45 protein-coding genes are annotated in these 57671 nt (G+C 44.7%); 28 read left to right on the forward strand and 17 right to left on the reverse strand.

What is annotated here, in order from left to right:
- Positions 1–1040 precede the first annotated feature (1040 nt).
- On the forward strand, positions 1041–2012 hold the full coding sequence (gene sds, locus QUA45_RS10200; RefSeq protein WP_333056988.1) for a solanesyl diphosphate synthase: 972 nt from the start codon (positions 1041–1043) through the stop codon (positions 2010–2012).
- 97 nt (positions 2013–2109) lie between these two features.
- On the opposite strand, the gene QUA45_RS10205 is transcribed toward sds, so the two are convergent.
- Positions 2110–2574, reverse strand: a complete 465-nt coding sequence (locus QUA45_RS10205; RefSeq protein ID WP_006635784.1) for a hypothetical protein — start codon at positions 2572–2574, stop codon at positions 2110–2112.
- Between the two features lie 674 nt (positions 2575–3248).
- On the opposite strand from QUA45_RS10205, the gene QUA45_RS10210 reads away from it, so the two are divergent.
- The 3 genes from QUA45_RS10210 (at position 3249) to QUA45_RS10220 (ending at position 5711) form a co-directional block, all read left to right on the forward strand.
- Positions 3249–3599 (forward strand): hypothetical protein, encoded by a 351-nt coding sequence (locus QUA45_RS10210; protein WP_006635783.1) that lies wholly within the window; start codon positions 3249–3251, stop codon positions 3597–3599.
- A gap of 107 nt (positions 3600–3706) precedes the next feature.
- A complete protein-coding gene (gene ycf46, locus QUA45_RS10215) occupies positions 3707–5227 on the forward strand; it encodes a stress-responsive protein Ycf46 (protein WP_006635782.1) in 1521 nt (506 codons plus the stop codon).
- Between the two features lie 130 nt (positions 5228–5357).
- On the forward strand, positions 5358–5711 hold the full coding sequence (locus QUA45_RS10220; RefSeq protein ID WP_006635781.1) for a DUF1257 domain-containing protein: 354 nt from the start codon (positions 5358–5360) through the stop codon (positions 5709–5711).
- Positions 5712–5999: 288 nt separating this feature from the next.
- Here QUA45_RS10220 and QUA45_RS10225 read toward each other — a convergent pair whose 3' ends face one another.
- Positions 6000–6533, reverse strand: a complete 534-nt coding sequence (locus tag QUA45_RS10225) for a glycosyltransferase family 4 protein (protein ID WP_333220583.1) — start codon at positions 6531–6533, stop codon at positions 6000–6002.
- A 127-nt stretch (positions 6534–6660) separates the two neighbouring features.
- On the opposite strand from QUA45_RS10225, the gene QUA45_RS10230 reads away from it, so the two are divergent.
- Complete coding sequence (locus QUA45_RS10230; protein ID WP_333098345.1) at positions 6661–6789, forward strand: hypothetical protein; 129 nt, start codon at positions 6661–6663, stop codon at positions 6787–6789.
- Here the strand turns inward: QUA45_RS10230 and QUA45_RS10235 are convergent.
- From QUA45_RS10235 to QUA45_RS10250, 4 genes are all read right to left on the reverse strand, one after another.
- Positions 6786–7133, reverse strand: a complete 348-nt coding sequence (locus QUA45_RS10235; RefSeq protein WP_333098347.1) for a hypothetical protein — start codon at positions 7131–7133, stop codon at positions 6786–6788. The two genes, QUA45_RS10230 and QUA45_RS10235, sit on opposite strands and share 4 nt — an antisense overlap.
- 61 nt (positions 7134–7194) lie before the next feature.
- Complete coding sequence (gene epsE / locus QUA45_RS10240) at positions 7195–8439, reverse strand: exopolysaccharide biosynthesis GT4 family glycosyltransferase EpsE (protein WP_333220585.1); 1245 nt, start codon at positions 8437–8439, stop codon at positions 7195–7197.
- Positions 8440–8488: 49 nt separating this feature from the next.
- A complete protein-coding gene (locus tag QUA45_RS10245; RefSeq protein ID WP_333220586.1) occupies positions 8489–9778 on the reverse strand; it encodes a glycosyltransferase family 4 protein in 1290 nt (429 codons plus the stop codon).
- A 46-nt stretch (positions 9779–9824) separates the two neighbouring features.
- Positions 9825–10838: a glycosyltransferase gene (locus QUA45_RS10250; protein ID WP_333220588.1), complete on the reverse strand. Its 1014-nt coding sequence runs from the start codon at positions 10836–10838 to the stop codon at positions 9825–9827.
- A 182-nt stretch (positions 10839–11020) separates the two neighbouring features.
- Between QUA45_RS10250 and QUA45_RS10255 the strand changes: the two genes are divergently transcribed.
- On the forward strand, positions 11021–12148 hold the full coding sequence (locus tag QUA45_RS10255; RefSeq protein ID WP_333098353.1) for a glycosyltransferase family 4 protein: 1128 nt from the start codon (positions 11021–11023) through the stop codon (positions 12146–12148).
- Between the two features lie 215 nt (positions 12149–12363).
- On the opposite strand, the gene QUA45_RS10260 is transcribed toward QUA45_RS10255, so the two are convergent.
- From QUA45_RS10260 to QUA45_RS10275, 4 genes are all read right to left on the reverse strand, one after another.
- Positions 12364–12879 (reverse strand): serine acetyltransferase, encoded by a 516-nt coding sequence (locus QUA45_RS10260; protein WP_333098355.1) that lies wholly within the window; start codon positions 12877–12879, stop codon positions 12364–12366.
- Between the two features lie 137 nt (positions 12880–13016).
- Positions 13017–13598 (reverse strand): serine acetyltransferase, encoded by a 582-nt coding sequence (locus QUA45_RS10265; RefSeq protein ID WP_333098357.1) that lies wholly within the window; start codon positions 13596–13598, stop codon positions 13017–13019.
- A gap of 195 nt (positions 13599–13793) precedes the next feature.
- Positions 13794–14804 (reverse strand): glycosyltransferase family 2 protein, encoded by a 1011-nt coding sequence (locus QUA45_RS10270; RefSeq protein WP_333098358.1) that lies wholly within the window; start codon positions 14802–14804, stop codon positions 13794–13796.
- 142 nt (positions 14805–14946) lie between these two features.
- The gene (locus QUA45_RS10275) at positions 14947–15864 is read right to left on the reverse strand and encodes a histone deacetylase (RefSeq protein ID WP_333098360.1); all 918 of its coding nucleotides are present in this window, start codon (positions 15862–15864) and stop codon (positions 14947–14949) included.
- A 77-nt stretch (positions 15865–15941) separates the two neighbouring features.
- On the opposite strand from QUA45_RS10275, the gene QUA45_RS10280 reads away from it, so the two are divergent.
- The 4 genes from QUA45_RS10280 to QUA45_RS10295 all read left to right on the forward strand — a co-directional run bounded on the left by QUA45_RS10280 (position 15942) and on the right by QUA45_RS10295 (position 25064).
- A complete protein-coding gene (locus QUA45_RS10280; protein ID WP_333098361.1) occupies positions 15942–16451 on the forward strand; it encodes a hypothetical protein in 510 nt (169 codons plus the stop codon).
- A 774-nt stretch (positions 16452–17225) separates the two neighbouring features.
- Complete coding sequence (locus tag QUA45_RS10285; RefSeq protein WP_333220590.1) at positions 17226–21926, forward strand: PAS domain S-box protein; 4701 nt, start codon at positions 17226–17228, stop codon at positions 21924–21926.
- Positions 21892–23919: an adenylate/guanylate cyclase domain-containing protein gene (locus tag QUA45_RS10290; protein WP_333098446.1), complete on the forward strand. Its 2028-nt coding sequence runs from the start codon at positions 21892–21894 to the stop codon at positions 23917–23919. Before QUA45_RS10285 ends, QUA45_RS10290 begins: the two co-directional genes overlap by 35 nt.
- A gap of 254 nt (positions 23920–24173) precedes the next feature.
- Entirely contained in the window at positions 24174–25064 is an 891-nt protein-coding gene (locus QUA45_RS10295; protein WP_333220592.1) for an alpha/beta fold hydrolase, read from the forward strand.
- Between the two features lie 560 nt (positions 25065–25624).
- Here QUA45_RS10295 and QUA45_RS10300 read toward each other — a convergent pair.
- Positions 25625–26506 carry a Cof-type HAD-IIB family hydrolase gene (locus QUA45_RS10300; protein WP_333098367.1) on the reverse strand — a complete coding sequence of 294 codons (882 nt, stop codon included), beginning with the start codon at positions 26504–26506 and terminating at the stop codon, positions 25625–25627.
- Positions 26507–26862: 356 nt separating this feature from the next.
- Here QUA45_RS10300 and QUA45_RS10305 point away from each other — a divergent pair, with 356 nt between their 5' ends.
- The 4 genes from QUA45_RS10305 (at position 26863) to QUA45_RS10320 (ending at position 37000) form a co-directional block, all read left to right on the forward strand.
- Positions 26863–32391: an ATP-binding sensor histidine kinase gene (locus QUA45_RS10305; protein ID WP_333220594.1), complete on the forward strand. Its 5529-nt coding sequence runs from the start codon at positions 26863–26865 to the stop codon at positions 32389–32391.
- 48 nt (positions 32392–32439) lie between these two features.
- Positions 32440–33852 carry an adenylate/guanylate cyclase domain-containing protein gene (locus QUA45_RS10310; protein WP_333098372.1) on the forward strand — a complete coding sequence of 471 codons (1413 nt, stop codon included), beginning with the start codon at positions 32440–32442 and terminating at the stop codon, positions 33850–33852.
- 121 nt (positions 33853–33973) lie between these two features.
- Positions 33974–35194 (forward strand): heparan-alpha-glucosaminide N-acetyltransferase domain-containing protein, encoded by a 1221-nt coding sequence (locus tag QUA45_RS10315; RefSeq protein WP_333220596.1) that lies wholly within the window; start codon positions 33974–33976, stop codon positions 35192–35194.
- Between the two features lie 243 nt (positions 35195–35437).
- Positions 35438–37000 (forward strand): nuclease-related domain-containing protein, encoded by a 1563-nt coding sequence (locus tag QUA45_RS10320; RefSeq protein ID WP_333220598.1) that lies wholly within the window; start codon positions 35438–35440, stop codon positions 36998–37000.
- 10 nt (positions 37001–37010) lie between these two features.
- Here QUA45_RS10320 and QUA45_RS10325 read toward each other — a convergent pair whose 3' ends face one another.
- Positions 37011–38732 carry an RNA-directed DNA polymerase gene (locus QUA45_RS10325; RefSeq protein WP_333220600.1) on the reverse strand — a complete coding sequence of 574 codons (1722 nt, stop codon included), beginning with the start codon at positions 38730–38732 and terminating at the stop codon, positions 37011–37013.
- Between the two features lie 183 nt (positions 38733–38915).
- Here QUA45_RS10325 and QUA45_RS10330 point away from each other — a divergent pair, with 183 nt between their 5' ends.
- Both QUA45_RS10330 and clpP read left to right on the forward strand, forming a co-directional pair.
- On the forward strand, positions 38916–39098 hold the full coding sequence (locus QUA45_RS10330; protein ID WP_333220602.1) for a hypothetical protein: 183 nt from the start codon (positions 38916–38918) through the stop codon (positions 39096–39098).
- Positions 39099–39511: 413 nt separating this feature from the next.
- Positions 39512–40120, forward strand: coding sequence for an ATP-dependent Clp endopeptidase proteolytic subunit ClpP (gene clpP / locus QUA45_RS10335; protein ID WP_006635758.1), 609 nt, complete (start codon positions 39512–39514; stop codon positions 40118–40120).
- 317 nt (positions 40121–40437) lie between these two features.
- On the opposite strand, the gene QUA45_RS10340 is transcribed toward clpP, so the two are convergent.
- Entirely contained in the window at positions 40438–41409 is a 972-nt protein-coding gene (locus QUA45_RS10340; protein ID WP_333098385.1) for a hypothetical protein, read from the reverse strand.
- Positions 41410–42288: 879 nt separating this feature from the next.
- Here QUA45_RS10340 and QUA45_RS10345 point away from each other — a divergent pair.
- From QUA45_RS10345 to QUA45_RS10360, 4 genes are all read left to right on the forward strand, one after another.
- Positions 42289–44655: a ribonuclease R family protein gene (locus QUA45_RS10345; protein WP_333098387.1), complete on the forward strand. Its 2367-nt coding sequence runs from the start codon at positions 42289–42291 to the stop codon at positions 44653–44655.
- 389 nt (positions 44656–45044) lie between these two features.
- Complete coding sequence (locus QUA45_RS10350; protein WP_333098389.1) at positions 45045–45668, forward strand: flavin prenyltransferase UbiX; 624 nt, start codon at positions 45045–45047, stop codon at positions 45666–45668.
- 132 nt (positions 45669–45800) lie between these two features.
- A complete protein-coding gene (locus tag QUA45_RS10355) occupies positions 45801–46685 on the forward strand; it encodes a LapA family protein (protein ID WP_333098391.1) in 885 nt (294 codons plus the stop codon).
- A gap of 22 nt (positions 46686–46707) precedes the next feature.
- Positions 46708–47259: a shikimate kinase gene (locus QUA45_RS10360; protein ID WP_333098393.1), complete on the forward strand. Its 552-nt coding sequence runs from the start codon at positions 46708–46710 to the stop codon at positions 47257–47259.
- Between the two features lie 936 nt (positions 47260–48195).
- Here QUA45_RS10360 and QUA45_RS10365 read toward each other — a convergent pair.
- Both QUA45_RS10365 and QUA45_RS10370 read right to left on the reverse strand, forming a co-directional pair.
- Positions 48196–48639, reverse strand: a complete 444-nt coding sequence (locus QUA45_RS10365) for a hypothetical protein (RefSeq protein ID WP_333098395.1) — start codon at positions 48637–48639, stop codon at positions 48196–48198.
- A 66-nt stretch (positions 48640–48705) separates the two neighbouring features.
- Positions 48706–49110: an NIL domain-containing protein gene (locus QUA45_RS10370; protein WP_006635751.1), complete on the reverse strand. Its 405-nt coding sequence runs from the start codon at positions 49108–49110 to the stop codon at positions 48706–48708.
- Between the two features lie 182 nt (positions 49111–49292).
- Between QUA45_RS10370 and QUA45_RS10375 the strand changes: the two genes are divergently transcribed.
- From QUA45_RS10375 to QUA45_RS10390, 4 genes are all read left to right on the forward strand, one after another.
- Positions 49293–49895 carry a thioredoxin family protein gene (locus QUA45_RS10375; RefSeq protein ID WP_333098396.1) on the forward strand — a complete coding sequence of 201 codons (603 nt, stop codon included), beginning with the start codon at positions 49293–49295 and terminating at the stop codon, positions 49893–49895.
- A gap of 68 nt (positions 49896–49963) precedes the next feature.
- Positions 49964–50284 (forward strand): hypothetical protein, encoded by a 321-nt coding sequence (locus tag QUA45_RS10380; protein WP_333098398.1) that lies wholly within the window; start codon positions 49964–49966, stop codon positions 50282–50284.
- A gap of 128 nt (positions 50285–50412) precedes the next feature.
- A complete protein-coding gene (locus QUA45_RS10385; protein WP_333098400.1) occupies positions 50413–50994 on the forward strand; it encodes a 5-formyltetrahydrofolate cyclo-ligase in 582 nt (193 codons plus the stop codon).
- A 251-nt stretch (positions 50995–51245) separates the two neighbouring features.
- Positions 51246–52025, forward strand: a complete 780-nt coding sequence (locus QUA45_RS10390; protein WP_333098402.1) for a fumarylacetoacetate hydrolase family protein — start codon at positions 51246–51248, stop codon at positions 52023–52025.
- A 52-nt stretch (positions 52026–52077) separates the two neighbouring features.
- On the opposite strand, the gene QUA45_RS10395 is transcribed toward QUA45_RS10390, so the two are convergent.
- A complete protein-coding gene (locus tag QUA45_RS10395; protein ID WP_333220604.1) occupies positions 52078–52551 on the reverse strand; it encodes a Tic20 family protein in 474 nt (157 codons plus the stop codon).
- 142 nt (positions 52552–52693) lie between these two features.
- Complete coding sequence (locus tag QUA45_RS10400; protein WP_006631916.1) at positions 52694–52891, reverse strand: hypothetical protein; 198 nt, start codon at positions 52889–52891, stop codon at positions 52694–52696.
- Positions 52892–53059: 168 nt separating this feature from the next.
- Here QUA45_RS10400 and glyA point away from each other — a divergent pair, with 168 nt between their 5' ends.
- The 4 genes from glyA to QUA45_RS10420 all read left to right on the forward strand — a co-directional run bounded on the left by glyA (position 53060) and on the right by QUA45_RS10420 (position 57638).
- Positions 53060–54343 (forward strand): serine hydroxymethyltransferase, encoded by a 1284-nt coding sequence (glyA, locus tag QUA45_RS10405; RefSeq protein WP_333098404.1) that lies wholly within the window; start codon positions 53060–53062, stop codon positions 54341–54343.
- 455 nt (positions 54344–54798) lie between these two features.
- Entirely contained in the window at positions 54799–55854 is a 1056-nt protein-coding gene (locus QUA45_RS10410; protein WP_333148908.1) for an MraY family glycosyltransferase, read from the forward strand.
- A gap of 90 nt (positions 55855–55944) precedes the next feature.
- Complete coding sequence (locus QUA45_RS10415; protein ID WP_333098409.1) at positions 55945–57201, forward strand: competence/damage-inducible protein A; 1257 nt, start codon at positions 55945–55947, stop codon at positions 57199–57201.
- 299 nt (positions 57202–57500) lie between these two features.
- The gene (locus QUA45_RS10420) at positions 57501–57638 is read left to right on the forward strand and encodes a hypothetical protein (RefSeq protein WP_333054680.1); all 138 of its coding nucleotides are present in this window, start codon (positions 57501–57503) and stop codon (positions 57636–57638) included.
- The last annotated feature ends 33 nt before the right edge of the window (positions 57639–57671 follow it).

Raw genomic sequence — 57671 nt, forward strand, 5'->3', positions numbered from 1 at the left:
ATAATCGTGCTCTGGTGAGAGAGTCCGCCACAGGCGGACTCTCTCACCCTTTCCCCTATTTGATTATCATTATTATTCCCTAATATTTCTATCTTAAGAGGTATTGACAAAATCTACTCCCTTCTAACTTGTTAGCAATGCGGTGCCCGTAATTGTAAATAATAACCCTGCCTTTGCGCGCAAGCATTCCAGGCAGGGTTATTATGGAGTATTCCGAATTCTCAAGGGTGAAGCGAGGACGCTACTGCCGACTTCGGCTGCCCAGCAGTACACTACTCGCCCAATCGAGTTATTTTAGCGCTGCGTTCGGCCAACATCAGCAGTACATAAATAGTCATTACATAGCCGGCGGCCAGAATGGGAATAATTAGAGGAATATCGCGATAAATCATAATTAGAACCAAAAGTCAAGGACGAGGAGGAGCAGGACAAGTTCAAGACCTACTACATTAAGTCAGCACGCAAGACCATGCCTTGGTTCTGAAGGCTGTTTTTCCATATCAAGCCTGCGGGAACCTTTAGGCGTTCCCGGTCATCAATAATGATTTACTGCTTTACAGATGCTTAAACAGCCTAAAACCATCCACTTGAGCTGCTTTGAGCTACCGTGCACATAAGATGCGCTACTCTTAACTTCTGATAAATTTTAGCTGCGAGGAACTAAAAATCTGTACCAGAAATTTTGGCTGCGATCGACTAACAAGGCTGGCTCTACGAAACTTTTACAGGCACCTAAAAGCTACCTGCCAGTCTGGCTGTACTTAATGTATAGAATTGTTTAAATCCTTAATACCCATAATAACACAGGGTTTCTGGGATTTAGAGATTTTTTGGCAGTGTCCTTAACAATTCGATACAATAGGGGCAACCCCTCTGGCAGCCGGCGACTCGCCTCTGGCAGGCGGGTGACTCCCATCGGGTGGCAGATGACAAATAACTGCCGATCGCCTAGATTTTTCTTTTCTATTGCAGAGAATTACCTTAAAATAAAGATATGATATGTAAAATTTTGTTACTTTACGGCTTGAGTCGGCGTATCCATGATCTCTAGCACTCTCCTATTTTCCTCGGTTGAAGAAGACCTGCGACTGTTGACAGAAAACTTAAAACAGTTAGTGGGTGCCCGTCATCCCATCTTGTACGCGGCTGCAGAATACTTATTCGGCACAAAGGGAAAACGAGTGAGACCCGCAATCGTTCTGTTGATGGCCAAGGCGACTATGCCCGATCGGGAAATCACGGAAAAACACCGCCGCCTCGCTGAAATCACGGAAATGATCCACACAGCTAGTCTCGTGCACGATGACGTGGTGGACGAGTCGGATCTGCGGCGGGGAGTGCCTACGGTTCACAGTCGGTTTAACAACCGAGTGGCAGTATTGGCGGGAGACTTCCTGTTTGCTCAATCTTCCTGGCATTTGGCAAATCTTGATAACCTGCCAGTAGTAAAACTGCTTTCAGAAGTGATTATGGATTTAGCTGAGGGGGAAATTCAACAGGGACTAAATGGATTTGACACCAGCTTGTCGATCGAAGCGTACCTAGAAAAAAGTTATTACAAAACAGCGTCTTTAATTGCCAACAGTTCCAAAGCAGCGGGCTGTTTGAGCGAGGTTTCAGCGGAAATAGCAGACGATTTGTACAACTACGGTCGGAACATTGGTTTGGCATTCCAAATAGTAGATGATATATTAGATTTCACCGCTTCAACGGAAACTTTGGGGAAACCTGCAGGCTCGGATCTCAGAAGCGGTAATCTGACAGCACCCGCACTATTTGCCCTAGAAGAAAAACCTTACTTGGAAGTTCTCATAGAACGCGAATTTGCCCAAGAAGGAGATCTAGAGCAGGCCCTGGCACTGGTAGAAGATTCTAGAGGCATAGAGCGATCGCGAGAACTAGCCACAAACCACGCACAGAAAGCCGTCGAATACTTAGCTGCGCTGCCCCATTCAGAGTCCCGTCAAGCTTTGATTGATTTGGCTGAATACGTTTTGAGTAGGCTTTATTAGAGGTTAAAAAGTTACACTTTATTGGTAATGGGGAATTGGTAATGGGGAATTCCCCATGCCTAATGCCCTGTTACCAATTAATAGAGAAGTAAATTGTTTAGGCAATATCCGGCGGTGGAGCCGATCGATACTGTTGCAAGTAAACATTAATTAAACTCTGTACTTGCTCGCGAGGGATTTCCGTCCCGACTTCCTGATTTCCGGGACTTTCAAAAAAAACAATGCTGTCAAGACCTTCCAGAGCTATCATCTGAAATAAAATGTGAGTGACAGGCAAAAGTACCGGTCTGAGGCGATCGCCCCCAGCCGCCGCAGCCTGCGACGCATCTTTAAGACTGTTCCAAGCATAAATCACCCTCTTCTCCCGTCCCGGTTGCTTGAGATTGCTCAAAACCACGATCGCCCAACTTTGGTCTACCGCTTGCAGGATCGAGTATTCGAGGTGCTGTAGCTGTTGCGCAATTAACACCAGTGCCGGGGCGATCGCCTTTAAGATTTGTGGCGTCGAACCGTCGGGCGGAGCTTTTTCGATCAATGCTTGAATCTGTTGGTCTAAATCCATCAGTCAGTTCTTTGATATCTAAAATTAAAAATTTCAGGTTAGCGGGTCCGCATCCAAGTATATATTACCCAGCACTGCCCTATTAAAGATAAGCTGACACCCATCTAAATTTAATATTTTGCAGCCTAGAGTCCTTGTAGCGAGCATTTGGGCAAAAAAAATTAAGTGCGTAACAGCTTACACAATGTCATCCCAAAAGTCTAACGGTAGGGTGCTGAGCGCTAGCGCTGTCAAGGCGTGTTAAATCTGAGGCGGATCAAAAGCCGAAAACGGTTATTTCACGTTCGGATTTTGCACGATTAAAGCTATAAAAACTGTTTGGGGGAGTTTGGTTTCAAAATAAAAACGCCCAAAGTTAGTAACCTCATGAGCGGGCTGGGTGTTTATGGCGCACCTTACCCCAGAGGGCGGCTCAAAGGATTTGTTGGCCGTACTCCTATATATCTATTGTTCATATTTATAGTTGGTCGATCGTCCTTGACGCTACCCCTACCTGCCACTGCACCTCGGCCTCATCAGCTACACCCCTAAGTTTTTCGTTGTTAAAATGCCCAGAGTCCCCTCAAAGGTAACGAAATATTACAAGATGACGCTAAAGCTGCATAGAGGCTTGACAGCAAAGAATTAAGCGGCTAATCTGATATACATACCCGGGTAAGTCAATTCACTGTCATATGCAAGAAAAGCAAAAAGTTACATTGTATCTTCCACCAGAACTGCATCGCCAGCTCAAAATCCGAGCCGCAGTCGAAACTGAACCGATGTCATCAATTGCAGAAAGGGCAATTGTCTTCTACCTAGGAAATCCCGAACTGGTTGACGAAGTAGAAGCCTCCTACGGACAAACCCATCGGGTATACAACTGTCCAGAATGCACGGGTTCAGTAGTAATGCGAGATGGAGAACTGGCATCCGTAACAAGTCAGCCGAGCGTATTGGCTGAACAGGATCTTCCAGTAAAGCAGGTGTCGGGCGTCAGTGCCAGCACGGCCAAACCGGGAGAGGAAGAATTGGTTCCCTGCTAAGAATGCCTTGCTTCCCCAAAAAGCTAAAACTGAAATTTTCAGTAAGAGGGCGAAGGGCAGCATTGAGATTCAGCAAAGATAGCACCGTCTCTAGTGGGTCGAGGACTATGCAAGAAGAGATCAGTATTCTAATCCAAGCTCAATATCCTCTGATCTACCTCGTGACATCCGAGGAAGAGCGGTGTGAGCAAGCAATTTCGACAATAGCTCAAGCCAAACCACAGCGACGAGTATTTATCTGGACTGTAACTCACGGCATTGTGGAGTATGGTCAACCCCGCACCACCACCCAACACAACACGGTCTCGCCAGAGGCAGCAATTGAATGGGTGATCAGGCAGCGAGAACCCAACAGTAACGCTAGCATCTACATTTTCAAAGATTTGCATCCTTTTATAGATTCTCCTCCGGTAACGAGGTGGTTGCGCGATGCGATCGCCAACTTCAAAGGAACGCAAAAGACAATTATACTGATGTCTCCTTTGCAGCAAATTCCGATCGAGCTAGAAAAGGAAGTAGTGGTATTAGACTTCGCGTTGCCAGACATGAAAGAACTAAACCAAGTATTGTCTGGTCAGTTGGAGCAAACCAAATCGCGACGCATTACCACAGAAGCGCGAGAAAAACTTTTAAAAGCAGCCTTGGGATTGACCAAGGACGAAGCTGAAAAAGTTTATCGCAAAGCCCAAGTTTCGACTGGGCGCCTCACAGAAGAAGAAGTAGACATAGTTCTTTCGGAGAAAAAGCAATTAATTCGGCGCAACGGCATTCTAGAGTTTATTGAAGAAGACGAAACCCTGGATGCAGTCGGCGGTTTAGAAGAGCTGAAGCGGTGGCTGAGACAGCGTTCCAACGCCTTTACAGAAAGGGCTAGAGAATACGGTCTGCCCCAACCAAAAGGGATGTTAATTCTCGGCGTACCCGGATGCGGAAAATCGCTGATTGCCAAGACCACATCCCGCCTCTGGGGACTGCCCCTGCTGAGGCTAGATATGGGTAGAGTCTACGACGGCTCGATGGTGGGTCGATCGGAAGCCAACCTCCGCAATGCCCTCAAAACCGCAGAATCCATCTCTCCAGCCCTCCTATTCATCGACGAACTAGACAAAGCCTTTGCAGGAGGCACTGGTTCGGCCGACTCAGACGGAGGCACCTCCAGCCGGATTTTCGGTTCCTTCCTCACTTGGATGCAAGAAAAGACTTCCCCTGTCTTCGTAATGGCAACAGCCAACCGAATCGAGCGGTTGCCGGGAGAATTCTTGAGGAAAGGCCGATTCGACGAACTCTTCTTTGTGGATCTGCCAACCAAAGAAGAACGCCAAGATATATTTAAGATTCACCTGTCAAAGCGGCGTCGGGAAATTACTCGCTTCGATTTAGAGCAACTTTCCAATGTTTCCGAGGGCTTTTCAGGTGCAGAGATTGAGCAAGCGCTAGTAGCCGCAATGTACGAAGCCTTCGCTCAAGATCGAGAGTTTACGCAGCTAGACATCATCGCGGCCATTAAATCTACAATGCCACTGTCTAAAACAATGACCGAACAGGTCACCGCCCTTAGAGATTGGGCTAGACAGCGTGCACGGCCCGCTGCGTCTTCCGTCGCTGAATACCAGCGAATGGAATTCTAAAAGCTTTCTCCTGGTCCAAACAGGAGCAAAGGCTAGCAACAGCTAGCAGTTCGATTGAAGAGCCGCCCAGCGGCACCGTTAAATCCAGACCGTTGTTGTTTCTCTCTCAGTTTTATTAGGAGGAAATCCAATGTCTCACTTTAGCACTCTGCGTACCAAAATCACCGATGCCGAAATCCTGAAAGCTTCACTGCGCGACTTGGGCATTTCAGTCAAGTCAGAAGCTGATGTTCGTGGCTATAACGGTCAGCGCGTTCGCTCCGACATCGTAGCGATTCTCGAAGGCGAATATGACCTCGGTTGGTCTCGCAATAGCGATGGTTCCTTTGACCTGATTGCGGACCTCTGGGGCGTCGCCAAAAAACACAATCAAACTGAGTTAATCAACTCCATCAACCAGAAGTACGCAGTTAACAAGACCTTGGCCGCAGTCAAGCAGCGCGGTTTGCAAAATGCCAACGTTAAGCTGGTAGTGCAAAACTAATTGATCTGCAGGTTTCCAAGCTCGCGGGTTAACCAAAAAACGGGTTAACCCGTTTTTCGATCGCTAGGATGTAGAGGGGGGTCTTTGGGCCGCCACATACTTTTTTAGCACCCCCAAGCAGCAGCTCTCCACGTGAAAGCTGCTGCTTTATGCTTTAATGGTCGGCTACTTAATGCTTCGGGCAATCGTCGATCGTTTGTTGATAAATTCAAGTATTCGATCGACTTTGCGTTCCCAATCAAAATGCTGCCGGACTCGTTCCCCTCCCGCACAACCGATACTCTGCGACTATTCTGGTGAATGAGCCAGATTGAGGATCGCATCTGTCAGTCCCTGGACAAATCCTTCTTTAGAAGTGGGTTCTACTAAAATACCGCAAGTGGAATTCAGATAATCTACCGGGCCGCCCCAGTTCGTTGCTATGACTGGCAAGCCTACTGCCATTGCCTCCATCACCACTGCCCCGCCGCATTCCCGCAAACTGGGGAAAACCATTGCATCAGCTTCTTGCATTTTGAGAGCGCACTCCTTCTGAGACAGCCACCCACTAAATACAACGCTGCGGTCGATGCCTAAACGAGCTGTTTGAGCTTCAAGTTCCCCTCGGATGTACCCATCACCGATGATTTCCAAGACTGCATCGGTTTGAGCGGCGACGGGCGCGAAGGCTTCCAGCAGCAAATCTACAGCTTTCCAGTCGATCGGCCTGCCTAAAAAAATAAAATGAACCTGCCCGGTCGCTGCTCTTGATAAGCTAAAGTCCGATCGCCACACCGAGACATCCACGCCGCTTTCCACAAGTTCAATAATTTTACCCTGCACCCCAGATGCAAGTGCCTGCTTTGTGCGATCGTGCCCCCTAACAGCGTCTTGGCTTTGATTTTACCGGGAAAAAGACAGACGATTGCAGAAATCGACGCACTGGTGACCGATCTCGATTAAAATATCAATGGTAGGATTTTGGCGCGATCGAAAAGCCAGAGGAAATTTAACCGACGTGTTCATCGGACCGATAACTACCGGCACCCCCAATCCGAACATCAACGAAGGAACTGTTGCAGAGACTGGTTTCGGTTAGCGTACAACATCAATCTGGTGTTCGCTCACCAGCCGCCGGAGAATACGACGCTGTAGCAATTGGGTGTACAAGTGAGTGAGAAGCCCAAAAGAAAAGTCATTCACTCTTTCAGGGATAAATCGCCCGCAATTGTTAAGCAGCCGGTGCAGCCAAGTGTCTGGTACAAAGTGCATCCGATCGCGCTCTTGTGGAAACAGCTCTGTGAGTTCTGTTTGGGTGCGGGCGTGCGCCACTAACAATGTCTCTATTTGGCGCGATCGAAGTATCCAAAAGTAGTTGAGTGGCAGCAATGACTCGCCGCCGAATTTAGTTAAGGCGTTCTGAGCACCAATTACAATTCGCATAACTTGTATGGGACTCAACGAGATTTATGTACTCTGGGATTAAATTTCTTCTTTGGAATCACTACGACGGGTTAGTTATTCCAAGTTTTTCCAAGCACTGAGCTAAAGTTTCTGCACTGCGGCCGTGGCTAAATTTGGCGATGATTTTTTTGCGAGCTTCCTGACTGATACTCAGAGCAAGTTCTGGATTTTGGAGGAGATTGGCGATCGCATCTGCCATTTCTTCGGGTTTTTCTGATTGGACTAATACAGCATCCACGCCGTCATCTACTAGCTCAGAAGTTCCGCCTACATTAGTAACTACCGCCGGAACCTCCATCGCCATTGCTTCCATCACAGCAACCGGAACTCCTTCATTCAAACTTGCCAAAGCGAAAACGTGAGCTGCTTCTAGACCTTGGCGAATTGCCTGTTCCGAAACAGCCCCAAGTAGCTCCACGCATTCGGACATCGATTTATCTTCAATCATTTTTTGTAGCTCTTGGTGATATCCGCTGCCCCCTTGTTCATCCTCGCCTGCAATTTGCAGCCTCACGTCAAATCCCCGATTTCGCAGCAATTCTACCGCCTCAACCAAGTATTTGTGACCTTTCACCGGGTTGAGGCGACCGCAAGCAAAAATCTTGCACGGACTTCCTTCTTGCCAAGGCGTGTAAGGGCTGCTGCGTTTAATTTCTGCAAAATTAACTCCCATTGGAGCAACAGCTAATTGTTTGGGAAGAAAGTTCGCTAATTTATTTTTGACATCATTGAGAAGCAGTTGAGATATCACGATCACAAAAGCAGCATTTTTCCATTTTTGTTCCTGATTTGACCCGTACACTTCTAGAGTAGGTCCGTGAAGAGTCATACTGTAAGTACAGCCTGTAAGAATTGAGTTAAATAAGGCTATATTGGCGGCATTGGCACAGGAATGAACGTGGATGTGAGACCAACCTTTTGTTTTTGTTAACCCTGCTAGTTTGCCAGCCACAAAAATCCATGCCAAGAGTCGCACCTTTTCAGATAAGGATGTGCCACTCGCTTTGGCAATAACTGCAAGGCATTGCCACCATGCACCGGGACCAGCTTTGAGAAGCTCTAGGAATGAGTTAATAAAATCTTTCGCAGCAAAGGGAAATAGATAAACAGTATTTTTTTGAGCTTCTTCTGCCCATACGTGAGAAGCGATCGCTCTGGGGGGCGGTTGAGTTGATACTAAATCTGTTTCAATTCCCAGATCTGCAAGAAATTGTCGCTCCCGCCACAAAAATATGTGTGTTTGGCCTGGAAATTGTGGAATAAAGTATCCAATTTTTGCCTTCATTTCGTACCTGCTTTCTATTTTTTAACTAAACAATACCGTTCTACTATGTCTATGCACTAACACTTTTCTCACCGAGCATTTTTTCGTAAATCTCGACGATTTTTATGGCTTTGCTTTCCCACGCAAATTCTCTGGCTTTTTCGATCGCCTTAGCTGACATACGTTCCCGCAGACGATCGTCTTCGACCAACAGCTTAATTTTACTTGTCAACTCCTTGGTGAGATACTCTCTAGAAATCGGCTCTATCTTAAAACCAGTTTCTTCATTCACGTATTCACCAATACCGCCATTATTGGCAACGATGCAGGGAAGCCCACAAGCCATAGCTTCCATTACCACTGCGCCGCCGAACTCTCGGATCGAAGGGAAGCAAAAAATATCTGCTTTCCTGTAGTAATCCAGAGTTTCTTGTTGATTTACCCATCCCGCAAAGCTGATTATTTCCCCTAAATTAAGTTCCTTAACTCTGTTTTCCAAGTTATTTCTTTCTGAACCCTCTCCTACTATGGTTAAGCGTATTTTATTTTGAATTGCCTGATCTAATTTCCCAATAGACTCAATGACAATATCGGCGCATTTGTAAGGAACTAATCGACCCACAAAAAGCAAATTGATCTGGCTGACATCTTTATCAATGATATTTGTCGGATTTAAAAATTTCTCCGAAATGCCATTTTCGTAGAACAAAGCAATTCTTTGATCGGGGATTGCAAACAAATCCTTGAGCATATTTAAAGTATAGGTTGAACCTGCTAAGATTTTGTCTGCTTTTTTGTAAGTTTCTACATAACCTGGAATTAATGCTCGACCAACTGCTCTCAAAAAGTTGAATTGAGCAAATTCTTGTCTGGCAGTTTCTTGAAAACCTGGTGGAAAGGGTATGCCCCCATTCACAGGTCCTAGAATAAAAGGAGTCTGCTGGCACACACTGACTACCTTAAACGGATACCGCGGCATCATCGGGGTAATTGCATGAACTATGTCATAATCTCCGTTGAGGATTTTTCCTTTAAATTTTTGATATACTTGTTGATTGAATTCTTCATAAATTGGGTAACTCAATGCATTATAAAGAGGCCAATTTACGCGCCCGTTGGCGGTAATTTTTTCAACTATCTTATAATATTGTTTGGTTAACTTTCCTTCCTCAAGGTAGAATATTTTTTCGTATTCTGGATGTTTTTCAAGAGCTGGTTTATTTCTAATATGGGTAACGAGTGTTGCATCAACTAAATTGTTTATTTGTTGAAAAAAGTTGTAGCCCACCAAAGGTACTGATGCCCAGTCAGGATTGCACTGCTCTACAATTAGTAAAACTTTTAATTTTTGATCGCTCATTTGTTTACTACTCAGGGGTGGACTTTCTGGGATGTTAGCTGTAATTCTAGCTGGCTGAATTAATAGACTTGGTGGTTTTGTATTCGATTAGCTTGCTCTGCTGCCCCAGCAATCGGCGCTGGTGAAACTGGATTTGACCTTGTAGCTGGGGAAATTTGGCTAATACACATGACAAAGCGTAGATGGCTGCCTCTTTAGTTGTGAGGTACCGATGCTTTATATAATAGTTATAGGTGCGATAGGTTGCTAAGGGGTAGCCACTCAATAGTAACAAGCTCCAGCCTTTTGTCGGCCATGTCATTGCCAAGGCTAGGGCTGGCAAGACTAAGCCCCAAAACCATGTGCTGCGTGTTTCTTTAACCCAATGGCGCTCTGGTTCACTGCCGTGGAGCCAGGAGCCTTCGGCATAGGCGTGACCCGCTCTTTGAGCCCGCTTCCACCACTGTGCGAAACTCGTCATTTGCGCATCGTGCAGGGTCATTTCTGCGTCTAAACGAAGAATTTTCCAACCTTTTTGGCGCAGCCGCAAGCACAGTTCGGGTTCTTCGCCGGCTATTAGTGTGGGATTGAAACCTTCGACTTGCTCAAATGCTGCTACGCGCATCATGGAGTCGCCACCGCAGGCTTTGGTTTCGCCGATGGGCGTATCCCACTCGATGTCGCACAATTGGTTGTAGATGCTTGCTTCGGGGTATCGTTCACGCCTGCGCCCGCATACTGCTGCTACGTCTGGTTTGGCTACGAGTTCGCTGTAGGCTCGATCGATCCATCCATCAACTACTTCGCAGTCACCGTCCACAAATTGGACAAATTCGATGTCTGGCCCTAATTCCAGCAAGCGGGCAAAGCCTTCGTTTCTGGCACGTGCTGCGGTAAACGGTATAGATAAGTCTAGTTCTACTGTATCGGCTCCAATCGATCGGGCTAACTCTAGGCTACCGTCTGTTGAGCCGGAATCGACATAGACGACGCGGGCAACTTTGTCTGTGGCGGAGACTAGGCATTGGCGGAGGCGCTGCCCTTCATTTCGTCCGATCGCCACTAATCCCATTTGTTTCAACCTTTACCTCTTGAATTCGACTCGCGAGTTGCTATTTTAATATTTTAGTGACACTTAAGGTAAGTTTACAATATCTTTATATTGTTAACTTACCTTAATCTGCGGTTTTTAGTGTTAAACTGCCTCTAACCTATTCTGTAGTAAGAGCCACACAGATCATGTTGAGTAGAGCTTAGTTAACAATGCTAAATTTAAGTTCTTTCTTCGCACTTTACTGTACGAACCTGGGAGCCAGCCATACATTTTTTTCACTCTGCGAACAGTGGAATTACCCTGACTTTAAAGTCCGCATGATTGTTCCGAATTGCGATCCCTCATGTCGCAGACCGAATCTTGTTGAAGCTGTACCCAGATACTTCAAATGGCTATATTACCGCAGCGCTGACAGACCTAGAAATTGTACAGAAAAGCTTTTCCTCAGAGATGTTAAGGATTTTGATGCAATTTACTTGTGGCCTAACACTTCGATCGAAACCTTTAGGAAAGTTAAACAGGAAAGCACACCCATTCTTTTGGAGCGGATCAACTGCTATACAAAGCCGGCTAAATTTATTATTGATGATGCTTACCATCGCTTGGGAATCGATCCCCAACACCCAATTACTACCGATACCATTCAGGAAGAGGATGAACAAATTAGTTTGGCTGATTTCATCTTTTGTCCGAGCCCCGAGGTGAAAAAATCTTTTATGGGAGCGGGAGTTCCCGAACATAAACTGATCCTTACCAGTTACGGGTGGTCTCCCAAGCGCTTCCCGCCTTTTGTGAGCGACAAGCCAGTATCAAACACGATTACTGTTATCTTTGCGGGCAGCGTTTGCGTCAGAAAAGGAGCTCATTTACTGTTGCGGGCTTGGGAAAAAGCAGGAATTAAAGGCAGACTAATGCTTTGCGGAAGTATGGAGCCAGCAATTGCTGAAACTTGCAGCAGCATTTTAGCACGCTCAGATGTAATTCATAGGGATTACACTAGGGATATTGCCCTTGCTTATCGCGAAGCTGACTTTTTTGCCTTTCCCAGTTTGGAAGAAGGCAGCCCGCTCGTTACTTATGAAGCGATGGCTAACGGTTTGCCAGTTTTAACTTCACCTATGGGAGCGGGTGGCGTTGTCCGAGATGGCAAAGATGGCATAATTGTTTCGCCCTATGATGAAGAAGCGCTAGTGACAGGCTTGCAACAGTTAGCTGGTTGTGCCGATTTGCGGCTTCGGATGAGTAAATCTGCCCGCGAGCGGGCACAGGAATTTACGTGGGAAAAAGTGGCACGGCGGCGCGCTGATTTGGTACTCGAAAAATTGAAACCAGCTTGAAAAGTGAGGGAGAAAACTTGAGCTTTTGGACGCTCCCGCGACTGAAAGCCACAGGTTTTTTATTTAATTTTAAATCCCAAATCCTAGCTGTTAGCAAATAATCCAATTTATTTCAAGTTTTACCTCTTGAAAGCGACTACTGAGTAGTTCGTTTTATATTTTAATAAAAGTCCAGCTAATTTCATAATTTTTCTGCGACTTCTAGAAATTATTTTTCAGACTTCCTGGTTTTTTTTTTCGATGATTTTTGCGGGAATTCCCACTGCGGTTGCACCCGGTGGCACATCACAAATCACCACAGCATTAGCACCAATCAAAGCATGATCGCCGATCGTTACGGAGCGAATAATTTTAGCTCCTGCACCAATATCGACATGACCGCCGATTTTGACATCAGCAACAATTGTCACCTGCTGAAGAATCAGACAGTTAGGGCCAATGGAAGCACTGGGATGAATGACAACGCCATTAGGATGAGTCAGCAGCAGTCCTCCTTGTATTTGGCAGTTCAAAGGGATGTCTGTTGCAGTGACAACGCTCCAAAATCGATGCTGGATCACGTTCCAACGGCATAAAATATATCCTCCAATTCCACCCTGCTGCTGCCACTTTTGATAGTTGCGGATAGATTTGAGCAGTTGGCGACTGGGTTCCCACCACTTGCTAAGTTTTTCGCGGCTCCAGTCTGGTTCTGTAGCAGAAATGATTGACTTAGTGATTGACTCAACCATTGTTTGTGCAATTTTTTGATGATGTAGACAATTGTGCCTATTTGTGCGGTTTATCTTAAGATGAATCTCTAACTTGACTAGGAAGATTTATTGAATCTCCGCAGAGTTATAGCATAAGCCATAATGAAGAAAATGATTTAAGCGTTGTTTTCAGCAGGTCGGGATTTGATAATTTTGGCAGGGATACCAACGGCAGTTTGACCGGCTGGAATATCTGATAAAACTACAGCATTGGCACCAATATTTACGTCGTCTCCTAGGTTGACCTTGCCGAGGATTTTTGCACCAGCGCCGACGTTAACCCGATCGCCCAATTGAGGGGATTCTAGCGGTTTGTCCAAATAGCGGTTTCCCAAAGTTACACCTTGGCGGATAATGCAGTCGTCGCCGATCGTACAATATCCGTGAATAATAATAGCGTTTTGATGTTCGATCACCACGCGACGACCGAGCTTCACAGTGTAAGGCAAGTCTATCCCGTAACTATTGCGGACTTTTCGGTAGAGGGAGCGATAAAGAATGCTCAAAGGTGCCCGAAGTAATTTCGGTTCTATTTGCATTCTCCAGACGCCAAAACGCTGCACTGCTACGGCGCGAAATCCCGGTTTTGTCCAATCTCGACCATGAGCAATCCAGTCTTCTTTAATTTGCTGCCACAGTCCCAGGGCGGGGTCTTCTACTTGATTTTCACTGGTGATTAAGTTTTGCTCAGTTACCATAAGCTCTAATTGACACTATTGCTTGTTTACTCTATTGCTAGATGCCGACGATATTAATGGGTCTATCAGGTTTTTGAGGAAGGATCAATCCGGTTTTATCGCTCGATAATACTAATTTCTCGGCTGCATCATAAAATATTTTGCTTGCCTAGGTCAACCTAGTTTAGTTGGCTTTGACCGATTTACCAACTCCCTTTAAAAGTTTTTGGATTTTTGAATCTTACCCCCCTTAAAAAATACACTATTTAATACAAAATCCCTCAGTAATTGTGGTGGATCGCCATCGGGTTTGCCTTGAAGTACGCGGCGCACCCTCCAGGCTGCAAAACCAGAAGCCCAGGATACATCAGTTAATGCTGTGTAAACCAAGCCGTAGTTTTTGATAAAGTACCTACGCCGTGAATCAAACCAATAGGTAGGCAGCCTCTTGGCGGGCTTTTTGGTGTCAGTGACGCCTGAGCTTTGCCCGACTAAGTGGACAACGCGACTTTCGGGTACGTACCAGCAACTCCAGCCAGCTTTGTTCGCTTGCAAGCAAAAGTCCATTTCTTCGCAGTACATGAAATAAGCTTCATCCATCAAGCCAATCTTTTCAAATACTTCGCGACGGACGATCATGCTGGCTCCAGCTACCCAATCAGTTTGACAGGTTTCTTGGGAAATGGGAGGCGCTGCGACCCAGTTGGCTAATAACTTAGATATAAAGCCTGTCCGCCAACCAAAATCGAGTTCGGTCAAAATGTTGTGAAACCGAAAAGCTGACTCCTGGGGCGTGCCGTCGGGGTCTTCCAAGCGGCTGCCGGCGATGCCGGCTTCCGGATGAGTGTCCATGAAATCGACGAGGGTTTTTAAGGCACCGGGGCGAACTATGGTGTCGGGGTTGAGCAGCAGGAAGTAAGGGGGGGGATTGGTGGATTGGAGGGCGGGACGGATCAGGGCGTTGTTGCCGAAGGCAAATCCGCCGTTACGGTCTAGGGGAACGAAGGATGCCCATTCATTCCAGCCTTCTGAGGCGATCGCACTACTAATTTCTTCGACTGAGCGATCGCCTGAAGCATTGTCGCCAACTACAACTCGCATACCGGGCAGCGATTGAACTTCGCTAACTAGAGAGCGCAAGCAGTCAATTGTCAAACTAGAGGTTCGGTAGTTAACAATGACAACCAGCAGTGGATAGGGGTGATTGGACTCGCTGGCCTTCGACATAAGTACCGTTGTTTGTTTAACAACTTTTTAGCTCAAGTTGTACCCATCTGGCAAGCTGGAGCGATCGCTAATAGTATTTTTATTTGTTTGGGTGAGGGAGACTGTTTTTTCGGCCATATTTCGGAAATCTGGCCACTCTCGATCAAAGTCGATACTGCCTGTAGGCTTGACTGGCGGCTCGGTGCAGCAGCGAATGCCGGTAAACTAACCCCTTAGCGTCATCGGAATAGCCCCCGCCAATCACGCACGCAACGGGATAGCCACCAGCCAAACACGCCATCAAAACTTGCATTTCCCGGCGAAATAAGCCCGTATCAGTTAAAGCTAATTTTCCCAGTTTGTCACCGTGATGAGGGTCTACTCCAGCATCGTACAAAACTAAATCAGGCTTGACACTTGAGAGCAAATCTGGTAAAAATTTATCCAATGTTTGTAAATATTCGTCGTCCTCCATACCGGCAGGCAAAGGTACATCTAAATCGCCCTTTTGTTTAGTGCCGGGAAAATTGACTTCGCAGTGCATCGAGAAAGTAAAAACGCTGCTGTCATCTTGGAATATTACAGCGGTTCCGTCTCCTTGGTGGACATCTAAATCGACAATTAAAACTTTGCGAACTAAACCATTTTTTTGCAAGACGCGAGAGGCGATCGCCAAATCATTAAAAATACAAAAACCCGACCCAAAAGCCGGGAAGGCGTGATGAGTTCCGCCCGCAGTATTGCAAGCCAAACCGCAGTCTAAAGCGAGCTTGGCAGTTAGTACAGTTCCTGCAACCGCAGTGCAAGTGCGATTAGCAAGGGCGCGACTCCAAGGCAGACCAATTCGCCGAGTCGCTTTGTTATCGAGCGTCCCGTTGCAGTAAGCTTGAACATACGAGTGGTCGTGGACTAATTCAATCCATTCTTGAGGGGGAAGTTCGGGAGCGTGAAATTGCGATTCCTCTGCTACCCCGTCCGCGAGCAGCATCTGGTAAAGCATCCGAAACTTGGCCATCGGGAAGCGGTGATTCGGTGGCAGAGGTGCAATGTAATCTTCGTGGTAAATAATTGGTAAGTCCATTAAAATTATTGTATAACGAATGAATCTCCAATTGAAAGCCTGCAATCTCAAATTTAAATTCGCTGGAGAACCTGTATATGCAACAACTAAAAACAGTCTGGCAGTCCGGTAGCAGCCACCCCGAAAATGCTGACAATCTCCATAATATCAGTGAGTGGTGGGGAAACCTCAACGGTAAAGAAATTAGCTGGGTAGAGCGACTGATTCCGCAAATCGGCGGTCTGAGCGAAATTCACTGGCACCCCCAGCGTTTTGACGAAACATTTGTGATAGTCAATCCCGAAATTCGAGAGGAAACTCTCTATTGGTACAAGCCCGATTCTCCAGTCCAACGTAACAACACTGTTGACAAACTAGAACTTGACAACTTGCAACAGCAATTGTACATCTATCCTCAGTTGGAAGCGGAACTTGTAATTCGTGTTGGAATTTCCGAAGTTAAATATCAAACACTTGAATTAAATAATCCAGAAATCGCCTTGGGCGAAGATAATATGCTGCTATTATGGGAGGCTGACCAAGAACTAGAAATTAAAATTTACTTTAGTCAGCAAAATTTTGCTAAACTTAAGGAATTGCTGGCATAGAAAAGACCTAAAAAAGAGTTTGTTTCGTAGGCTTTGGAGGCGAGTGGATGAATCTATAGCAATCCTTGCAGGAGTCGTAAATTTTTACCCTACCCGCAACCCTCTCCGAACCCGATCGGGAGTAAGAAATTAACAAATAATTGAGGATTGCTATATACTCTTAGTTACCTAGTAAATATCTTAAGGCTGAGGGGCGGGTGCGTCAAAACCGAGGTTTTTCACCGCTAGACTTTGTTGCAGCGACAAGAGTAAAAAAAACGGTTTCTTCGCCTCGCACTATGTCCAGGTGTGTATCTCTGCTAAAACCCTTTGAATGTGTTAACAGAATATCCATAAACTTGCGTTATCCTCCTGGGAGTTTTAATGCTAAGGTCAAGTAAAAAACTGTTTTGGGCGTATCAACCGGGTTCTACGAAAATATTTTGTCCCAGCCATTGAACAAAAATAAAAAACCCGGTTGCTTTGATTTGGAGTGCCTCAGCGAGGATTGTTGTTCTGCAAAGTTAATTAGGATATCAAATAATGGGATTTGTTTGGGCAATAAGATATGGTTAAATACGGTTAATTTGAGGAGAAACCTTAAGACAAGCAACCAATTAGCTTAAAAAATAGAATGTGCGTTAGTTGATTAGTTAATATCTAAAATTAATCCTCTATTTGCGGATTTTTAAAATGTTTGAAAGAATAATTATATGATGATGGAAGTAATCGCTAAATTCATTAAATCATCAATCTGCTGCTTGCACTAAAAAATTCACAATAATCGGACAAAAGATGATATTTAACAAAGAAACTATTCACATTTTAATTATTGACGATCAGCCCCACAACCTGCGTTTTATGTCAAACATATTGACGAAAGAAGGATATAAAGTTCAGCGGGCGATTTCGGGAGAAATGGCGGTCAATGCTAATTTTACTGTTCTCCCCGACTTAATTTTGCTAGATATTGCTATGCCCAAAATGAACGGATATGAAGTCTGTACTCGACTGAAATCCAACGAGAGAACGAGGGAAATCCCGGTTATTTTCTTGAGTGTTTTTGATGAAACTTTTCACAAAGTCAAAGCTTTTGAAGTCGGCGGTGTTGACTACATTACTAAGCCTTTTCAAGTGGAAGAAGTTTTAGTGCGTATCGAAAGTCAATTGACTATACAACAGTTATCAAAACAATTAAAACAGCAGAATGCTCAACTGCAACAAGAGGTAGAATTTCGCAAGCGGACAGAAGAATCACTCCGGGAAAGTAAAGCGCGGTTGCAGAAATTGGCGGTCAATATACCGGGAGTTCTTTATCAATTTATAAAGAAATCCCAGGGGAGTTTCAAGTTTGAATATATTAGTTATGCTTGTCGAGAGGTTTACGAATTAGAGAGTGAGGAACTATTAAAAAATCCTTACTTGTGCTTCGATCAAAATCATCCAGATGACCAAGAATATCTAGTCAAACAAATTACTACTAGCGCCCAAAATTTAGAACCTTTTGCCTGTGAATGGCGGATTATTACACCGTCGGGTAAACTCAAATGGCTGCAATCTAATTCTCGGCCAGAAATGCGCGATAATGGCGATATTGTTTGGTATGGGGTACTTTATGATATCAGCGATCGCAAGCACGCAGAAATAGAAATTGCTGGAGCTAAAGCTGCTTTAGAGCGGCAAGTTCAGCGAGAATTGCTGATTGCAAAAATAACTCAAGAAATTCGCTCAAGCTTGCAGCCAGAACAAATATTTCAAATAGCTGCAACTCAAATCGGTCTGGCATTCTGCGTCAATCGCTGTTTGATTCATACTTACGTTACTACTCCCCAAGTCACTATTCCTCTGGCGGCCGAGTATCTAGAACCCGATTGCGAATCTATTCGGAACGTACCTGTTCCAATTTGGGGCAATCCTCACGTCATACAAATGATGATACAAGATCGGGCGATCGCCTCCAACAATGTTTATTCAGACCCTCTGTTGAAAGCTGTTCAACCTATTTGCCAGAAGGTTGGGTTAAAATCGATGTTGGCAATTCGCACTTCCTACCAAGGCAGGGCAAACGGCGCTATCGGTTTGCACCAGTGCGATCGTTACCGGGAATGGACTTCCGAGGAAATCGACTTATTAGAAGCTGTGGCGGCTCAAGTAGGGCTCGCTATCGCTCAAGCCAAACTGATCGAACGAGAAAAAAACCGAATTCAGCAGCTCGATCGGCAAAATAAAGTGCTGCAAGCAGAAATTCGCACCCGCGTCCGCGCCGAGCAAGCTCTGCAAGAATCTGAAACTGAATTGCGGGCGATTTTTGCGGCCATGACTGACACAGTTTTAGTGAGAAATGCAGAAGGGCGCTGTATCAAAATCGCTCCGACAGCATCAACAAATTTGGTGAAACCTCCCAGCGAGATGATTAACAAAACCGCCCATGAAGTCTTGCCGGAACCTGTAGCAGATTTAGTATTAAATGCCATCCAACAAGCTCTAAAAACCAAGCAAAGCATCAATGTAGAATATAGCTTTAAAGTCGGAGATCGTGAAGTTTGCCTCGACGCTAAAGTTTCTCCGCTTACTCCAGATTCAGTAATTATCGTAGCCAGAGATATTAGCGTTCGCAAACAAACAGAATCCGCACTCAGAGAGAGCCAGCACTTCATTCAAGCGATCGCCGATTCCAATCCCAACCTATTGTACGTTTACGATGTAATTGAACAGCGGAATGTTTATACCAACCGACAAATTTCGACGCTACTCGGATACACAGCCCAAGAAATACAAGATATGGGTACAGCAATGATGCCAATTCTGCTCCACTCCGACGATTTGCCAAAGTTTTTTGACAGCATCCAAAAAGTAGATGAAGCCAAAGACGGTGAGGTTATTGAATGTCAATACCGCATGAAACACAAAAACGGTGAATGGCGGTGGATGCACAGTTGGGATACAGTATTTCTCAGAACAGCCGATGGTAAACCCAAACAAATTCTCGGCACTGCTAATGACATTACAGACCGCAAATTAGCCCAAGAAAAACTGCTAGCATCCCAACAAAGAATCTCATTTTTATTGCAGCAAACGCCGATCGCAATTATCGAGTTAAACCTAAATTTAGAAATTATCACTTGGAATCCCGCAGCCGTGGCTATTTTTGGCTACAGTGAGCAAGAAGCGATCGGTCGAGTCGCCTCGGATTTGATCTTACCTGAAAGCTACCACCCGCAATTATCTGATATTTTCAATCATGACTTGAATGCCAAATCCAGCGGCACTACCGAAAATCTGACCAAAGACGGCAGAATTATCATCTGCGAGTGGTACAATACTCACCTAATTGACGATAACGGTACAGCGATCGGCATTGCTTTAATGGCTGTAGATATTACCGAACGCAAGCAGGCAGAAACCGAACTGCAAGAAAGTGCTTTACGACAAAGGGCGATCGCCCGCATTATTGAAAGAATGCGGCAAACTTTAGATATCCGAGAAATTTTTCACGCTACAACCAGAGAATTGCGCCAAACCATGAAGTGCGATCGAGTCGCTATTTACCGTTTCAATCCAGACTGGAGTGGCGAATTTGTAGCCGAATCCCTTGACCGCAAGTGGGTTTCTTTCATCCAAGCACAAGATACCGATTCTAACCTTACTGAAGGCGCTTTAGATAGTGAACTTTGCCTCGTCCAAAAATTAGATAGTATCTCACCAGAAGTCCACGATACCTATTTGCAACAAACCCAAGGCGGAGCATACAGCAGAGGTAAGACTTACCTTTGTGTTCCAGATATTTACAAGCAAGGTTTCGATAATTGTTACATCCAATTGCTAGAAAAATTTCAAGCTAAATCCTACATTATTGTACCAATATTTTCCGGCAAAAAGCTCTGGGGATTACTAGCATCCTATCAAAACTCGGCTCCCCGCCAGTGGAGTGAAGCTGAAATCAACGTTGCAGTTGATGTAGGTACTCAGCTAGGAGTAGCATTACAGCAAGCGGAATTGCTCGCCCGCACTCAAAGGCAGTCGATGGAACTGATTAAATCCAAAGAAAACGCCGAAGTTGCCAACCGCGCCAAAAGCCAATTTCTAGCTTCCATGAGCCACGAACTCCGCACACCCCTCAACGCCATTCTCGGTTTTTCCCAAGTCATGGCGCGCAATAGTTCTATCACAGAAGAACAAAAAGAATACATAGAAATTATTAACCGCAGTGGCGAACATTTGCTAGAACTCATCAATGATGTTTTGTCAATGTCCAAAATAGAAGCAGGTCAAATTACCATCAACCCCAGCCGCTTCAATCTCTACAACCTTCTCAACAGTCTCAAAGAAATGCTGCAACTAAAAGCCAACTCCAAAGGTTTGCACCTCATCTTTGAAAATGCCGAGGATTTGCCGCAGTACATTCAAACAGACGAAGCTAAATTGCGGCAAGTTTTAATTAACCTACTCGGCAATGCGATTAAATTTACTCAGCAGGGAACCGTTACTTTGCGCGTCAGCAGCCAAGCTGAACAAGACGCCACCGAAGAAAACAAATCCCAATTGTATTTTGAAATTGCCGACACGGGCCCCGGCATTTCTCCCTCAGAAATTTCCACATTATTTAAGCCATTTTTACAAACCGAAACGGGTCGAAAATCCATGCAGGGAACTGGTCTGGGGTTGCCCATCAGCCAACAGTTTGTCCAAATTATGGGAGGTGATATTGCTGTTGAAAGTAAACTAGACCAAGGCACAATTTTCAGTTTTAATATCTGGGTAAACCTAGTAACAGAAAGTGATGAACAAGAAAAACCGCCGATTAAACAAGTTATTTCTTTAGAAGCGGGACAAGAAACTTATCGGATATTAATAGTTGAAGATGTAACGGAAAATCGCCAACTGCTGCTTAAGCTGCTGGTACCCCTGGGATTTGAAGTTATGGAAGCAATTAACGGGCAAGAAGCAATTGCTTTGCATTCAACTTGGAAGCCGCACTTGATATTAATGGATATGCTGATGCCTGTGATGGATGGGTATGAAGCGACAAGACAGATTAAGAAAACTATAGAAGGTAAAGAAACAATAATTATTGCTTTGACTGCCAGTGCTTTTGACGAGCAGCGACAAATAATTTTGTCGGCAGGTTGTAACGATTTGATATGTAAACCGTTTCGGGAAGAGGTACTATTTGAAAAGATAGCGCATCACCTCAACCTGCGTTATATTTATGAGAAAGAAAACTTATCTACTTCTTTTTCAACACCGACGCTGCTTAAAAGTTTGACCACCGAGGATTTGAGTGTAATGCCCACAGACTGGGTGGTCGAGCTGCACCGAGCAGCACTTTGTGTAGACGACAACCGCATCCTCGAACTGATCAAGGAAATTCCCGAAACTGAGGCAAATCTCGCTAACGCTTTAACAGATTTAGTCGATAATTTTCGGATAGATATCATTATCGATTTAACTCAATTATATGATGATGAACGACCATCGATTACCAGCGACTCCTAAAGACATTCTGATCGTTGACGATATGCCGGATAATTTGCGACTTTTATCCACTATGCTGACATCTTACGGGTATCATGTCAGGAAGGCTATTAACGGACACTTGGCTCTGCAAGGAGCACAAATATCTCCTCCGGATCTAATTTTACTAGATATTAATATGCCGCAAATGAACGGGTATGAAGTTTGTGAGCAGTTAAAGTTAAGCGAAAAAACTAAAGATATTCCGGTAATTTTTATTAGTGCGCTAGATGACGTGCTGGAAAAAGTTAAAGCTTTTCAAGTAGGAGGAGTGGATTATATTACTAAACCGTTTCAAGTAGAAGAAGTCTTAGCCCGCGTCCAAAACCAACTTTCCCTTCGTTCGCTGCAATCCAAACTGCAACTGCAAGCTAGGGAACTGCACGATCGCAATTCTAGATTGCAGGAAGAAATAGCAGAACGGCAGCGGGCTGAAGAATCAATCCGGTTTTTGCTGGAAACTACGCGGGCGATCGGCGAAGCTGTAGACTTTCACTCAGCTTTAGAAGTAATTTTGCACCAAGTGGGCGAAACAATCGGATGGGATGTAGGAGAAGCTTGGATTCCCAATGCAGAAGGAATTGTGCTGCAATCTGCCAGGGGCTGGTATGCGAGCAACGCGAGGATGGATGCGTTCCGCAAGCAAAGCGAACAACTAACATTTGCCATGAATATAGGGCTGCCGGGACGAGTTTGGGCATCCAAGCAACCGGAATGGGTAGAAGATATTTCCAAGGGCTACCCGCATTTTCTCCGAAGTAAAATAGCACTCGAACTCGGATTCAAAGCTGGTTTTGGCGTGCCGATTTTGGTAGGCGATGAAGTATTGGCAGTGCTAGTTTTCTTTAAAATTTCGTCGGAGGGGAAAGACGCACGATTTATAGACGTTTTTAATGCGGTAGGCACTCAATTAGGTTCTTTAATTCAGCGCAAACAAGCAGAAGAATTGCTGCGTATCGCTCAAGAAAAATATCACAGCATTGTAGAAAATGCGATGGAAGGCATTTTTCAAAGCACGCCTTCAGGAGGCTATCTCAGCGCTAATCCAGCTTTGGCAAAATTGTACGGTTACGACTCGCCAGAAGAACTGATGTCCGAGATTAACAATATTGCTCAGCAACTGTATGTTGACCCGGAACGCCGCCGCGAATTTGTGGCTGCTATGGATACTGAAAATGCCGTTTCGGGGTTTGAATCTATGGTATGTCGCAAAGACGGGCGTCGGATTTGGGTGTCAGAAAATGTTCGGGCTGTTCGAGATTCCAAAGGTGAGCTGCTCTACTATGAGGGTACTGTTTCTGACATTACAGAGCGCAAATTAGCGCAAGAAGCGCTAAAAGTTCAACAAGAGCAAAGCGAGAAGTTGCTGTTAAATATTTTACCCAAACCAATCGCAGAACGCTTGAAGGCAGAGCAAAGCACGATTGCCGACAGTTTTGCCCAAGTAAGTGTTTTGTTTGCTGATATTGTTGGCTTTACTGAGTTGTCTGCTAGAATGTCTCCCACCGAGTTGGTCAAGCGCTTGAACGTAATTTTTTCGCACTTCGACCAGTTAGCTGAAAAGTACGGTGTGGAGAAAATTAAGACTATTGGCGATGCTTACATGGTAGTCGGGGGATTGCCTACGCCGAGACAGGATCACGCCGAGGCGATCGCCCAAATGGCCCTGGGAATGCAGGCAAAAATAGCAAAGTTGTGCGCCGAGACAGGGGAAAAACTTGCAATTCGGGTTGGCATCAATTCCGGGCCGGTGGTTGCGGGAGTAATTGGTGTGAGCAAGTTTACGTATGATTTGTGGGGAGATACGGTGAATGTGGCGGCGAGGATGGAAGCTACGGGTTTTGCAGGCAGCATTCAAGTTACTGATGTTACTTATGAGCTTTTGAAAGATAAGTATTTGTTTGAGAGGCGAGGCGTGATTCCGGTAAAAGGTAAGGGGGATATGATGACTTATTGGTTGCTAGGAAAAAAGTAAAAATTCGGAATAGGGAAGAAAGAAGTTCGGCAACGAGCACTGTACAAGATGTAACGGATGTCAGTCCGATGTCCGTCGGAAGAAGGAAGAAGGAAAAAGGGGTAGAAAGAAGGAAGTATGTTTATTTATTTAACCTGATATCTTCCATCCTTCTCAAGAGTTGAAAGTTTGTGTGCGGCGTTGCTCCGGCGCCGCCCGTAGAGGGATTGTGCTGCTATGATGAAAGAAGTTAATGAAAATTTACATTTAGAGCCGTGACAGCACAACAGCTAGTATCTGCAACAAGTTTTGAAAAGCTAATTTGGACTTGGAAAGGTCACAAAATCCAATATACCGTCCAAGGAACCGGCCGCCCTCTGATCTTGATTCACGGATTTGGCGCTTCGATCGGACATTGGCGGCAAAATATCCCCGTACTCGCAGCCGGCGGCTATCGCGTATTTGCTCTAGACTTGCTGGGATTCGGTGCTTCTGCCAAACCAACCCTAGATTACACTCTGGAATTGTGGGAAGAATTGCTGACTGATTTCTGGGCGGATCTGGTACAGGAACCGGCGGTATTTGTCGGGAATTCGATCGGCGCTTTGCTGAGTTTGATGGTAGTCGCCAACCATCCAGAAATATCAGCAGGTGGAGTCTTAATCAACTGTGCCGGCGGGCTCAACCACCGGCCGGACGAACTCAATTTCCCGCTGCGAGTAGTGATGGGGACTTTTACTAAATTAGTTCGATCGCCCCTGATCGGCCCCTTTATGTTCAACAACATCCGCCAAAAACACCGCATCCGCAACACTCTGCGCCAAGTCTACGGGAACCGCGAAGCCATCACTGACGAACTCGTAGAACTCCTGCACGCCCCATCCTGCGAGCCCGGAGCTCAACAAGTGTTTGCCTCGATTCTCACAGCCCCTCCAGGCCCTCAACCCTCAGAACTGCTGCCCAAAGTCGATCGTCCGTTATTGGTACTTTGGGGCGCAGACGACCCCTGGACGCCCATCGCCGGCAGCCAGATTTATCAACAATTGGCCGCCAACGATAAACCAGTCAAATTTGTTTCAATTCCCAACACAGGCCACTGTCCCCACGACGAGCGGCCGAGTGAAGTCAACGCTCTGATTTTGGACTGGCTGCTGGAAGTGAAGTAAAATTTTTTCTGCTTGAGGCAACCCTTGGGCGATCGAGTCAAACCCTTGCAGTGCAATAGTTTTGCCTCGCTCCTCCGCACCGACACTCCGGCAGCAGCCGACTCAAAAAACAATTTTTGGAAAAAGTATTGACACAATTTACTGAGTCAGCTATATTGATGGACGTGTGAGGAGCGAACCAGAAGAAGCACCGAGACGAAACACGGCCAGTCGTCGGTGCTTTTTCTGTTGCAAGGCATTTTTAAGAGTTTTAAATTATCTATAATTCACATCCAGAAGATCTGTAAGCCCGCCCGGCTTTCTTCAATTCTTCCTTCGTGTTCTTAGCGTCTTCGCGGTTCGTTAAATAAATATTCTGATCTTGCAAAAAAAGTAATTGACTCCACTTGAGCGGGAAAAATCCGAAAATGTGGATCTTTTTAGATCATCAAAATTTGATTGCATAGAAGTCAAAACTAGACAGTTATATAATAATAAATTGTCGCTGGGTCGGGGCGGGTCGATCTAGATTTTTTCCAGATGTTGGCAAACCCGCCCCTGCGGTATTGGTGCTACAAATATCAACGATCGCCCAAAACAAATTGTTCGATCGCAGCCGCCACCCCATCTTCCTCCACATCCGGCGCCACCCAATCAGCAGCAGCCTTCACGCCATCAGGAGCATTGCCCATCGCCACGCCCACACCCGCATAGGCAATCATTTCTACATCATTAAAATTGTCGCCGATCGCCATCACATTCGCCGCCTGCAAACCCAAAAGTTCCTCCGCTAAATACTGCACCGCATCTCCCTTATTCGCCAAAGGATGCGTAGCTTCAAAAAAAGTAGCAACGGATCGAGTCAAATAAAGCTCTGCAGGCGTGTAGCGCTGCCGCATACTGCTCAGCAAGCCGTCGAGTACCCCCGGATTCTCGCACAATGCCAAAACTTTCGTCGGTTCCCCCGGAAGATCTCGCCGAAAATCTTTAATCACCATTGGTTCAATGCCCGATCGTTCGGCATAAATTCCGGTAGCTGCGGTAATTTCCGGCACGTAAAGTTGGTCCTCAATGTAGAAATGGATCGAAAGTAGCGGTCGCAAATGCGGTTCTTCAAAATAATCTAAAAGTTGCAGAGCAGTTTGTTTCGACAGCGGCAAGTGCCGCAGCCGTTTTTGAGTAGCGTGATCTTGAATCCACGCGCCCTGGTAGCAAATCAGTGGCAATGTTGAGCCGATGTCGCGGTGAAAACGCAAAGCTGAGCGGTACATCCTGCCTGTAGCGACGGCCACTTTCACTCCCCGCGACTCGGCAGCCAAAATTGCCTGCTTGACAGGTTCTCGGATGGTATTTGACAAACCTGCGATCGTGCCGTCTATATCCACTACCAGCAATTGAATGTCTGCGGTGCCAAAAGCGCGATCGGTAGCATTAGCTGGATTTGAGGCAGTTATATTCTGCATGATTTTTTTAGATTTTAGCTGTTGATTTGCACGCACCCGTTTATTTTGGCACTGGGGGGATAGCAAAGTGCGACTTCTGATTTTTTGAAGACTAAAATATAGATAAGTAAATAAGCGACAAAAAAAGTATCTAGGAGGACCCTTTAGGGATGTATTTAGCTCAGCTATATAATAGTAGCCAGTTTACTGCCGTAAAAACCACACTCGATCGTGATATGTATTTTCACTTACTTAATAATACTTGTGGCTAAAAAGAATGTAACTGTAGGTCAGAGCTAAAGACTTATGTCATCAATCATTTCCGATTTAACCTTGAAAATTGTATAACCGCATATTTAAAATTACCCCCAACTATCATGATTTCTATTCCGGGATACCGCATTGACGGAGAACTTTATACAAACTCTCACACCGTTATTTATCGAGGCCTGCAGCTTGAGGAACAAAAACCCGTTATCCTCAAAACTCTCACGCCGCCATACCCTAGCCCAGCGCAAATATCCCAACTCCTGCACGAATCCGAAATTCTTGAAAATTTGAGTTTGCCCGGAATAGTCAAGCTTTACAAAATAGAAACATATAATCACTTTCCTGTTTTAGTTTTAGAAGATTTTGGTGGCATTTCTCTCAAAGACTTTCTCGGCAACAACCAGCTAGAGTTACCACAATTTCTGCATATTGCCATCAAACTAGCAGAAACTATTGGGCAACTTCACGAACACCACATTATTCACAAAGATATTAAACCCAGCAATATTATTGTCAATATCAAGACAGGAGATGTCAAGATTGCTGATTTTGCGATCGCCTCCCTGCTACCGGGCGAAAACCCTGCCCCCAGCCATCCCCATTTACTCGAAGGCACTCTCGCCTATATGTCTCCTGAACAAACGGGACGAATGAATCGGGCGATCGACTACCGCACCGATTTTTATTCTTTAGGCGTCACCTTTTATGAAATGCTTTGTGGCGAATTGCCTTTTAAGGCGATCGATCCCATGGAATTAGTACACTGCCATATTGCTAAAACGCCAGTTTCTCCTTGTGAAAACAGAAAGCAAAAAGTAGAAAGCAGAAGCATCGAAGGCAGAATCAATCAAGTAGGAACCAAGGAGATTCCTCAAGTCGTTTCCGATATCGTCATAAAACTCTTAGCAAAAACAGCCGAAGACAGGTATCAAAGTGCTTTCGGACTTTTGTACGACTTGGAAAATTGTCTCGCTCAACTGCAAAATACAGGCGAAATTTCCCACATAACCCTCGGCGAGCAAGATCAGTCAAGTCACCTGCAAATTTCCCAAAAATTTTACGGGCGAGAAGCAGAAGTTAATATGCTTCTCAGTATCTTCCAGCAGATGAGGCGAGGCAATACAGAAATCGTGCTAATTTCTGGTGGTGCCGGTGTGGGAAAATCTTCGTTAGTATATGAAGTTTACAAGCCGATTCGGTCGGAAAGCGGGTATTTTATTGACAGCAAATTTGAGCAATTTAAGCGCGATATTCCCTACGCTTTTTTACTCCAAGCTTTTCAAGATTTGTTGCGACAAATTTTCACCGAAAATGCTGCAGAAATCCATCTTTGGAAAGAAAAAATTTTAAAAGCACTCGGCGGTAACTGCCAAGTCATTATTGAAGCTATTCCAGAATTAGAACTGATTGTCGGTCCGCAGCCCCCCGTTCCAGATTTAGGAGCAAATGAATCTCAAAATCGCTTTAATTTAGTATTTCAAAACTTCATCCGCGTCTTTGCTCAAAAAGAACACCCCCTAGTAATTTTCCTGGACGACTTGCAGTGGGTCGATTCAGCATCTCTCAAGTTAATAGAACTGCTAGCAACTGACCTGGGAACTCAATATTTATTAATAATTGGAGCTTATAGAGAGCAAGAAGTAGATGCAAATCATCCTCTAATGGTGACCGCCTCAGCAATTAAAAAAGCAGGCGGCACTGTAAGGGCGATCGCCCTTTTGCCTTTAGATATAAGCAGCGTCAACCAATTCGTTGCCGATACTTTGAACTGCGCCCCCGAAAACTCGCTAAGTTTAGCCGAGTTGCTTTATCAAAAAACTGATGGAAATCCATTCTTTTTAACTCAATTAATAAAATTTCTGCACTCAAAAAGTTTGATTAAATTTAAACTTTATCCATCGAAGAATGTGAGCCATCTAGCTGAAACTAACCAGTCGGTTTTAGCACAACCAATCTCAAAAAAAGTTGTGAACAAATGCCATATCACAGGCGAATGGCAGTGGGATATCGAACAAATACAAGAAATGGGAATAACGGACAATGTTGTAGAATTAATGATAGATAACATTCAGAAACTTTCAGAGAATACCCAGGAACTGCTTAATTTAGCCGCTTGTATCGGGAACAAATTTGATTTAAAAACTCTCTCGACAATCGCCGAAAAACCTCTGGCGTCCGCAGCAACAGACCTCGGTGAGGCACTTCAGTCCGGTCTGATTTTGCTCGTTAATAACGCCTACAAAATTCCGATCGCACTAGCAGCAAGTACAGAAGTAACAGACACAATATCTAGAGATTTTAGCGACAAATTTTCCCTGCCAGTGGCGAATGTTTCTAGCGAAACTTACAAATTTTTGCACGAGCGAGTGCAGCAGGCAGCTTATGCTTTAATATCCGCTTCTCAGAAACAAGAAATCCATCTAAAAATAGGCAATTTTTTACTCAAAAATGCACCGCCAGAACAATTAGAAGAGCATATTTTTGATACCGTAAACCAACTAAATTTTGCCAAAGAGATCATCATCAGCCAATTAGAAAAATTTCAATTATGCCAATTAAATTTAATGGCAGGTCGCAAAGCAAAAGCAAGTGCAGCTTACGAACTTGCCCTGAAATATTTAACCACAGGTATTGAACTGCTGGCACCCGAAAGTTGGCAAACTGACTACGACTTGACTCTTGCACTTTACGAGTCAGCAGCAGAAGCTGCTTACCTCAATACCGACTTTGAGCAAATGGAAAAATGGGCTGAAATTGTTCTGCAACACGCAAAAAATGAACTAGACAAAATTAAAGTGTTTGAAATCAGAATCATAGCTTGTGGGATGCAAACCAAACTCCAAGAATCGGTAAAAATTGGTCGCGAAGCGCTAACAATGTTAGGGATAAACTTTCCCGAATCGCCGATTCCCCTCCACATTCAGCAAGCACTGGCTAAAACCGCAGCTTATTTAACCGGAAAGAAAATAGAAGATTTAATTAACTTGCCCATTATGACAAATCCGCATAAATTAGCAACTATGCGCGTGCTTTCCAGTATGTTTTCAGCTACATTTATAGTTGAACCTGTGCTGCTGCCTCTGATTGTGTGCGAGCAAGTTAATTTATCTATTAATTACGGAAACTCTACTTTTTCTGCCTTCGGTTATGCTAATTACGGAGCAATTTTAAAAGGAATAGTTAGAGATATTGAATCGGGCGATCGCTTTGGTCAATTAGCTTTAAATTTGAGCGATAGATTAAATGCGTTAGAATTCAAAAGCAAAACGCTTAATTTAGTAGCATTCATTTTGATGAACGGCAAGCATCACGTTAAAGACTCTTTGCCGCTATTAGAGGACGCCTATCAAAGCGCGCTAGAAAATGGGGATTTAGAATGTGTCGGATATGCAGCCGTAAATATTTGTCAGTCTTTGTATTTTATCGGTCAAGAATTGCCACAACTGGAACGGAGAATGGTAAGTTACAACCATTTGCTGTTTCAACTCAAGCAAGAAACTGTATTGACTTGGAACCAAATATATCGGCAAACTATTTTGCAATTGATGGGAAAATTGGAAAGTTCGCACATTGTATTAGGTAAAGCATACAGCGAAGAAAAATTGTTATCGCTGCTGTTGAAAGCTAACGATCGCGTGGGACTCCAGCACTTTTATTTGCAAAAGCTAATACTAGCATATTTATTTGGAGATACTGCTACAGCACTAGAAAATGCAGCGCAAGCCGAAGTATATTTAGACGGAGTTGCAGGCTTTATTAATGTTTCTGAATACCAGTTTTACGATTCTCTAGCCCGGCTAGCAGCCTATCCATCTGCCACAAATGAAGAACAAGAAGAGCATATTTTTTACGCTGTCAGCAACCGGAAAAAACTGCAACAAAAAGCGCTGTCTGCGCCCATGAATCTTCAGCACAAATGCGACTTACTTACGGCAGAAAAAGCGCGCGTTTTGGGCAATGTGGTGAGAGCAATGGAATATTACGATCGCGCAATTGAAGGAGCAGAAGAAAACGGATACATACAAGTACAAGCACTAGCAGCAGAATTGGCAGGAGCATTTTATCTATCCATAGGACGAGAAAAAAATTCTAAAACTTACTTAACAGAAGCGCGTTATTGTTATCAGCGCTGGGGAGCAACAGCCAAAGCAGCACATTTAGAATCAAAATACTCGCACTTGCTAACTTCCGGCTCGATTTTAACTAATATTGAAACTCACAAATCTACCAGCAGCGCTTCCACTACCAACGACAGTGCAGGCGTGCTAGACTTAACCACAGCAGTTAAAGCATCGCAAACCTTAGCAGGCGAAATAGTTCTAGACAAGCTGCTGGCAAAAATGATGAAAATTGTTATTGAAAATGCGGGGGCACAAACAGGCTTTTTAATACTAGAAAAAGAGGGTCAATGGGTGATTGAAGGATCAGGATCTGTAGATGTCGATCGCGTTGCTGTCATGCAATCAATTCCGATAGATTTTGTAGCCGACGATCGAGAAGTAACTTTGCTGGCAGTTGCAGTTGTGAATTACGTCGCCCGCACCCAAGAAAGTATAGTTTTAAACGATGCCACCCGCGAAGGGCAATTTACTCGCACACCCTATATAATGGCAGTTCAACCTAAATCAATTCTTTGCACTCCGTTAATTAATCAAAGCCAACTCACTGGCATTCTATATTTAGAAAACAATCTGACTACAGGCGCTTTTACACAAGACAGGTTAGAAATATTAAAACTGCTGTCTTCTCAAATTTCTATCTCCATCAAAAATGCTCAACTTTACGCCAACTTGCACCAATTCAATCAGAATCTCGAAAATTTAGTACAGCAGCGTACCTCCGAACTCTCCCAAACTTTAGAAGACTTAAAATCAGCTCAAAATAAACTGGTAGAATCGGAAAAAATGGCTGCTCTCGGAGGGTTAGTTGCAGGTGTTGCCCACGAAATCAATACTCCCATCGGCATCGGCATCACCGCCGCCTCCCTGCTTGCTGAAAAAGCCACAAAGTTTTTTGAGGTTTACAGTAACGGCCAAATAAAACGTTCCGAATTAGAAAAGTTTCTGGATACCGCCGTGCAAAGCAGTAATATGATCTTATCTAACCTCACGCGGGCGGCAGACTTGATTCACAGTTTTAAAGAAGTAGCTGTAGATCAGTCTAGCGAGTTAAAACGCAGGTTTAATGTTAAAAACTATCTAGAGGAAATTTTGACATCCTTAAGTGCCAAACTCAAAAGAACTAAGCACAAAATAGAGATTGAGTGTGATGAAAATATTGTTGTGGACAGTTACCCCGGCGTAGTGTGTCAAATTGTGACAAATCTGGTGTTGAATTCGCTAATTCACGCCTACGAGGTAGAAGACGAAGGAGTTCTGGCTTTTGATTTCAAACTAGAGGGCGATCGGCTAATATTTGAATATGCCGATAACGGCAAAGGAATTGACCCAGAAAATCTCAGTAAAATTTTTGAACCATTTTTTACCACCAAAAGAGGTCAGGGAGGCACGGGATTGGGACTGCACATTATTTATAACCTTGTTACTCAAAAGCTAAAAGGCACAATTAGCTGCACAAGTCAACTAAATAAAGGGACAAGATTTATGATTGAATTTCCCGCTAAAATGAGCAGTTAGTTATTAGACCGCCAACATGGATATAAGTTTTATATAGGAGAACGATATATGTCAGAAGCTAGTAAAAACCTGTTGGCAGCAGGCGATGACGAATTAATCGGGGCGGGGGACGATGAATTAATATTTGCCGAGGAAGACGAGGCGGAACAAAAACCGCTAGAAGAAAGTTGGAAAATATTAATTGTAGATGATGAAATAGAAATTCATAATATTACTAAACTAGCCTTAAACGATTTTAAATTTGAAGGTAAGACTATAACATTTATCAGCGCTTACTCAGGGAAAGAAGCTAAAGAAATTATCCAAAATAATTACGACATAGCATTGATTTTACTCGATGTAGTTATGGAGACAGAAGAAGCAGGCTTGGAAGTAGTTAAATACATCCGCGATATTTTAAATAATCAAATTGTGCGAATTATTTTACGCACTGGACAGCCCGGACAAGTACCAGAAGATGTAGTAATTGTCAGCTACGATATCAATGATTACAAAACCAAAACAGAACTTACTAACAAAAAATTATTTACCACAGTAGTCACCGCACTGAGAGCATTTAGATCGCTCAATCAAATCGAATCCAGCAAAAGCGAACTAGAAAAAATTGCCGCCGCATCAGCTCGTTTTGTACCCCGTGAATTTTTGAAATTTCTCAAAAGAGAAAGCATCGTTGATGCCAGACTAGGAGACTCTGTACAGGCAGAAATGACGATTATGTTTGCCGACATTCGCTCATTTACAAGTCTGTCAGAAAGTATGTCTCCCCGAGAAAACTTTGAATTTCTCAACTCTTACTTAAGCCGAGTTGGCCCAGTTATCCGCGAGTACAACGGTTTTATAGATAAATATATTGGTGACGGGATTATGGCTTTGTTTCCTAACAGGGCTGAAGATGCTGTGCAAGCAGCAATTGAGATGCAGCAGCAAGTAAAAATTTATAATAGACACAGGCAAAATAGTGGCTATCAACCTATTTCGATAGGGATTGGCTTGCATACGGGGACTTTAATGTTAGGTACGATTGGCGAAGCGGAACGAATGGAAAGTACGGTGATTTCTGATGCTGTTAATTTAGCTTCCCGTGTGGAAGGATTGACAAAGCTTTATGGAGTTGCTATTGTAGCTAGCGTCCAAACCCTTTGCCGGATAGACGATCCTCAACATTACAAGTGCAGGTTTCTCGATCGCGTTCAAGTCAAAGGAAAACAAACACCTGTTGCGGTATTTGAAATTTACGATGGCGACTCGCCGACAATGATCGAATTAAAAGCACAAACTCAAACTTATTTTGAACAGGGAATTTTTTTTCACTACCAGCAGCAATTCGCGCAAGCAAGGCAAATGTTTTTGCGGGTTTTGCAAATCAACAAGTATGATAAGGCAGCATCTTTTTATGCAGAACGCTGCGATATGTTGATGAAAAATGCAGTCATAATGACTCTGGAAGGTATTGAAATTTAGCTAATAGGTAATTGGGCATGGGGCATGGGACATGGGGAATTGGGAATTGGGCTGAAAAGAATTAGGAAATGGGCATCCGCTAAGATAGTGAACAGTGAACAGTGAACAAATAACTTAATTTATGCGCTTCAAATCCCTTGATGTTTTTCGCGGAATTGCGATCGCCTCGATGATTCTAGTCAACAACCCCGGTAGTTGGGAACACGTTTATCCACCGCTAGATCACGCAGAATGGCACGGCTGCACCCCGACAGACTTAGTATTTCCGTTTTTCTTGTTCATCGTTGGCTGCGCGATGTCTTTCTCGCTGCCTAAGTATATTCAAAATTATCCAAAAACTGGCATAGAAACCTCAAAAATTACACAAACAAAGGAAAAATCAGAATCCACCAAAAACCCTGTTCCTTCTTCCTTTTTTCTTCTTCCTTCTTCAAATATTTACTGGCGAATTGTGCGCCGCGCCGCGATTCTATTTATATTAGGATTGCTGCTAAATACATCTTCGATCGCCCTTGACGTACTTCTCAACAGCGCCCCGGTCGAAAACTTTGGTAAAATCCGCATCATGGGAGTATTGCAGCGCATCGGCTTAGCTTATTTCATCAGTGCGATCGCCATTCTCAACCTTTCCCCCCGCAATCAAAAACTGCTCGCTGTTGCCGTGCTTTTGGGCTATTGGGGCGCACTAACCGTATTTGCTGTAGGGGGGTACACTGCCGGCGAACTCACGCCAGAAGGAAATTTAGGGGGATATGTCGATCGGCTAATTCTCGGTAGCCAACACCTGTACAAAGGCGGCCCCTTCGATCCAGAAGGACTGTTGAGCACTTTACCCGCAGTTGTCACAGTCCTCACAGGCTACTTTACCGGAGAATGGCTGCGAGTACAGCAAATTAAAACGCGCACCAGTATCAACTTAGCAATCGGCGGCCTCTGTTGCGTGGTAATCGGCCACTTGTGGGGGTTTTCCTTTCCGATCAACAAACAACTTTGGACGAGTTCCTATGTAGTTTTTACGGCTGGTTGGGCGTTGTTATTGCTAGCATTTTGCTACGAAACAATTGAAGTGCGGGATTGGAAATGGGGGAAACCGTTTGAAATCATGGGATTGAATGCTATTTTCCTGTTTGTTGCTTCCGGTATTGTCGCCAGAATCCTGTTGAAAACTCATATCGGTACTGCTGAAAATGCTCCAACAACTTACAGTTGGATTTATGAAAACTGGTTTGTGCCGTGGGCGGGGCCGCTGAATGGTTCTCTAGCATTTGCGGTGACTGCGGTATTATTTTGGTGGTTAATTTTGTATGGAATGTACCGCCGTCGTTGGGCGATTAAAATTTGAGTGGTTTGGTATCTAGTGGATATAACTCTTTTCTGGGTAGCGCCCGATCTACATAAATCGGAGTGTGCGAGGTGTCAGATACTTGAAAGGCAGACTTCCTATAGCAAGTAGTAGCTAGTGGGGCTTGACATACAAAAGCCTTTTGCGGTAGTATACACCCATAAAAATTATCCTACAACTACTATTATATAAAAACTTACCAACAAAGTAGTAATCATCTAAAAATAGAAGAGGTGAATAGTTATGGCAAGAATGATTCCTCAAAAATTATCATCAACAACTAAGAGCAAGGCAGAAAAGACTCTCTTCCAGATTTTTGAAAAAGATTTGAGTGATGATTACATTGTTTTTCATGGAACATGGTGGCAGGACATCAAATATATTCCTCAAGATAGGGAAGCTGACTTCATCATTATTCATCCCGAGCAAGGAATTCTTATACTAGAAGCCAAAGGAGGGGAGATAAGGTACGATCCTGTAAACATGGATTGGTATCAGTACGAAAATAAGATGAAGATATCTCCTTTTAAACAAGCCAGAGATATTAAGTATAAGTTTTTGGATTTTCTCAGTAAACACAACGAATTTAAAAATAAAGATTTTTGTAGAGGACACTGTGTGGCTTTTCCTGATATTGATGAGGTGGTAAACAATCTACCCTCTGAAGCACCTCAAGAGATATTACTTTTACGTCCTCAGTTAGGAAATATTAGTGGGTGGATATCTTCGGTTTTTGATCGCTATAAAGGGAAGGGACATTTTACAAAACTTGGAGATCAGCGGACAGATTTAATCATTAACCTCATATCTCCCAGTACAGTGTTCAAAAAATATATTGTTAATGATATTGGTGAAAACAACCAAGAAATTCTTCAATTAACACAACAGCAATACGATATCTTGAATAATCTTTCCCAACATCCTGAGTGCATTGTTCTGGGCTGTGCTGGTTCAGGGAAGACTCAATTGGCAATAGAAAAAGCAAGAAGGTTATGCCAACATCTGGTTAAAACACTTGTAGTTTGTAAATCTAATAACCTTGCCCTTTATCTCGCTGCTTCTTTACAAGATGAAATTAAAAGGGGGTACTGTGTAGTTTCTAGTTTTAAAGAAATATACCCAATAAAATCTCAGTTAACATTTGACTTTACTGCAATTATCCTTGATGAAGGACAAGATTTTGAGTTTAAGGAAACTAACTATTTGAAACAGTTGATTCCTGATAATGGGATCTTCTACATTTTCCAAGATAGCAATCAAAAAATTTCAAAAAAGGAAAATAAACTTGCCCTTCAAGTACACCCGACTGTTTTAGAGAAAAACTGTCGAAATACTCACAAGATATTCAAATATGCAGAGCCATTTGTCTCCTGTTATCATGCAATAAAGAGTTCCTTAATGGAAGGAAGAGATGTAGTGTCTCAGATATATGAAGATACAGACGACATATTTATTTTATTAGAAAATGATATTACAGATATAGTGGATAATCATAATGTTCTCCCCAATCAGATTGTCATATTAACTGATATGTATCCATCATCTAATTCCATACTTTCACAATATTCGCATATCGATCGTTTTGATCTTAAACCCTATTCATTTAATAAAGATGAAAATACTATTCAGTGGTCTAATATAGGGATGTATAAGGGCTTAGAAAGTGATGTTATCATGTTATTTTTTGAAAAAGAAAAGAAATTGATACCAAGCAATTGGGATATCGCAGACAGATATGTTGGAGCAACAAGAGCAAAAAGCTTTCTTGTTGTTTATGAACCTCCCGATCGAGATATTGACTTTTAAGATTGGAATTTTACTGAGAATTCAAGCCTTCAGATTCATATTCTATTTCACTCTCTTCCAAAATCTCTTCAAAAGAAGCTAACCCTGGAGAATGATTTTCATATAAAGTTCCTATCTGATAAACAGCCTGTTGGATCGGTTTTGGTATGGGACGCTTTAAGTTATGAGATACAAAGTCTTGCAAATGTCGATGATCGCGGTCTCTGAACATCAAATAGTAAGCATATATACAATTCAACTGCAATGCGATACAATTGATTTTCATTAACTTAGTTATATGTTCAATAATTCTATTTCGGAGTTTTTGATTCATCCCTATTCTTTCTATATAGGGTAAGCCCCCCTTTCGTGAATTAACCAGATGATGAATAATTCTAGTTTTGATAAATACATTAACAAGTTCATCATCAAATACTTTAAAAAGATATTTAAGGCTGATGTTTTGAATATCATTACTATAATTTTGTGATATAAATTTTACCCACAACCAAGAGTAATAGCTCCAATGTTTTGGGTATTTTTTGGACAATATATAAAGAGATTCCATCTGCTGACTAAATGCTTGATTTTCAAGTTTCGCGCCTAATTTAATGCCATTCAAAAAAATACAGAAGTTTTTTGCTTTATCTTCATCATCAATATCGTTGATTTTTATAACTTTCTTTGGATATTTTGAAAAATATAATTTCTCATATTGCTCACTTGCTTGTTTAGAATCAATTTCTTTAATGATTTGGGTTTTATCTAGCTTCTTTTCTTGCTTGCTTTCATTATAACTCTCTTCTTGAAAGGGCATTCCATAAATCCCACTTTTATTTGAATGTTTAATGAATTTAATAATTTGTTCTTGAGCTTCTATGATTTTGGTTTTTGAAGTATTCAAATTTAGTCCTATTTTTAGAAGAAATTCTTGTAGGATTATTAAGACCTTTAATGAATCACTTTTATTGTTTGTAAAAACTCTAAAATCATCTACATATCTGCCGAAATTTATACCTAAGTTGAATAATGCTTCATCCACTTCATTAAGAAATATATTAGCTATAAAGCCTTCTGCTGAATTTCCTATCGGTATACCTTGGCTATTATATGTTTCACATAATTTTCCGTCCACCATTGAATAGTAACAAGTTTTGAATTTCAATGTCCTACTAAATAGAATCATAAAATGACTTTCATTAGTTATGTTTAGTTTCTGTGAAATTGCTGACAGGAGATATTCATGAGATATAGAGTCATAAAAAGATGATATGTCGGTTTTCAGCAGACAAGTGCTATTTTCGACTTGGGCTAATTGCCAATCTATAAACTCTTGAAATCCTGCATAGTGAGGCATATATAAATATCTCTTGGAAATCTTATTTTTTATATTTCTATCAAGACGATGTGAAAAGCAATTGTGAACAAACGTAAAATCCAATAGTTCAGCTAATACAGATACAAAAATAAATTTGATTACTAAGTCTTTGAAAGGAGTGTATATCATCCTTCTGAAGAACATATCTGATTTTGGTAGATAGAATGAAAACGCAGTTTCTGGTTCATACAAACTGGGATTTTCCAGAGATGATTCAATTTCTTTAAATAATTTTTCTTTATTTTGTCTGTAGTAAGCTATTTCAATAAAGTTGCAGTAGGCATCTTCTTTGATTTGGTAGTAAATAGCATAGACATAGGCTTTTTCAAAAACTTCTCTTTTTTTAATTTGTTCAAGCCAAAAATCTTTATTCATTAGTTTGATTCATTTAAATGTTACCTATCAGCAAAGGATTCAATGGGTCAGGGCAAATCCCGAACGGCGGAGGGCATCAAGGGAAGGATTGCCGATCGCACTTCTAATGATATGAGAAAAGGGCGATTGATCTTCCGATCGAGACACCAGTTTAGGTTAAATTTCAAGGCAGGATGATGTATTATGCCGACTACCGGTCAGGAAATCTATATCCAAGTTGTCCGCACTTTGTCACTAACAGAGCGACTGCGCTTGGCAACTCTTATCCTCAACGAGTTATCACAGCCAAATCTCGCTGTAGTCGAGCCAAGTGATACCTGGACTGAGGAAGATTGTCTTGATGTCACAACCTTTTCTTTGCAATAGGCAGCTACTATCGTTCATAGCGACCCCGACATTTTAGGGGGAAATTTTGTGTCCATAGGCACTCGCGTCCGATGAAAATTCTGCTTGATGATCTCGAAGTTGGTGATTCGCCCTGCGGAGTTTCTAGACCATTTTGCTAGTGTCAGCGGCGATCGAGCGATGGAAGTTCTCGCAATGATACGATCGCCACATAACAACATTTAACGTTTATTAATGTCCGCTTCCTCAACCTCGATCGCCCTTGGATCGGAAATCCGATCGCACCCCCGCCACAACTTCCACAAATTACCGCCCCAACCCCGCCCAGTTCAAGGATTTTGCCGATTTCTCGATCGCAAGCCCCGATCGCTAACTATAACTGAGCCCTAATCGCTAAAATTAAAAAAAGATACGTAATAGGCAGGCAGGCGTCAATGATCCCAACAGTTATAGAACAATCCGGTCGCGGCGAACGCGCCTTTGACATTTACTCGCGACTCCTGCGCGATCGCATCGTCTTCTTGGGCCAACAGGTTGACTCAGACTTGGCTAACCTGATCGTTGCCCAATTGCTATTTTTAGACGCCGAAGACCCGGAGAAAGATATTTACCTCTATATCAACTCCCCAGGGGGTTCGGTAACAGCAGGTATGGGCATTTTTGACACGATGAACCACATCCGCCCCGACATTTGCACTATTTGTCTCGGTTTGGCAGCCAGCATGGGCGCTTTTCTGTTGAGTGCCGGCGCTAAAGGCAAGCGGATGAGTTTGCCTCACTCCCGGATTATGATCCACCAACCTCTAGGCGGAGCTCAAGGACAAGCAACCGATATTGAAATTCAGGCAAAAGAAATTTTGTACCACAAACGCCGCCTGAACGAACATCTTGCCAACCATACCGGTCAGCCGCTTTCCCGCATTGAAGAAGATACCGAACGGGATTTCTTCATGTCGGCTGAAGAAGCAAAGGACTACGGATTAGTCGATCAAGTGATCGATCGCCGTCCTTCCGCCAGCCGCCCGATCGCCGCTGTCGTCTAAATGAAAAGTTAAAAATCAAAAATGAAGAATATTTCCTCATTTTTGATTTTTAATTTTTAACGGTCATCTAGCAATCCTTGCAGGAGTCGCAAATTTTTTACCCCACCCCAACGCTCCCCTTACCAAGGGGAGGGAGTAAGAAATTCACAAAGGATGCGAGGATTGCTCTATAGCAGTTTTCTGTTAATTGAAGTACAGATGCTGGGGCGCATGACACGGCACAGTGTCCCGTGTTCCTACTGTATTTCATACAATTGAAAACTGCTATATGTAGCTTTTTCTAACAAAACATAACATCTAGAAACCCTACATAATTACTAGGGCAAAGATTCGAGATATTGCAGAAAGTCGAGCAATTCTACTTGATTTAAGAAATGGCGCGCTTCTTTGCCATAACCTTGTTTGAGATAATCTTTTCCTTGGTTGGGAGTCCAGCCCAACCGCTTGATTTCCTCAGTAGTTCTGCTGTAGATTTCCAGATATTCTAGGAAATCTACCAACTGTTCGCTAGAAAGCTCTCTCTGCGACGACTTGCCGTAATTTTGTTCGAGACAGTCGCTTTCCTGTTTTTTCTTCCATTGCAGGCGTTTGAGGATGGCGTCTATTTCGGCGATCGTATCAGAATTATCCTCGATCGCATCGCTGGGGATTCCCACTGCGATCGGTTGCAATTCCCTGACTTCGGCCGCACCCTGTAGCAGTTCACTTTGGCTAGCAGTCGGCACCTCCAGTTCCTGAAGTGGTTCGCCGTAGCTAGAAGAAAGCCAAGCGTCTGAGTCTAACTGCTTCGGTACAAATCCAGTAGCCTCCGTCCGATCGACCTTTGGAGGCAGCGGTTCCGGTACAGGTGCGATCGGCTCTTCATTTAATTTCGTTTCAGTCTTGACAAAATTGCTGTGATGTGTTTCAGGCGATTTGTCAACAACAGGCATTTCTAGAACAGGAAGAGGAACACTTGTCGGGCCAACAGGAACCAGAACAGCAGGAGGGGGAGGGGGAACAGCAGCAACGGGGGAAACAGCAGAAGGAGAGGGAACAGCAGGAGGAGAGGGAACAGCAGCAACACTCGCGATCGCACTTGCGGGCTGAGCAAATCCAAGAATAGCGATCGCTCGCAACCGGGCGCGGTCTTCAGCATCCTCAACAGACTCAGCAGCCGACATAGCCGTAACAAGAGTTTTGCCGTCAACCTGAACCAGACAGCGAACAACAAACTTACCGTGATGAACAGTCAGCAACTCACAGATTAACTGTCCAGCGGGATAAAGGGCGCGAAATTCAGCAAACATAATTTTTTGACCCCGAAACCAGAAGGGGCTTATGACTTAAGTGTAGTACAGCCTAGAGAAAACAATTTTCTCAAAGCACCTATTCAACATACAATAAATTAAAGGTGAGTCATCCGCGCCACCTTACACGCCACTAAACCCCATGCCACATCCAGCGGTTTAAGCTAACAAGCATCGGGCGTCATTATCTATATATAGAAGATGACACAGCAACTAAGCAAAAGTAGTAAAAGTCTCCGGTTTTGTGTACCTTGCACTTTCTACAGCACAGATTGCTCCCGACCCGCTCGTTGCACCTCTGTCCGCAAGGGCAGATCGCGTGCAAAAAAACAGGGGCATCGCAGCGGCGAGCTACTAGCAATTTTGCCTCGATCCGGTAAGTTCTTTGCTAAAGCAAGAGGCAAGAGGCACTTCAAAAGGAAGAAGGAACAAGGCAGAAGGAAACAAGGCAGAAGGAAGAAATGCACATTTTCTCCATCTCCATCCCTCCATCGGCTCATCCTCGACTCAAGCCGTTGCTTTCAGTATCGAGCCATCTTTTAAGAACCGACAGGGGCTTTCTAATTCGCGAATTGCTCGGCGCTGCTGACCTAAAAGCAAATAAACCAACGCTAAAAAATTGTATTGGGGAATAGCGTGCGGGACATTTGTCTGCACCGTCAGCAGTCAGTTCAAGACAGACAGCAGACAATTAGCACCAAGCCGGTGTCGGGAGAGAATCTCAAAAAAACCTCGCGATGAAACAAGGTGGCTGTGCTCGCGTCTCCACCTATCAACCCGCGCATTTGTTGGGAAGCAGGCACTACGAGGGCCCGAGGGGGTGCGGCTGATTTCGCCAAAATTAGACTAATTGCTGGAAACAAGAGGATCGATCGCTACATGGAATTTTCTATCGCTGCACTGCTGGCAAATTTTACAGAAGACAAATTAGTGGCCCCAAAAGCATTGGAGAAAAAACTCGACTGCAACGACGCCACCAGTCAACTCAAACTTCAAATCGCATTAGAAGCTCTAGAGAAAATTGGCATATTAGTCAAAGACAAAGGCCGCTACCGCCGAGTAGCTGAAGACGACGTAGTAGAAGCAAAACTGCGCTGTTCTAGCAAAGGATTTTGCTTTGCAATTCAAGACGCCGAAGGCTCAGAAGACGTTTACGTGCGGGAAAGTCACCTCTCGACAGCTTGGAATGGCGATCGAGTCTTAGTCAAAATCATCAAAGAAGGTAGCCGCCGCCGATCGCCCGAAGGCGAAGTCATGCTCATCCTCGAACGCGCCAACCCCTCGGTACTGGCGCGAGTCAAGCAAACCGCCACCCCCACCGGCCGCGTCAGCTACAGAGCAATCCCCCTGGACGATCGCCTGCTGTTTGAACTAGACTTGCTCGCAAACGGCACAAATCTCCAAGAGGCGATCGACCACCTAGTACACGTCGAAGTCAAACGCTACCCCCTGGGCACGCACCGCCCAGTCGGCAAAGTAGTACAGGTACTCGGTTCCGACGCCGAAGCCGCTGACGACCTCGACATCGTATGCTGCAAACACGACTTGCCGCGATCGTTCCCCGCCGCCGTCATCAAAGCAGCCGAAAATTTGCCCAGCAAAGTCAAAAAAACCGACATCAAAAAACGCCTAGATTTGCGTAACATTCTGACTGTTAGCTTCAGCAAAAACGAACCGGGAACAACCAAGAGCGCAAACGATGCCCCTCAAGTTGAGGAGGAAAATCTCTCCGAGGGAGGAGCCGAAAACGAGTTCGATCCGACATCATTCCTGTCCGATCCGCCAGTGGAACGCGCTTTGTCGATCGAAACCCTGAAGCCCGGCCGCTGGCAAATAGGAATCCACATCAGCGACGCCGCCGAGTACGTGCAGCCAGAAACCCCGATCGACCGCGAAGCCCGCAAGCGAGGCACCGCCGCCCATCTGGGAGAAAAAATCATCGCCGTACTGCCAGAAACCCTCAACGAGCGCTGCTCTCTGCTGCCAGATACCGAACGGCTGGCCTTCAGCATACTGCTCACCCTCGACGAATCAGGAGAACTCCTAGAATACGAAATTCAAACCAGCGTCATTCAAATTGACTACCACCTCACCTACGAGCAAGCTCAAGCAATTCTCGAACCAGGCGATGCCGAAGAGCACCCTTTGTCCTCCGCCCTCCGTCCTTTCCTCGATCAACTTGGTGCCGCCTCACAGGCAGCCAGACAGACAAGGCTGAAGCGGGGAGCTTTTGAACTAAATTTGCCCGATGCTAACTCTCACTTCGACGATGAAGGCGAATTAGGAGCTTTTGCAGTCGCTCCCCCCGCGCAGTCCGCTGTGTCCGAGTTGGTGGTACTTGCCAACCAAGCCGTCGCCACTCACCTGCAAGCCTTGGGAGTCCCAGCAATTTACCGCGTCCAGCCGATGCCAGACCCGGCAGACATTCAAGAGTTCATCAAACTCTCCAACAACCTCGGAGGCGAACTGTATCTCGAAACCGAAGAAGAAGTTTTGCCCTTGGACTTTCAGCGATTTACCCAGCAGTTTGCCGGCCTTAAGTCCGAAAGAGTTCTCACCTACCTGCTAGAAGACACCATGAAGCCCGCTGTTTACAGCACCACTCCCAAGCCCCACTTCGGTTTGGGGCTGTCAGAGGGTTACACGCGCTGCACTTCGCCGCTTTCCCGCTACGCCGATTTGCTGGTACTGCGGGTGTTGCAAGCGGTGTTCGAGCAAGGCCGCAGCAGCCGCACAACACGGGCTAAGGAAAAAGTTGACTTGCACCATTCCTCCTGTCACGGTCAAATTACTTGGAATGTTCTCCCCCCAGATTTGCACCACGAATTTGAGACGGAGTTTGCATCGGTAGTAGTACACCTAACCGAACGCGAAAGGGTTGCTGAGGATGCTGAAAGCGATTTGCAGGGATTGAAGAAAACCGGATTGATGAAAGAACGCACCGGGCAAACTTTCCAGGGTTTGATTACAGGTGTACAGTCTTACGGTTTCTTTGTGGAAATTGAGGTGCGGCCGCCGGAGAGCGACATCTTGCGTGTTGAGGGATTGGTGCACGTTTCTTCGCTGAAGGATGACTGGTACGAATATCGATCGCGCCAGCAAACTCTGGTGGGCCGCAAAAACCGCAATCAGTACCGTTTGGGCGATCGGGTAGAAGTTCAAGTCAAGAGCGTTGACTACTACCGCCAGCAAATTGATTTAGTTGCAGTTGGCGGTGGCAGTCAAGCTTTTGATGATGATGAATAATCAGTTGACTGTTGACTGTTAACTGTTAACTTTTCTAAATACTTAGTTGTCATTGTCTGGCAACTAAGTATTTAGAAGTGGGCGGCAAACTATACTAAGCAATCATCAATAAACAATTAATGACTAATATCCAATCCGATAGCATCGTCTAGCGTAAAATACAGTCAAAACTAAACAATTACGGGCTGTGCAACCGCAATTTCTATAATTCATCTGCGTTAATCTGTGTTAATCGGCCTTCGGCGGTAAAAAAATAGAATGTATTAACCTCAGATGACAATGGATTCACGCAGATCAAGAAAATAGAGATAGGAAGAATTACGATATTAACAGATTTGATCTAACAACTAATTACTAACAACAGTCAACCGACAAGTAACAAATAACTAATGACGAATAACTACCCCCTAATTGTAGGAGTGACTGGTGCATCGGGACTGATTTATGCGGTGCGAACATTGAAATATTTGTTGGAAGCCGATCGCGCGATCGAACTGGTCGCTTCCAAGTCTACTTACATGGTTTGGCAAAGCGAACAGAACACCAGAATGCCCGCAGAGTCGACGCTTCAAGAGGAATTCTGGCGGGAACAAGCAGGAGTAGCCACAATGGGTAAACTTCGGTGCCATCCCTGGCAAGATGTCGGTGCTAATATTGCTAGTGGCTCCTTTCGCACCCAAGGAATGATCGTTATTCCCTGTAGCATGAGTACGCTGGGCAAATTGGCGGCTGGCTTGAGTTCGGATTTGCTCGAAAGGGCGGCCGACGTTCAGCTCAAGGAAGGGAGAAAATTGGTACTCGTGCCTCGCGAAACGCCTTTTAGCTTGATTCACCTGCGGAATTTGACTACCTTGGCGGAAGCTGGAGCTAGAATTGTACCAGCGATTCCTGCTTGGTATCACAATCCGCAAACTATTGAAGATTTGGTAGACTTTGTGGTGGCTCGCGCTTTAGACCAGTTGGGGATTGATTGCGTTCCTCTCAAACGCTGGAAGGAAGAAGAAGGGAGTTAGTTGACAGTTGACAGTTGACAGTTGGTTACTGGTTATTGATGATGTGTTAGTTTCAATTAGCAATTTCCAATTAGCAATACTTCGGCTACGCTCAGCACAAGTTCCCAATTACCAATTACCAATATTTTTAATATGCGACCTGTATTTTTGCTAGTAATTGTGGTAGGGCTGACTATTTTTGCCCTGCAAAATGTGGAGCCGGCATTATCGCTGGTATTTTTGGGAGTTCGATCGCCTGCTTTGCCCTTATCTATTTGGATTTTGCTCAGCATGGCGGTGGGAGCTCTCACATCTTTATTGATTTCTGGTTTGCTGGCTTTTTCAAATTACCTATCTGCAACGCGGACCCGCACCGGCCGCGACAGTCGCAGCCGTCCCGATACTTTCCCAGAGGACAGGAGAACACCTTACACGCCACCTCCCCCTCCTAGAAAAGAGGGAATTGACCCGGATATGAATAGGGAAAATAGCCAAACTCAGACTGCTGGTTCCTACCGAACAGACTACGGTACGCCGGCGGGTTACAGTTCCCGGACTTTCCTGCAAGAAACTCCGAACCCGGATGGGGCGAAGGATTACGCTCAGCCGGGGAGTTATGCAGCGGCAGACGATGAGGATGATTGGGTCTCAGATGGCTCAAAATCCGGCTCTCAAGGGGGTGATGACGATTGGGGGGACGATCGCGATTTTCCCGATCGACCGCAGGTAAATGATGTTCCAGCGGCAAATCCGAGGGCTTACGAAGCTCAGCAGGAACCGAAAAGCAAATCTTGGGCTGGCTCAGTATATTCTTACGGCTATCGAGATCCGAGCCAGTCTGGGGTGGGGCAAACTGAGTCTGTATACGATGCGGAGTATCGAGTGCTGGTTCCTCCGGGAGGGGAGATTCCTAAACCCGCTGATGAAGCACAAATAAATCCTCTTGCAGAAGCAGAGGATGATTGGGGATTGGATGAGGGTGATGAGTTTGATGACGAGGATAGCCCCAGTGGCGGCTCGATTAACCTGAAAAAATAGAAAAATATCGGAGGATTTGGCCGTGGAGGGGTTGAGGGGAGTAAATATTTATCTCGTCGGGATGATGGGTGCGGGAAAAACAACGGTAGGGCGGATTTTGGCAAGAAAATTAAAATACCGTTTTTTTGATACTGATGAACTAATTGTTCGAGTTGCTAATCAGTCAATTGCTGAGATTTTCGAGCGAGAAGGGGAAGAGGCTTTTCGGGAACTAGAAAGTAAAGTGCTCGGCGAATTGTCTGCTTATCAAAATTCGGTTGTGGCTACGGGCGGAGGCATTGTGGCCCGATCGATGAATTGGGGTTACTTGCACTACGGTGTAGTAGTTTGGCTGGATGTGCCTGTAGATCAATTGTACGATCGACTGCGTTCGGACACCGCTCGACCCCTACTGCAGGAGGGCGAGATCAAATCTAAGCTGCAAAGCCTTTGGAAAGAGCGAGAGCGTTTCTACATTCAAGCAGATGTCCGAGTCTGTGCTGGTGTGGGAGAAAGGCCTGAAGCAGTCGCGACTAGGGCGATGGAGGAAATCCAAAAAGTTATCAAACCAGAAACCGGGCCCGATCTCAATTGATACATTGAGAAATTGGGTTGCTGACAAAATAACAGGTTTCTGAGGAATTTTGGTATTAGTTCCCAAAAATAATGCAACCCTACACAAGCTCCAAACAACCAGATTCATCAGTCATTCCCAAAATCTAAAATCTAAAATCTAAAATCTAAAATGGTATGACTTCGGTAAAAATACTGATTTTTGTCTCAGTGTGTCCGTTTAACCACCCAATATTTTGAAATCCACCGGGTTTGAGTGGATGTGAATCGTAACTTTTATATGTATGAGGATGTGGCGATGCCGAGATTTTATACAACAACTAATGGCAGACTCATCTGATGCGTTAAAATCGGCTATTGAGTTCTCCCTAAAAATAAAAGGGCCCCACCGCTGAAGGGCTGTAGGGCGCAAGGACAGTTAAACGCTAACTTGATTGTCGGGAAATTTAGCATCAATGCTATCCTCCTATGTGACGATTTTACGATCGTCCATTCACTCATCAACTCTCCCGTATCAAAAAATGTAACCCAGCACCGATCTAATTCAACCTGTCCTATTCTAAGAACAATACCTCATGCATTCTGACTAGCAGCTCCCGAAAGCTGCTTTTTTATTGCGATCGAGTTTTTGGCTGCGGGACTTGCGGGATCCTAGCAATAACATTTTGAGCAACAGTCGCTACAATTCAATACAGCCCTAGGGGTTTTGATTTCGACTCCGGGTTCGTCGGTAATTAGTAATTAGGAATTAGTAACGCTAAACGGAGAATCGATCATTGACAACCTATACCTCACTAGGCTTAAAAACTGCTATGATTGCGGCGCGGAACGGGTAATTAATCCGAGTGGGAAATTCAAAAAAGTAAGCTGTATTTTTATTGATGGGCTATCTGATAGTTGTCGGCTAAATATCCGTTGCAAGTTATAGAATTTTGTTGGGTTAATTTCCCGTTCTTCATTAAGAGAATACGAGCTTGCCTGTTTTTAACCAAAACTCCAGGACTCCGCCCAACGCTACACCAGTTAAACAAATGCTAGCTAATACCGCAAAAGCCCGCCAATTTTTCCAACCAGATATTTGAATATCGAGTCTTGCCAAAGCTCCGGCTGAAATCAAGAGTAAGCAAGTAGCAAAAAGGTGCATCCAGGCAAAAACTACCACGGCCACGAAAGCTCCTACAATAATAGAAAGAAAAGCACCAATATCACTGGAAAACCACCGCATTATTAAGGCTTTTATCCCTTTCAGCGGGAACGACAAGGCAACAGCTAACACTAAAATTGAAGCTATGGCTAAAAACCAAGTTAGGTGCGGGGGCACATCAAACTCAGACAATTTCCAGCCAAAAGTGAAATAAGTAACAAAAAGTAGTGTTAGGGAAACCCAAGAGTTTTTTTTCATCCTATGGCACAATTAGTGGAACCACGACGCAAAAAACATGATAATCATGATGAGTTTGTACAAGACCTAAAGGTTAGTAGAAATAGCTTGCACCGGACAAGTAGGGATGCACTGCTCACAAACGATACACCGCGATCGAGCAAAACTTAGTTTAAAGCTTTCGGGGTCAAGGGTCAAGGCTTCGGTCGGGCAAACCCCAGTACACAAACCGCAGTGAACGCAGATATCTTCGTCTATGAGTATTTCCCGGCTAGCTAGGGAAACGCCGATGTTTTGCGATCGCATCCAGTCGATCGCCGCTTCTAGTTGGTCGATGTCCCCTGATAACTCTAGCACCAGTTTGCCCACTTGATTCGGAGCCACCTGAGCACGGATAATGTTGGCGGCAACATTAAAATCCTTTGCCAGTCGATAGGTAACAGGCATTTGGATCGATCGTTGCGGAAACGTCAGTGTTACCCGTTTTTTCACCCTGCAAGTCCTCGGTAATTTACAAACAATCTTTGGTATCTTCTGTTTTAGCGCACTTGGTCTAATTACTGCCTTTAGCTAGCACAAATTTTTATGAGATGGGTCTGATTATCTCAAAATGTGCTATAATCTAAATCTATTATTTAAAATAAAAACATAAAAATCAAACCGTAATTTATTTTATGACCCAGAATTCGCCCAAGTCAACTGTCGCCCCCGCAGTCAAAAATCCCGAAACAAAAGTCGCCGCGCGCCTCAGAAACTTATTGATCGTGTTAACAGCGATCGCCCTTTCAATATCCATCTTCTTAGGGCTGCAAACCCAAACGCCGTCAAGCAGCCTCACCGACATGGCAAAAGCTTCAACGCCATTAGAAACAGCTTTGGTAAATGGCAAACCGACACTCATGGAATTTTATGCTAATTGGTGCGGTAGCTGTCAGGCAATGGCTAAAGATCTGAGCGAGATAAAACAGAAATACGCCGAACCGATGAATTTTGTGATGCTGAATGTAGACAATGACAAATGGCTGCCAGAAATCACCAAATATCGAGTAGATGGCATTCCGCACTTTGTCTATTTGAATGATAAAGGCAGCCCCGTTGCGGAAACGATGGGCGAAATGCCGCGCAGTATTATGGAAGCTAACTTAGAAGCTTTAATTGCAGGAAAACCTCTGCCACACGCCCAAGGTGGCGGTCAAGTTTCTAATTTTACTCCCCCCACAGGACCTGTGAAAACAAGTAGCTCTGACCCCCGCGCTCACGGCTCTCAAGTACAGTAAAAGAAGTCATTAGTCAGTAGTCCGTAGGAATAAGAGGCGTTGCTGGTTTACGGTATGAAAGGCTAAATATGCCAGTCATAGAAACCAGTATTGACAAAGCTTGGGGATTTTCAACTTATTTTTTTCATACCCTGATTAAGCAAGGCCCAGTTTCAATAGAGCAATTGGTACAAAATGCCGAGTTATCGCCCTCGGAGTTATTCAACGGGCTGCAATCTTTGGGCAGGCGATCGTTAGTTGAAATAGAAGAACAGGAGAATGAAATGCTATTGAGCGTTTGTCCTGTGGTAAGACAATATGTGCTCTCAAATCCAGTAGGTTTATACTTTCCGACAGTCCGACATTCCGACAGGGGTTTCAACCCTTGCCTCAAAGCTAAAGTCGGTTAAAACCGACTGAAGAATGTGATGAAAAGGAAATTAATTGTTGTAGTCCTCTAAAAGAGGACTTTCGCTGTGAGACAGGGGTTTTTAACCCCTGTCGGACTGGAACTAAAACGAGAGATTCGATCGAAAATATGAATACTGCTGAACCTTCATTAACTAAAACTGAATTAAGAAAATCGCTCCTCCACACCCGCAAGTCCCTATCAGCACAAGAATGGAGAAAAAAAAGCGCGAGCATCTGCAATCATCTGCAAAACTCGCCCCTATTTACCCAAGCAAAAACAATCCTCGCCTACTTCAGTTGTCGCCAAGAACCAGATTTAAGTCCCCTATTTGTAACTCCCCGCAAATGGGGATTTCCCCGCTGTGTCGGTAAAGAGCTATCGTGGCACATCTGGCAGGCCGGAGATGCTTTACATACTGGAGCTTATGGCATACTTGAACCCGTACCCGATGCTCCTAAAATAGATTACTTAGAAGTAGATTTAATCCTCGTACCTGCTGTAGGCTGCGACGTTCGCGGCTGTCGCTTGGGCTACGGCGGCGGCTATTACGACAGAATGCTCAGTTTAGCTGAGTGGGAATCAAAAGTTACGATCGGCACAATCTTTGAATTTGCCTTGCTGGCCCAACTACCCGTTGACTCCTGGGACAAACCGCTTCACGGAATTTGCACGGAAAGCGGGTTAAAAATAATACAGCAAAAATCTTAAAGGTCGATCGAGCAATAAATTTTCAGAAATTATCCCTAGATCCATGTTTATATGTATTATGACTAACGCACTCGCCTACAAAGAAATCCGGTTTTTTAACCGAGATTGAGGGTTTTAATCAAATACTTTGGTTAAAAAACCCGGTTTCTGGACACCCGTGCGTCAGTCCTATGTATTTTACAGAAAGTCCTATTCCCGTTATCGGGAAGTAGTCAGTCTGTTTTAATCTAAAATCTAAAATCTAAAATAGTATGGCCCAGCGCTACGTTCGAGTAAAAACAACACAAGGACACATCCATTACGGTTTACTGCAACTCAGCCACAGTGTTCAAGTATTTGATGCACCGCCCTGGTTAAAAGGACAACCAACCGATTTGGAACTTGCACCAGATACTTACCAAATTCTCGCCCCGTGCTCTCCCTCAAAAATTGTAGCCGTAGGCAAAAATTATGTCGATCACGCCGCCGAGATGGGAACCCCCGTACCGGAAGAACCCCTGTTGTTTTTCAAGCCTCCAAGTGCAGTCATCCCTGCAGGTGCAGCGATTCGTTATCCGCAGCAGTCGGAAAGGGTAGACTACGAGGGAGAATTGGCCCTGGTAATTGGCGAACATTGTACCAACTGCACTCCCGAACAAGCACACAGCAAAATTTGGGGCTATACGATCGCCAACGACGTAACAGCCAGAGATTTGCAAAAGCGGGACAACCAGTGGGCGAGGGCCAAAGGTTTCGATACATTTTGTCCCTTGGGGCCTTGGATTGTCCGCGAACTGAGTCCTGCTGCACAATTGCAGACTTTTGTCAATGAGAGCGAGCGACCGGTACAGTCATCCCAGATCGATCGCATGGTATTTTCGCCAGACTTTCTTGTCTCCTACATCAGTCAAGTAATGACCCTAATTCCCGGCGATGTGATACTGACTGGAACGCCGCAAGGAGTAGGACCGCTACAAATAGGCGATCGAGTCCGCATCGAAATTGAAGGCATCGGCAGTCTTGAAAATACAGTAGTTATTAGTAATGGGTAATTGGTAATTATCACCAACAACTAACAACTGCAAACTGTCAACGGTCAATGGACTAACGTACCTGCATATAAACAGCATCCGAAAGCGGAGGAATCTCTGCATAGCGTCCCAAAAGCGACTGCACGACTGCATAGACAAATGCAGCAAAAGCGCCCAAAAACACCATGTTATACAGAGTTTCCGCAATAAATGCGACTTGGACACCGTTAGAAAAAATCGGCAAAACCAGACCGCACAGCATCAAAACAATGTCTAAAAGAATCGCCTGCATCGCATTAAAACGAATGAAGTGACTGATGTTTTCGTTTCTAACTACTCCTAAATACAGGGCAAAGAAGATAATCAAGCTAGCAAAGGGCAAACTATAAATTTGCATCAATGGAGCTAGCGGTATCAACAACAGTTGCAGGACAGGAAACTGTTGAAACAGAAACCTGCCAAAGGCAAGCCCGTCAACCAACGGGAGCAAATAAGGCAAAGAAGCAAAAATCCGGTCTGGAAGAGTTGTAGATCCGCGCCAAGTCATAATGAACTCTCCTGAGTCGATCGATTAACTATGAATTCCATTAAACTCAGGATAACGCAGCAGCAGGGTTTGTGTTTCGACTCTGCCGGAACTTGCTTTTCACTCAGCAGGGAGCAGCCTCAACTACCAACGGCAGGCTTTCTTATTTAATATTGGCAATGACGAAGCCCATTTGACACTCGTACCGATCGGGCAAATTTTCCGTAGGTTTAGCAACTGGATGTCCGCAGCGAAGCTCTCCACCGCTCCAGCGGGGTTGACCAGTGCGATCTGCCAGCAAACAACTTTGGCAAACACACTGAGGGGCAAGCATCTGATTTTCCATTAAAATGACTAACATTTGATACCTCCGGCAGGTTTCACACCAGTAATTTCATTGTATGTCAGGAGTTGGGGACAAACCGCTTAACCTGAACACAACGTAATATTTATGTCAATGGTGCGAAATCCGTAGTACGGTATAAGATCCCCAATTCCCAATCCCAAAACTGTCAAGAGGTTGATTATTGTGACGGACACTAACTTAGAATTCCTTTCCAAAACCGATCCGCTGATTGCCGATTTAATCGGGCAAGAGCTCCAGCGGCAGCGAGACCACCTAGAACTCATCGCCAGCGAAAACTTTACCTCCGCAGCGGTAATGGCCGCTCAAGGCTCAGTGCTGACCAATAAATACGCCGAAGGACTGCCAGCGAAACGGTACTACGGCGGCTGCGAATTTATTGACGGCATCGAGCAAATTGCGATCGATCGCGCCAAACAGCTATTTGGAGCCGCTCACGCCAACGTCCAGCCCCACTCCGGCGCTCAAGCCAACTTTGCAGTATTTTTGAGCTTGCTGGAACCCGGAGACGGAATAATGGGCATGGATTTGTCCCACGGCGGACACTTGACCCACGGTTCGCCGGTCAACGTATCCGGCAAATGGTTCAAAGCTTTTCACTACGGCGTCAGCCAAGAAACAGAACAGCTTGACTATGACGAAATTTTGGCACTCGCCAAAGAAAACCGACCGAAATTGCTAATTTGTGGCTATTCAGCATATTCACGAATTATCGACTTTGAGAAGTTTAGAGCGATCGCCGACGAAATTGGAGCCTACCTACTGGCCGATATCGCCCACATCGCCGGGTTAGTCGCCACAGGACATCACCCCAACCCCCTCCCCCACTGTCACGCAGTCACCACCACCACTCACAAAACCCTGCGCGGCCCCCGTGGTGGCTTGATTATGACTAATGACCCGGAATTAGGTAAAAAATTTGACAAAGCAGTTTTCCCCGGCACTCAAGGTGGCCCCTTAGAACACGTCATTGCGGGCAAAGCAGTAGCTTTTGGCGAAGCATTAAAGCCTGAATTTAAAACTTATTCGGGTCAAGTAATTGAAAATGCACGCGCTTTAGCGGAACGGTTGCAGCAGCGGGGTTTAAAACTCGTTTCCGGCGGCACGGACAATCACTTAATGCTAGTTGATTTGCGATCGGTAAACATGACAGGCAAGCTAGCGGACCAATTAGTCAGCGGTGTGAATATTACTGCTAATAAAAATACCGTTCCTTTCGATCCGGCATCGCCATTTGTCACCAGCGGTTTGAGACTCGGTTCGCCGGCGATGACCACCAGGGGAATGGGAACAGCAGAATTTACCGAGATTGGCAATATTATTGCCGATCGCCTGCTAAATCCAGATGATGAAAGCGTCGCAGCCGACTGCCTGCGTCGAGTAGCAGCACTGTGCGATCGCTTCCCCTTATATCCCCACTTGTACTTGAAAGTGCCTGCCTTAGCTTAATTTTCCTGATCGGCAATGGGAAATTGGTAGTTGGAAGTGTACGGGTAAAAGGGTAAAAGAGCAGGAAAAGATTGAGAGTTGCCGGTAGCGATATTGACAACTGGTTTTCACCAAAAATATCGATCGCCAATACGGTTTTTAGTAAAGATATTTGTCGGGCGGAGCTGGTTTGACTAACGGTATTTGTCGGTTGCGAAAGATACCGCTAGGGCTGGACCCGCTCGCCAAATATCGACTTTTTTGCTCGCGAAAAAGTCGATATTTCAAATCGTTAATTCGAGAGTTATGAATGAACAACCTGACAATTCGCCCCAGGGCAACTGCCATTGCGGCAAATCTCCGACTCCCAAACCCCCAGTCGCTCTTCAAGATGTTTCCTTGTTATAAGCCATCTGAAATGTAGTAGACTCTGCCTGACAGCCTAATTGCCCCGCACTATTTAAAATTGATTTCAGATGCCGTACCAGTATCTGTACCACATACTCGCTTTTCTGGTTTCTGCGATCGTCGTCCTCTGGAGTACGCCAATAGTCAAAAAAATTGGTCTCAAAAGCGGGCGAGTCGATCGGCCAGGCGAGCGAAAAGTCCATAAGCGCCCTATGGTGCGCTTAGGAGGAGTTTCCATCTTTCTCGGCACTATCACTGCCCTCTTATTTGTCTGGCTCTCAGGAGGCTTTATCGATGCTAACGGACAAGTTCTCAATCCCAAAGATGAATACGAAATTTGGGGAGTCACCCTCGGCGGCATCGGATTCTTCCTCATCGGTTTAGCAGACGACCTATTTTCGCTCTCGGCCTTAAAACGCTTGCTCATGCAAATTGGCGTATCCAGCATCGTTTGGATGGCAGGCGTACAAATTGAGTTTCTCACAGTTCCCTCCCTGGGGCTGACTAATATTGGCTGGCTGAGCTTGCCAATTACCGTGATTTGGCTCGTCGGCATGGCGAATGCCATCAACTGGATTGACGGTTTGGACGGTTTAGCTGCCGGAGTTTCAGGGATTGCAGCAGTTGTAATGCTGATTGTCAGTCTGTCGATGCACCAACCGGCGGCGGCCCTGATTGCAGCGGCTTTAGCTGGCGGGGCCTTGGGATTTCTGCGCTACAACTTCAATCCGGCTCAAATCTTTATGGGAGATGGCGGGGCTTATTTTATCGGGTTTACTCTCGCTGGAGTGGGAGTAATTGGGTTAGTTAAAACTACGGCTGTTACTTCTGTGTTGCTGCCCTATTTAATTTTAGCTGTACCGATTTTAGATATGTCCGCGGTGATTCTCGATCGGCTTCGCAACGGCAAGTCACCGTTTATTGCTGACAAGCGCCACCTCCACCACCGACTTCTAGAAGCCGGACTATCCCATCGATTTGCGGTTTTATTTATTTACTCACTGACACTGTGGGTGGGAAGTTTAGCCCTAGCTTTTTCGCTTCCCAGCGGCGTAATTTACGCTATGGGTGCAACAAGTTTGCTGGGATATGCTAGTTGGAAAGTTTGGAGACACGCTCGATAGTTAGTTGACTGTTGACTGTTGACTGTTGACTGTTATCGTTACCCAATTAATTCTCCAATCTAAAATCCAAAATCTAAAATCTAAAATAGAATGGTTGCTGAAATTATTTGTGTTGGCACTGAATTGCTGTTAGGCGATATTCTTAATAGCAATGCCCAGTTTTTAGCCAAAGAATTAGCGAGTCTGGGAATCCCTCACTACTATCAAACAGTGGTAGGCGACAATCCAGAACGTATCAAACAAGTGTTAGAAATCGCCGTCAGTCGATCGCAGCTTTTGCTCTTCACCGGAGGCCTGGGCCCCACACCAGACGACCTCACAGTCGAAACAATCGCCGATTTTTTTGGGGTTCCCCTCATCGAAAAGCCGGAAATTATCGCCGATATCGAATACAAATTTGCCCAGCGGGGGCGCACCATGAGTCCCAGCAATCGCAAACAAGCTTTAATTCCAGAAAGTGCGGACATTCTGCCAAACCGCTGCGGTTCTGCACCGGGGATTATTTGGCAGCCAGTTTCTAACGTGACAGTAATGACATTTCCCGGTGTACCGGCGGAAATGCACTTGATGTGGCAAGAAACCGCGGTTCCTTACCTAAAAAATGGCGGCTGGTGCAGCGAAACTATTTACAGCCGCATATTGAAATTTTGGGGTATTGCTGAGTCGGAATTGGCGGAAAAAGTAGATAGTTTTCTGAATTTAACTAATCCTACTGTGGCTCCCTACGCCAATCACGGCGAAGTCAAACTGAGGATTTCGGCCCGCGCGGAGTCCTCCGCGGCTGCGAAAAACTTGATTGAGCCGATCGAACAACAATTGCGGCAAATTGCCGGCTCGGACTGTTACGGTGCTGATAGCGATACCCTCGCTTCGACTGTGGGCCAATTGTTGCTGGATGCAGGGCAAACTCTTAGCGTTGCTGAATCCTGCACCGGAGGAGGATTGGGGGCGATGCTGACAGGTGTTCCCGGCAGTTCTTGCTACTTTTTAGGCGGGATTATTTCTTACGACAATCGAATTAAGGAAGGATTATTAGGTGTTAATCCCCAAGATTTAGCCGAATTTGGGGCAGTCAGCCACCAAGTGGCAAAACAAATGGCTGCGGGAGTTCGTGCCAGCCTCAATACACACTGGGGATTGAGCATTACAGGCATCGCCGGGCCCGGAGGCGGCACAGATGCTAAACCTGTCGGACTGGTTTATGTTGGTTTAGCGGGGCCCCACGGGGACGCAGAAAGTTTTGAATACCGTTTTGGCGATGCCAGAGGCCGCGATTGGATTCGGAATCTGAGTAGCTGTACGGCCCTCGATCGGCTCCGGCGTAAATTATTGTTGGCAAAAGCATAGAAAAAATCCTACGATTGGTCAATTGTCAACAGTCAACCGTAAGCTTAAGCTTTATTTAACACTCTCTACTCCGATATAATTTGGCAATTTTCCTTTTCCCTCTTGATTATCTGTAAAGATTCGTTATGATAATAAGATAGGACTGATTGGCCAATATACTGACTCTCTCCATTGCTCATAACAACCAGCAAGCGAGAAAGCAAGTTTGACCTTTGGTTTCAAAGTCGTGCTTGCTTATTTTCAGATATTTAGCCGTCGGTTTAGCAATCTAGACTATAAAAAAAGGAGCTATCCGTTCAATGGAAGACATTGAAAAGGTGCTGGAACAAATTAAAGAATGGGTTCGCAAGCTGATAGAAGGATTGCTGAATCCTGAAGCTCAACCGGAACTCGAACCGATTCGTATTCCTGTCAACCAACCGAGAAATCGCCGATAGTCGGGACTGGATTGGAAGTTTGAGCTTTGAGCT

This window comes from Microcoleus sp. Pol12A5 (assembly GCF_036701435.1).
GTDB lineage: Bacteria > Cyanobacteriota > Cyanobacteriia > Cyanobacteriales > Microcoleaceae > Microcoleus.

Coding starts and splice junctions, on each gene's coding strand:
- sds (WP_333056988.1), top strand. CDS start 1,041: ATGATCTCTAGCACTCTCCTATTTTCCTCGGTTGAAGAAGACCTGCGA.
- QUA45_RS10205 (WP_006635784.1), bottom strand. CDS start 2,574: ATGGATTTAGACCAACAGATTCAAGCATTGATCGAAAAAGCTCCGCCC.
- QUA45_RS10210 (WP_006635783.1), top strand. CDS start 3,249: ATGCAAGAAAAGCAAAAAGTTACATTGTATCTTCCACCAGAACTGCAT.
- ycf46 (WP_006635782.1), top strand. CDS start 3,707: ATGCAAGAAGAGATCAGTATTCTAATCCAAGCTCAATATCCTCTGATC.
- QUA45_RS10220 (WP_006635781.1), top strand. CDS start 5,358: ATGTCTCACTTTAGCACTCTGCGTACCAAAATCACCGATGCCGAAATC.
- QUA45_RS10230 (WP_333098345.1), top strand. CDS start 6,661: ATGGTAGGATTTTGGCGCGATCGAAAAGCCAGAGGAAATTTAACCGAC.
- QUA45_RS10235 (WP_333098347.1), bottom strand. CDS start 7,133: ATGCGAATTGTAATTGGTGCTCAGAACGCCTTAACTAAATTCGGCGGC.
- epsE (WP_333220585.1), bottom strand. CDS start 8,439: ATGAAGGCAAAAATTGGATACTTTATTCCACAATTTCCAGGCCAAACA.
- QUA45_RS10245 (WP_333220586.1), bottom strand. CDS start 9,778: ATGAGCGATCAAAAATTAAAAGTTTTACTAATTGTAGAGCAGTGCAAT.
- QUA45_RS10255 (WP_333098353.1), top strand. CDS start 11,021: ATGCTAAATTTAAGTTCTTTCTTCGCACTTTACTGTACGAACCTGGGA.
- QUA45_RS10260 (WP_333098355.1), bottom strand. CDS start 12,879: ATGGTTGAGTCAATCACTAAGTCAATCATTTCTGCTACAGAACCAGAC.
- QUA45_RS10265 (WP_333098357.1), bottom strand. CDS start 13,598: ATGGTAACTGAGCAAAACTTAATCACCAGTGAAAATCAAGTAGAAGAC.
- QUA45_RS10270 (WP_333098358.1), bottom strand. CDS start 14,804: ATGTCGAAGGCCAGCGAGTCCAATCACCCCTATCCACTGCTGGTTGTC.
- QUA45_RS10275 (WP_333098360.1), bottom strand. CDS start 15,864: ATGGACTTACCAATTATTTACCACGAAGATTACATTGCACCTCTGCCA.
- QUA45_RS10280 (WP_333098361.1), top strand. CDS start 15,942: ATGCAACAACTAAAAACAGTCTGGCAGTCCGGTAGCAGCCACCCCGAA.
- QUA45_RS10285 (WP_333220590.1), top strand. CDS start 17,226: ATGATATTTAACAAAGAAACTATTCACATTTTAATTATTGACGATCAG.
- QUA45_RS10290 (WP_333098446.1), top strand. CDS start 21,892: ATGATGAACGACCATCGATTACCAGCGACTCCTAAAGACATTCTGATC.
- QUA45_RS10300 (WP_333098367.1), bottom strand. CDS start 26,506: ATGCAGAATATAACTGCCTCAAATCCAGCTAATGCTACCGATCGCGCT.
- QUA45_RS10305 (WP_333220594.1), top strand. CDS start 26,863: ATGATTTCTATTCCGGGATACCGCATTGACGGAGAACTTTATACAAAC.
- QUA45_RS10310 (WP_333098372.1), top strand. CDS start 32,440: ATGTCAGAAGCTAGTAAAAACCTGTTGGCAGCAGGCGATGACGAATTA.
- QUA45_RS10315 (WP_333220596.1), top strand. CDS start 33,974: ATGCGCTTCAAATCCCTTGATGTTTTTCGCGGAATTGCGATCGCCTCG.
- QUA45_RS10320 (WP_333220598.1), top strand. CDS start 35,438: ATGGCAAGAATGATTCCTCAAAAATTATCATCAACAACTAAGAGCAAG.
- QUA45_RS10325 (WP_333220600.1), bottom strand. CDS start 38,732: ATGAATAAAGATTTTTGGCTTGAACAAATTAAAAAAAGAGAAGTTTTT.
- QUA45_RS10330 (WP_333220602.1), top strand. CDS start 38,916: ATGCCGACTACCGGTCAGGAAATCTATATCCAAGTTGTCCGCACTTTG.
- clpP (WP_006635758.1), top strand. CDS start 39,512: ATGATCCCAACAGTTATAGAACAATCCGGTCGCGGCGAACGCGCCTTT.
- QUA45_RS10340 (WP_333098385.1), bottom strand. CDS start 41,409: ATGTTTGCTGAATTTCGCGCCCTTTATCCCGCTGGACAGTTAATCTGT.
- QUA45_RS10345 (WP_333098387.1), top strand. CDS start 42,289: ATGGAATTTTCTATCGCTGCACTGCTGGCAAATTTTACAGAAGACAAA.
- QUA45_RS10350 (WP_333098389.1), top strand. CDS start 45,045: ATGACGAATAACTACCCCCTAATTGTAGGAGTGACTGGTGCATCGGGA.
- QUA45_RS10355 (WP_333098391.1), top strand. CDS start 45,801: ATGCGACCTGTATTTTTGCTAGTAATTGTGGTAGGGCTGACTATTTTT.
- QUA45_RS10365 (WP_333098395.1), bottom strand. CDS start 48,639: ATGAAAAAAAACTCTTGGGTTTCCCTAACACTACTTTTTGTTACTTAT.
- QUA45_RS10375 (WP_333098396.1), top strand. CDS start 49,293: ATGACCCAGAATTCGCCCAAGTCAACTGTCGCCCCCGCAGTCAAAAAT.
- QUA45_RS10380 (WP_333098398.1), top strand. CDS start 49,964: ATGCCAGTCATAGAAACCAGTATTGACAAAGCTTGGGGATTTTCAACT.
- QUA45_RS10385 (WP_333098400.1), top strand. CDS start 50,413: ATGAATACTGCTGAACCTTCATTAACTAAAACTGAATTAAGAAAATCG.
- QUA45_RS10390 (WP_333098402.1), top strand. CDS start 51,246: ATGGCCCAGCGCTACGTTCGAGTAAAAACAACACAAGGACACATCCAT.
- QUA45_RS10395 (WP_333220604.1), bottom strand. CDS start 52,551: ATGACTTGGCGCGGATCTACAACTCTTCCAGACCGGATTTTTGCTTCT.
- QUA45_RS10400 (WP_006631916.1), bottom strand. CDS start 52,891: ATGTTAGTCATTTTAATGGAAAATCAGATGCTTGCCCCTCAGTGTGTT.
- QUA45_RS10410 (WP_333148908.1), top strand. CDS start 54,799: ATGCCGTACCAGTATCTGTACCACATACTCGCTTTTCTGGTTTCTGCG.
- QUA45_RS10415 (WP_333098409.1), top strand. CDS start 55,945: ATGGTTGCTGAAATTATTTGTGTTGGCACTGAATTGCTGTTAGGCGAT.
- QUA45_RS10420 (WP_333054680.1), top strand. CDS start 57,501: ATGGAAGACATTGAAAAGGTGCTGGAACAAATTAAAGAATGGGTTCGC.